50 protein-coding genes (2 of these 50 only partly in view) are annotated in these 57,671 nt (G+C 46.0%); 14 read left to right on the top strand and 36 right to left on the bottom strand.

Annotation, left to right across the window (positions count from 1 at the left end):
* The 11 genes from nuoH to ABQ275_RS01265 form a co-directional block, all read right to left on the bottom strand.
* Positions 1 to 428 carry the 5' end (the start) of an NADH-quinone oxidoreductase subunit NuoH gene (nuoH, locus tag ABQ275_RS01315; protein WP_349316458.1) on the bottom strand. The gene continues 616 nt to the left of window position 1, outside the view, so the window shows 428 of its 1,044 coding nt (coding positions 1–428); the start codon lies at positions 426 to 428; the stop codon falls past the left edge of the window.
* 20 nt (positions 429 to 448) lie between these two features.
* Positions 449 to 1,546, bottom strand: a complete 1,098-nt coding sequence (locus ABQ275_RS01310; protein ID WP_349316457.1) for a 2Fe-2S iron-sulfur cluster-binding protein — start codon at positions 1,544 to 1,546, stop codon at positions 449 to 451.
* Positions 1,547 to 1,623: 77 nt separating this feature from the next.
* Positions 1,624 to 2,988, bottom strand: coding sequence for an NADH-quinone oxidoreductase subunit NuoF (nuoF, locus tag ABQ275_RS01305; protein WP_349316456.1), 1,365 nt, complete (start codon positions 2,986 to 2,988; stop codon positions 1,624 to 1,626).
* Between the two features lie 90 nt (positions 2,989 to 3,078).
* On the bottom strand, positions 3,079 to 3,576 hold the full coding sequence (locus ABQ275_RS01300; RefSeq protein ID WP_349316455.1) for an NAD(P)H-dependent oxidoreductase subunit E: 498 nt from the start codon (positions 3,574 to 3,576) through the stop codon (positions 3,079 to 3,081).
* Between the two features lie 41 nt (positions 3,577 to 3,617).
* Positions 3,618 to 4,838, bottom strand: coding sequence for an NADH-quinone oxidoreductase subunit D (locus ABQ275_RS01295; RefSeq protein WP_349316454.1), 1,221 nt, complete (start codon positions 4,836 to 4,838; stop codon positions 3,618 to 3,620).
* A gap of 13 nt (positions 4,839 to 4,851) precedes the next feature.
* A complete protein-coding gene (locus ABQ275_RS01290) occupies positions 4,852 to 5,367 on the bottom strand; it encodes an NADH-quinone oxidoreductase subunit C (protein WP_349316453.1) in 516 nt (171 codons plus the stop codon).
* A 48-nt stretch (positions 5,368 to 5,415) separates the two neighbouring features.
* Positions 5,416 to 5,979: an NADH-quinone oxidoreductase subunit B gene (locus tag ABQ275_RS01285; RefSeq protein ID WP_349316452.1), complete on the bottom strand. Its 564-nt coding sequence runs from the start codon at positions 5,977 to 5,979 to the stop codon at positions 5,416 to 5,418.
* A gap of 24 nt (positions 5,980 to 6,003) precedes the next feature.
* Positions 6,004 to 6,498, bottom strand: a complete 495-nt coding sequence (locus ABQ275_RS01280; RefSeq protein ID WP_349316451.1) for an NADH-quinone oxidoreductase subunit A — start codon at positions 6,496 to 6,498, stop codon at positions 6,004 to 6,006.
* A gap of 63 nt (positions 6,499 to 6,561) precedes the next feature.
* On the bottom strand, positions 6,562 to 8,289 hold the full coding sequence (locus ABQ275_RS01275; RefSeq protein WP_349316450.1) for a hypothetical protein: 1,728 nt from the start codon (positions 8,287 to 8,289) through the stop codon (positions 6,562 to 6,564).
* 36 nt (positions 8,290 to 8,325) lie between these two features.
* A complete protein-coding gene (locus tag ABQ275_RS01270; RefSeq protein ID WP_349316449.1) occupies positions 8,326 to 9,195 on the bottom strand; it encodes a substrate-binding domain-containing protein in 870 nt (289 codons plus the stop codon).
* A gap of 57 nt (positions 9,196 to 9,252) precedes the next feature.
* Entirely contained in the window at positions 9,253 to 9,495 is a 243-nt protein-coding gene (locus ABQ275_RS01265) for a hypothetical protein (RefSeq protein ID WP_349316448.1), read from the bottom strand.
* A gap of 321 nt (positions 9,496 to 9,816) precedes the next feature.
* Between ABQ275_RS01265 and ABQ275_RS01260 the strand changes: the two genes are divergently transcribed.
* A complete protein-coding gene (locus ABQ275_RS01260; protein ID WP_349316447.1) occupies positions 9,817 to 10,254 on the top strand; it encodes a low molecular weight protein-tyrosine-phosphatase in 438 nt (145 codons plus the stop codon).
* A 21-nt stretch (positions 10,255 to 10,275) separates the two neighbouring features.
* Complete coding sequence (hisS, locus tag ABQ275_RS01255) at positions 10,276 to 11,625, top strand: histidine--tRNA ligase (RefSeq protein ID WP_349316446.1); 1,350 nt, start codon at positions 10,276 to 10,278, stop codon at positions 11,623 to 11,625.
* A 72-nt stretch (positions 11,626 to 11,697) separates the two neighbouring features.
* On the opposite strand, the gene ABQ275_RS01250 is transcribed toward hisS, so the two are convergent.
* The 5 genes from ABQ275_RS01250 to ABQ275_RS01230 form a co-directional block, all read right to left on the bottom strand.
* Complete coding sequence (locus tag ABQ275_RS01250) at positions 11,698 to 13,695, bottom strand: cytochrome c biogenesis protein CcdA (protein ID WP_349316445.1); 1,998 nt, start codon at positions 13,693 to 13,695, stop codon at positions 11,698 to 11,700.
* Between the two features lie 104 nt (positions 13,696 to 13,799).
* Entirely contained in the window at positions 13,800 to 14,255 is a 456-nt protein-coding gene (locus tag ABQ275_RS01245) for a protein-disulfide reductase DsbD domain-containing protein (RefSeq protein ID WP_349316444.1), read from the bottom strand.
* Between the two features lie 32 nt (positions 14,256 to 14,287).
* On the bottom strand, positions 14,288 to 14,980 hold the full coding sequence (purQ, locus tag ABQ275_RS01240) for a phosphoribosylformylglycinamidine synthase subunit PurQ (RefSeq protein WP_349316443.1): 693 nt from the start codon (positions 14,978 to 14,980) through the stop codon (positions 14,288 to 14,290).
* A 189-nt stretch (positions 14,981 to 15,169) separates the two neighbouring features.
* Positions 15,170 to 16,147: a hypothetical protein gene (locus ABQ275_RS01235; RefSeq protein WP_349316442.1), complete on the bottom strand. Its 978-nt coding sequence runs from the start codon at positions 16,145 to 16,147 to the stop codon at positions 15,170 to 15,172.
* A gap of 15 nt (positions 16,148 to 16,162) precedes the next feature.
* Positions 16,163 to 17,686: a hypothetical protein gene (locus tag ABQ275_RS01230; protein WP_349316441.1), complete on the bottom strand. Its 1,524-nt coding sequence runs from the start codon at positions 17,684 to 17,686 to the stop codon at positions 16,163 to 16,165.
* Between the two features lie 201 nt (positions 17,687 to 17,887).
* On the opposite strand from ABQ275_RS01230, the gene ABQ275_RS01225 reads away from it, so the two are divergent.
* Positions 17,888 to 18,799, top strand: coding sequence for a TIGR01777 family oxidoreductase (locus ABQ275_RS01225; protein ID WP_349316440.1), 912 nt, complete (start codon positions 17,888 to 17,890; stop codon positions 18,797 to 18,799).
* Here the strand turns inward: ABQ275_RS01225 and ABQ275_RS01220 are convergent.
* The 7 genes from ABQ275_RS01220 to ABQ275_RS01190 form a co-directional block, all read right to left on the bottom strand.
* Positions 18,792 to 20,033 carry an anthranilate synthase component I family protein gene (locus ABQ275_RS01220; RefSeq protein WP_349316439.1) on the bottom strand — a complete coding sequence of 414 codons (1,242 nt, stop codon included), beginning with the start codon at positions 20,031 to 20,033 and terminating at the stop codon, positions 18,792 to 18,794. The genes ABQ275_RS01225 and ABQ275_RS01220 overlap by 8 nt on opposite strands.
* Positions 20,034 to 20,104: 71 nt before the next feature.
* Entirely contained in the window at positions 20,105 to 20,554 is a 450-nt protein-coding gene (locus ABQ275_RS01215) for a hypothetical protein (protein WP_349316438.1), read from the bottom strand.
* A 94-nt stretch (positions 20,555 to 20,648) separates the two neighbouring features.
* Positions 20,649 to 21,920, bottom strand: a complete 1,272-nt coding sequence (locus ABQ275_RS01210; protein WP_349316437.1) for an adenylosuccinate synthase — start codon at positions 21,918 to 21,920, stop codon at positions 20,649 to 20,651.
* Between the two features lie 165 nt (positions 21,921 to 22,085).
* Entirely contained in the window at positions 22,086 to 24,329 is a 2,244-nt protein-coding gene (locus tag ABQ275_RS01205) for a bifunctional (p)ppGpp synthetase/guanosine-3',5'-bis(diphosphate) 3'-pyrophosphohydrolase (protein WP_349316436.1), read from the bottom strand.
* Between the two features lie 126 nt (positions 24,330 to 24,455).
* Entirely contained in the window at positions 24,456 to 25,250 is a 795-nt protein-coding gene (locus tag ABQ275_RS01200; protein WP_349316435.1) for a response regulator transcription factor, read from the bottom strand.
* A gap of 105 nt (positions 25,251 to 25,355) precedes the next feature.
* Positions 25,356 to 26,798 (bottom strand): alpha-L-fucosidase, encoded by a 1,443-nt coding sequence (locus ABQ275_RS01195; protein WP_349316434.1) that lies wholly within the window; start codon positions 26,796 to 26,798, stop codon positions 25,356 to 25,358.
* Between the two features lie 2 nt (positions 26,799 to 26,800).
* Positions 26,801 to 29,395, bottom strand: a complete 2,595-nt coding sequence (locus tag ABQ275_RS01190) for a glycosyl hydrolase 2 galactose-binding domain-containing protein (protein ID WP_349316433.1) — start codon at positions 29,393 to 29,395, stop codon at positions 26,801 to 26,803.
* Positions 29,396 to 29,448: 53 nt separating this feature from the next.
* Here ABQ275_RS01190 and ABQ275_RS01185 point away from each other — a divergent pair, with 53 nt between their 5' ends.
* On the top strand, positions 29,449 to 29,619 hold the full coding sequence (locus tag ABQ275_RS01185; RefSeq protein WP_349316432.1) for a DUF6728 family protein: 171 nt from the start codon (positions 29,449 to 29,451) through the stop codon (positions 29,617 to 29,619).
* 8 nt (positions 29,620 to 29,627) lie between these two features.
* Here ABQ275_RS01185 and lpxB read toward each other — a convergent pair whose 3' ends face one another.
* From lpxB to metG, 7 genes are all read right to left on the bottom strand, one after another.
* Positions 29,628 to 30,731 carry a lipid-A-disaccharide synthase gene (gene lpxB / locus ABQ275_RS01180; protein WP_349316431.1) on the bottom strand — a complete coding sequence of 368 codons (1,104 nt, stop codon included), beginning with the start codon at positions 30,729 to 30,731 and terminating at the stop codon, positions 29,628 to 29,630.
* A 19-nt stretch (positions 30,732 to 30,750) separates the two neighbouring features.
* Positions 30,751 to 31,053, bottom strand: a complete 303-nt coding sequence (locus tag ABQ275_RS01175) for a hypothetical protein (protein WP_349316430.1) — start codon at positions 31,051 to 31,053, stop codon at positions 30,751 to 30,753.
* Positions 31,054 to 31,096: 43 nt separating this feature from the next.
* Positions 31,097 to 31,873: a 5'/3'-nucleotidase SurE gene (surE, locus tag ABQ275_RS01170; protein WP_349316429.1), complete on the bottom strand. Its 777-nt coding sequence runs from the start codon at positions 31,871 to 31,873 to the stop codon at positions 31,097 to 31,099.
* Between the two features lie 84 nt (positions 31,874 to 31,957).
* Positions 31,958 to 32,737 (bottom strand): ABC transporter permease, encoded by a 780-nt coding sequence (locus ABQ275_RS01165; protein ID WP_349316428.1) that lies wholly within the window; start codon positions 32,735 to 32,737, stop codon positions 31,958 to 31,960.
* Positions 32,734 to 33,585, bottom strand: coding sequence for an ATP-binding cassette domain-containing protein (locus ABQ275_RS01160; RefSeq protein ID WP_349316427.1), 852 nt, complete (start codon positions 33,583 to 33,585; stop codon positions 32,734 to 32,736). The genes ABQ275_RS01165 and ABQ275_RS01160 overlap by 4 nt, the downstream gene beginning before the upstream one ends.
* A 148-nt stretch (positions 33,586 to 33,733) precedes the next feature.
* Positions 33,734 to 36,136: a 3-hydroxyacyl-CoA dehydrogenase/enoyl-CoA hydratase family protein gene (locus ABQ275_RS01155; RefSeq protein ID WP_349316426.1), complete on the bottom strand. Its 2,403-nt coding sequence runs from the start codon at positions 36,134 to 36,136 to the stop codon at positions 33,734 to 33,736.
* 128 nt (positions 36,137 to 36,264) lie between these two features.
* Positions 36,265 to 38,400 (bottom strand): methionine--tRNA ligase, encoded by a 2,136-nt coding sequence (metG, locus tag ABQ275_RS01150; RefSeq protein ID WP_349316425.1) that lies wholly within the window; start codon positions 38,398 to 38,400, stop codon positions 36,265 to 36,267.
* Positions 38,401 to 38,528: 128 nt separating this feature from the next.
* Here metG and ABQ275_RS01145 point away from each other — a divergent pair, with 128 nt between their 5' ends.
* On the top strand, positions 38,529 to 39,437 hold the full coding sequence (locus tag ABQ275_RS01145; protein WP_349316424.1) for an LD-carboxypeptidase: 909 nt from the start codon (positions 38,529 to 38,531) through the stop codon (positions 39,435 to 39,437).
* Between the two features lie 3 nt (positions 39,438 to 39,440).
* Here the strand turns inward: ABQ275_RS01145 and ABQ275_RS01140 are convergent, their stop codons facing one another.
* Complete coding sequence (locus ABQ275_RS01140) at positions 39,441 to 40,253, bottom strand: HesA/MoeB/ThiF family protein (protein ID WP_349316423.1); 813 nt, start codon at positions 40,251 to 40,253, stop codon at positions 39,441 to 39,443.
* A 20-nt stretch (positions 40,254 to 40,273) separates the two neighbouring features.
* A complete protein-coding gene (locus tag ABQ275_RS01135; protein ID WP_349316422.1) occupies positions 40,274 to 41,635 on the bottom strand; it encodes a HAMP domain-containing sensor histidine kinase in 1,362 nt (453 codons plus the stop codon).
* 450 nt (positions 41,636 to 42,085) lie between these two features.
* Here ABQ275_RS01135 and ABQ275_RS01130 point away from each other — a divergent pair, with 450 nt between their 5' ends.
* Positions 42,086 to 42,637, top strand: coding sequence for a YqgE/AlgH family protein (locus tag ABQ275_RS01130; protein ID WP_349316421.1), 552 nt, complete (start codon positions 42,086 to 42,088; stop codon positions 42,635 to 42,637).
* A gap of 507 nt (positions 42,638 to 43,144) precedes the next feature.
* Here ABQ275_RS01130 and atpC read toward each other — a convergent pair.
* Both atpC and atpD read right to left on the bottom strand, forming a co-directional pair.
* Complete coding sequence (atpC, locus tag ABQ275_RS01125) at positions 43,145 to 43,402, bottom strand: ATP synthase F1 subunit epsilon (RefSeq protein WP_349316420.1); 258 nt, start codon at positions 43,400 to 43,402, stop codon at positions 43,145 to 43,147.
* 60 nt (positions 43,403 to 43,462) lie between these two features.
* Entirely contained in the window at positions 43,463 to 44,965 is a 1,503-nt protein-coding gene (gene atpD, locus ABQ275_RS01120; protein WP_349316419.1) for a F0F1 ATP synthase subunit beta, read from the bottom strand.
* 348 nt (positions 44,966 to 45,313) lie between these two features.
* Between atpD and ABQ275_RS01115 the strand changes: the two genes are divergently transcribed.
* Positions 45,314 to 46,537 (top strand): metallophosphoesterase family protein, encoded by a 1,224-nt coding sequence (locus ABQ275_RS01115; RefSeq protein WP_349316418.1) that lies wholly within the window; start codon positions 45,314 to 45,316, stop codon positions 46,535 to 46,537.
* A gap of 362 nt (positions 46,538 to 46,899) precedes the next feature.
* Positions 46,900 to 48,288, top strand: a complete 1,389-nt coding sequence (locus tag ABQ275_RS01110) for a DUF6600 domain-containing protein (RefSeq protein ID WP_349316417.1) — start codon at positions 46,900 to 46,902, stop codon at positions 48,286 to 48,288.
* Between the two features lie 54 nt (positions 48,289 to 48,342).
* Here the strand turns inward: ABQ275_RS01110 and ABQ275_RS01105 are convergent, their stop codons facing one another.
* Complete coding sequence (locus ABQ275_RS01105; protein ID WP_349316416.1) at positions 48,343 to 48,855, bottom strand: GNAT family N-acetyltransferase; 513 nt, start codon at positions 48,853 to 48,855, stop codon at positions 48,343 to 48,345.
* Between the two features lie 9 nt (positions 48,856 to 48,864).
* Complete coding sequence (locus ABQ275_RS01100) at positions 48,865 to 49,482, bottom strand: hypothetical protein (protein WP_349316415.1); 618 nt, start codon at positions 49,480 to 49,482, stop codon at positions 48,865 to 48,867.
* A 63-nt stretch (positions 49,483 to 49,545) separates the two neighbouring features.
* On the opposite strand from ABQ275_RS01100, the gene ABQ275_RS01095 reads away from it, so the two are divergent.
* The 6 genes from ABQ275_RS01095 to ABQ275_RS01070 form a co-directional block, all read left to right on the top strand.
* Entirely contained in the window at positions 49,546 to 50,712 is a 1,167-nt protein-coding gene (locus tag ABQ275_RS01095; RefSeq protein ID WP_349316414.1) for a hypothetical protein, read from the top strand.
* Between the two features lie 165 nt (positions 50,713 to 50,877).
* Positions 50,878 to 52,992, top strand: a complete 2,115-nt coding sequence (locus tag ABQ275_RS01090) for a M48 family metallopeptidase (protein WP_349316413.1) — start codon at positions 50,878 to 50,880, stop codon at positions 52,990 to 52,992.
* Positions 52,993 to 53,083: 91 nt separating this feature from the next.
* A complete protein-coding gene (locus ABQ275_RS01085; RefSeq protein ID WP_349316412.1) occupies positions 53,084 to 55,009 on the top strand; it encodes a DNA polymerase III subunit gamma/tau in 1,926 nt (641 codons plus the stop codon).
* A 118-nt stretch (positions 55,010 to 55,127) separates the two neighbouring features.
* Positions 55,128 to 56,771, top strand: a complete 1,644-nt coding sequence (locus ABQ275_RS01080; RefSeq protein ID WP_349316411.1) for a pyruvate dehydrogenase complex dihydrolipoamide acetyltransferase — start codon at positions 55,128 to 55,130, stop codon at positions 56,769 to 56,771.
* Positions 56,772 to 57,063: 292 nt separating this feature from the next.
* Positions 57,064 to 57,570 (top strand): MarR family transcriptional regulator, encoded by a 507-nt coding sequence (locus ABQ275_RS01075; RefSeq protein WP_349316410.1) that lies wholly within the window; start codon positions 57,064 to 57,066, stop codon positions 57,568 to 57,570.
* 73 nt (positions 57,571 to 57,643) lie between these two features.
* Positions 57,644 to 57,671, top strand: the start of a protein-coding gene (locus ABQ275_RS01070; RefSeq protein WP_349316409.1) for a CoA-binding protein. The gene runs 350 nt beyond the window's last position; only the first 28 of its 378 coding nucleotides appear in the window; the start codon lies at positions 57,644 to 57,646; its stop codon lies off the right edge, out of view.

Below are 57,671 nucleotides of genomic sequence, written 5' to 3'. Positions count from 1 at the left end.
CCGCCTATCATAATACCATACACGCCCATACTCACTACCGCAAAGATGAACAGGATGCCGATGTTTACATCTGCGACCTGCAGGGAAACGGTGCGGCCACCAATGGTGAGGGTATCACCCCAGGGAATAACGGCACTGGTCATACAAGCCACCAGCATGGCAATAGAAGGCCCGAGGATAAAGAGGAAACCGTTAGAGTTGGTCGGAATAATTTCTTCTTTGAAGAAGAGCTTACCACCATCTGCCAGCGGCTGCAACAAACCTATGGGGCCTGCACGGTTGGGACCCAAACGATCCTGGATCCAGGCCGCCACCTTTCTTTCTCCCCAGGTAGAATACATGGCCACTACCAGCGACAGCACCAATACTACTGATATCAACAGTACTTTTTCAATAATGAACAACCAGTCTATGCTTAATAACGTCATTTCCAATTACGAATTACGAATTACGAATTACTGTGATTAAAGTCATCCGAGTGAGCCGGACCATCGATCTTTGACAAATCTATATCGGGTCTGTTTACTTCACTTGTGGAGTGAATGTCGAACAGCAGTTTAGGCTGTCTTCCACTCATTACTTCCACCAGCGCATCTTTCGGCGTTACGGTATTCACATAATGTCCCTGAGAAATAACACTGTGACGGCTAATTTTGCGTGGGCCTTCAATGATCCAGTCTTTCGCTTCTTTTTTATCAAAGCGGCAGGTATCACAGATAAAATCTTCCACTTCACCATATTGATCCTTGCGGGCAGTTACGCGGAATACTTCATTACCCCGCATCCACACCACTGTTTTACCGCAGCATTTTTCGTTCTCACAGTCGCGGTGTGCATCCATTGGTTTGAGGAACCATACCCTGTTTTTGAAACGGAAGGTCTGGTCTGTCAGGGCGCCTACGGGACAAACATCAATAACATTACCGATAAAGTCGTTGTCGAGTGATTGCTGAATGTAGGTACTGATTTCGGAAGCGTCTCCGCGGCCCAGTATACCGTGTTCACGTTTATTGGTGAGCTGATCAGCGGTGTACACACAACGGTAGCAAAGGATGCAGCGCGTCATGTGCAATTTGATCTTATCTCCTATATCGATTTTTTCAAAAGTTCGGCGTTTAAATTCATAGCGGGTGCTGTCTGCACCGTGTTCGTAGCTCAGATCCTGGAGGTGGCATTCGCCGGCCTGGTCGCATACGGGGCAGTCCAGCGGATGATTCAGCAGCAGGAATTCCACTACACCCTTACGGGCCTCCTGTACTTCCGGAGAAGTGATGTTGGCTACTTCCATACCATCCATCACGGTAGTACGGCAGCTGGCCACCAGTTTAGGCATGGGACGTGGATCAGCTTCGGAGCCTTTGGATACTTTTACCAGGCAGGTACGGCATTTACCACCGCTACCCTGCAACTTGGAATAGTAGCACATAGCCGGCGGCACAATGTCCCCACCAATCTTCCGGGCCGCATTCAGTATAGTAGTACCAGGTTCGACCTCTACGGAGATGTTATCGATCTTAACCTTAAATAATTTCTTTTCCTCCGCCATCTTAATATCTTTTTTGCTCTTTTCAGGGAGCAACGTTTATTTATATATTGATTCCTTGTTCAGTATATGTATGACCGTTATATAGCTGCGGCTTCCGGTACCGGCAGCGGGTCAGCATAATGTGCCAGGCCAAAGTTGCGGGTGATCGCTTCATCCGGGTTTTTCACATGCCATTCAAATTCATCCCGGAAATGACGGATAGCAGCAGCTACCGGCCATGCGGCGGCGTCGCCGAGCGGGCAGATGGTGTTGCCTTCTATCTTCCGTTGAATATCCCACAACAGGTCTATATCACTCATTTTCCCTTTACCATACTCAATATTGTTCAGTACTTTCTTCATCCAGCCGGTACCTTCCCGGCAAGGGCTGCACTGTCCGCAGCTTTCGTGGTGGTAGAAGCGGGCAAAAGTAAGCGTATTACGAACAATACACTGGTCTTCATCCATCACAATAAATCCGCCGGAACCCAACATGGAACCGGTGGCAAAACCACCATCGTTGAGGCTTTCGTAGGTCATCATGCGGGTTTCTCCTTTGGCAGTTTTCAACAGCAGGTTAGCCGGTAGCACTGGTACAGAAGATCCGCCAGGGATACAGGCTTTCAGCCGTTTACCATTTTTGATACCGCCGCAATATTCGTCTGAATAAATAAATTCTTCTACAGAGATGTTCATTTCGATCTCATAAACACCGGGTTTATTGATATTCCCGCAGGCCGAGATCAGTTTGGTACCGGTAGATTTGCCGGTGCCGTATTTAATATATTCGTCGCCGCCGATGTTGATGATAGGCACCACAGCAGCGAGGGTTTCTACGTTGTTTACTACGGTAGGGCATTGCCATAATCCTTTCACAGCCGGGAATGGCGGCTTGATACGGGGATTGCCGCGTTTGCCTTCCAGCGATTCTATCAGGGCAGTTTCTTCTCCGCAGATATAAGCGCCGGCGCCGCGCTGTACATATATTTCGAGGTCAAAGCCGGTACCCATAATATTTTTACCAAGCCAGCCTTTGTTCTTTGCTTCTGCGATGGCCTGTTCCAGGATATCAGGAATCCAGGCATATTCACCACGGATATAGATATACGCACTGTTAGCACCCAATGCAAAGCTGGAGATGATCAGGCCTTCTATCAGCAGGTGCGGAATAAATTCCATCAGGTAGCGGTCTTTAAACGTACCGGGTTCTGATTCATCCGCATTGCAAACGAGATAACGGGGCACACCTTCCGGTTTTGCGATGAAGCTCCATTTCAGGCCGGTAGGAAAACCTGCACCACCACGACCTCTCAGGCCGCTCTTCTTCACTTCTTCCAGTACGCCTTCGGGGCCTATGCTTTTCAGCGCCTTCTCCGCTGCCGCATAACCGCCATTACTCCGGTAAGTATCATAATACCGGATACCTTCTATATGTGCTTTGTCTAACAGTAATTTGCGTCCCATTTTCTTCCTTATGGTTTAATGGTGATTGGTTAACCACGCACCATCAACAGATTTGTGTGATATATCTTTTATGCCTTGCGTATACCCGTATCAATTTGCTTTAGCCTTGCATTCCGCGATGATCTCATCCACCTTTGCAGGTGTCAGGTGTTCACGGAAATGCTTGCCTAACTGCATCATGGGTGCGTATCCGCAGGCGCCGAGACATTCTACCGTTTTAAGGGTGAATAAGCCATCGGGGGTAGTTTCACCTACGCCGATACCCAGCTTGCTCTTTATATAGTCAATGATCTGGTCGGAACCATTCACCATGCATGGGCCGGTCTGACATACCTCAAACAGGTATTTGCCAACAGGCTTCAGGTTGAACATGCTGTAGAAAGTTGCCACTTCATACACTTCAATCGGCTGCAGTTGCAGCAAAGAAGCAACATAGTCCATCGTTTCCGCACTCAACCATCCATCAAATGCTTCCTGCGCCAGATGCAACACCGGTATCAAAGCACTTTTCTGCCTTCCTTCCGGATAGCGTGCAATGATCTCTTTTACTTTATTCAGTTTCTCTTCAGAAAATTGAACCACAGCCATTATTTTAATCAGCTTTAATCTTCAAAAATTCGTGTATGCTTTTACGCATCCAGCTCACCTGCAATCAGGTTCAGACTACTCATGCACACAATAGCATCACTCAACATAGATCCCTGTGACAGCTCGGCATAGGCCTGATAGTAGATAAAACAGGGACGACGGAAGTGCAGCCTGTAAGGGCTCCTACCACCATCGCTGATCAGGTAAAAACCCAATTCACCGTTGGCGCCTTCCACCGCATTGTATATTTCTCCCGGTAATATTTCTATCTCACCCATCACAATTTTAAAGTGATAGATCAGTGCTTCCATTTTCGTATATACATCCTCTTTATCCGGAAGATAATAGGCAGGTACATCTGCATGATACACATCATCGGGCAGGTCTTTCAACTTATCCATCGCCTGACGGATAATGCTGAGACTTTCCCACATTTCTGCGTTGCGCACCTGGTAACGGTCGTAGCTATCGCCGGTAGTACCTACCGGAACAGCGAAATCAAAGTCCTCGTAAGAGCAGTACGGACTCGCTATACGTACATCGTAATCAACGCCGGCAGCACGCAGGTTAGGACCTGTAAAGCCGTAACTGAGCGCCCTTTCCGCACTGATACCACCTACACCCTGCGTACGTTCCATAAAGATACGGTTGCGGGTAAGGAGGGTTTCAAATTCTCTCAGTACAGCAGGATATTCTGCCAGGAAACGTTCTATTTTCTGGAAGGCAGCCGGTGTGAAATTCCTTTCAAAACCGCCGATACGGCATATGTTCGTCGTAAGACGGGAGCCGCATACTTCCTCGTAAATTTCGTAGATGAGTTCACGGTAGGTCATCAGGTATACGAAACCTGTTAACGCACCGGTATCCACCCCCATTACCGAACTACAGATCAGGTGATCTGCAATACGCGCCAGTTCCATGATGATCACGCGCAGATAATCCACCCGCTTAGGCATTTCAATGCCCAGCAGCTTCTCTACGGTGAGTATCCAGCCGATATTATTGATAGGGGCCGAACAGTAATTAAGGCGGTCTGTAAGTGGTGTAACCTGGTAATAAGGACGGCGTTCCGCGATCTTTTCAAATGCACGGTGAATATACCCTACGGTAGATACAGCACTGACAATCCTTTCACCATCTATTTCCAGTATATTCTGAAATACGCCGTGTGTAGCCGGGTGGGTAGGACCCAGGTTCAGTGTGGTCGTAGTCTTTTCTATGGAGCCTTCCGGCAGCTTTATATGTTGTTTCTGCTCTAACATATCCTAAGTTGAATTAAATGTTTCCGCCCCGACCAAACATCTCGTCGTCTTTGTCTATACGCATAGCGTCTTCCAGCGGGAATTCCTTTCTCATGGGGAAATAATCCATTTCGTCCACGTTCAGGATACGAATCAGGTTAGGATGACCTACAAAGTCAATCCCGTAAAAGTCATATGTTTCACGTTCCATCCAGTTGGCAGATGCATACAGCATAGTGGCTGTAAATACCTGTGGTGCTGCAACGGGTGCGTATACTTTCAGGCGCAGCCTAACATTATCCTGCAGGTTGTGCAGGTGATAAACTACCGCCAGTTCTTCGTCTTTTCTTTCCGGATAATGCACAGCAGTGATATCTGTCAGAAAACGAAAACGCAACTCCTCGTCGTCAAACAGGAATTGCATTACTTTCAGGTTATAATCTTTCTGTGCAGTCAGGGTAAGCATCCCAAACGGCTCTTCAAAACCGGTCAGCACATCTCCAAACTTCTCTGTCAGGCGTTGCTGTATGCGTTCGTTTGTTAAAGACATTAACAATTTGAAATTTACTTGTTACGATTTACCATTCACACTCACTATCTATTTGATACCGTAGGACTCCATCAGCTCTCTGTACCTGTCTGAATTACGGCGGCGGAGGCTTTCCTGTCCTACCAGGTCCTGCACCTTCATGAAGCCGTCTATGATGCCTTCAGGTCTGGGAGGGCATCCCGGCACATATACATCTACCGGTATTACCTGGTCGATACCCTGTAATACGGAATAAGTATCAAAGATACCACCACTGCTGGCGCAGGCGCCTACTGCCATTACCCAGCGGGGTTCAGCCATCTGCAGGTATACCTGGCGTACAATAGGGCCCATTTTCTTGGAAATAGTACCCATCACCATGAGCAAGTCACACTGGCGGGGCGTAAAAGCCATACGTTCCGCGCCAAAACGTGCCATATCATAGGTAGCCGCCATAGTAGCCATAAACTCAATACCGCAGCAGGATGTCGCAAACGGCAAAGGCCAGATGGAATTTTTACGTGCCAAACCTATCACTTTATCAAAAGAGGTGGCATAAAATCCTTCACCGGAATATCCCTCAGGGATTTCCACCATCTTCACCTTATTATTATATTGAACCGGACGAGCCATTTGATTAAGATTTAAAGTTTAAGATTAGTCTTCCCACTTCAGTGCTCCTTTCTTCGTTATGTAGATAAATCCACACAAAAAGAAGCCCACAAACATCAGCATAGCCATAAAACCTTCCCAACCCAAATCTTTAAAGTTAACAGCGTATGGGTAAAAAAAGATCACTTCCACGTCAAACAACACAAAAAGGATGGCAGTCAGGAAATATTTGATTGCCACGGGCTGTCTGGCATTACCTTTCTGCTCAATCCCACTTTCAAAATTAATCAGCTTATCGCTTGTTTTACGCTTGGGACCCATAAAGTGAGTGGCTAGCATGGTGATCCCCACGAAACCTAAAGCAGCAATTAATTGCAATACTATAGGGAAATAGCTAAAAGGAGTAGTCGTTGCTGACAAAAATACAGTATCTGTATACATAAGCTTCCCGATAAAAACATTGTCCGAATGCGCAAAAATACTGCAAGTAAACCAAATATCAAATCTATTAGGATTTAAAATATTATCTTTTTTTGCCAAACGGGAACTAAAAAACCCCCTGAAGTACAGGGGGTTTTACTTTATTGAACAAAAGTCAATTGATTATTTCTTGTTTTGTCCGGGTTTCGGCTTAGGAGCACTCACGGGCGCCGCCTTGGTAGAATCCTGGTTTTCCTTGATCTGCTTAACAGTAGCATTATTCGGATCTATAGACAGTACTTTATCAATATAAGTCTGCAGATTCGCTTTATCTTCCTTGTTATAGAAATAGATCATCATGTACTGGTAAGGGTACATTAACTGGGTAGGTTTCATTTTTTCAGCACCGCCTGCTTCAAAGAACTTTTCGAAATAAGGAACAGCGAGACCTAATTTGGCGTCAGAATCTTTCGCCATGTTAGCACGACCTCTCCAATATAATCCAAAAGCTTCCTGTTCAGGGTATTTGGCTACGAAAGAACCAAAAGTGGAATCAGCAGCATCGTAATCACGTGCATAGAGTTCCATGGTACCTTTCCAGAAATAATCCTGGATCTTGCCGGTATTGGCTTTATCATCAAAATCGTTCACCAGTTTGGTATACCATTCAGCAGAACGTTTGTAGTCACGCAGTTTCTTGAAAGATTCTGCTACGAGACGGTAAGTGTCTGCATCTTTGGTCGTATCTGAAGTAGCATAATTCTCCAGGTACATAGAAGCCAGGGAATCGTTAATAGCTGCCTGTGCGGAATCTGCCACTACAACGCGGCCATAGATTTCACTCAGCAATTTATAATCCAGTGGTTCCAGTTTGCTTTCACCAACACTTTTTACATATTCATCCATCACCTGTTTAGCACCCAGTGAATCGCCTTTCTGCAGGTATGCATCTCCTATCAGGCGGCTGAATTTGCCTTTATAAACTTCATCAGCACCTGCTAAAGCAGCTTTACCTTTGGTGATCGCATTTTCATAATCTTTCTTGAAGAAAGAGATAGAAGCAGAATAGTAGTCATTCTTCAGTTTATCAGCCGGATCAGCTACCTGCATGTATTTTTCCAGGTAATCAGCCGCTCTGTCCCATGACAACTGGTCTTTCTTAGGTGTGGTGTAAAACAGGAACAGTTCGTGGAAGGCAGGTGCATATTTGGGGTCCAGGTTTGTAGCCTTGGTCCAGTCAGCCACCGCTTCAGCTTTCAGCCTGGCGTTGTAGTTTACCAGCCCTTCTTTCATCACAGCTTCCGCGTTATTTGGTTCCAGTTCGAGTGCTTTTTCGTAAGTGGAAATAGCTTTACCACCATTTTCGCCACCGAGGTAGCGGTAAGCATCGCCTAACTCAATATAATCAGCTGCAGTAGCAGTGTATTGTTGTTTTTTCTTACGGCCTTCATTGTTCAGGAGTTTCTCCATCACGGTGAGTGCATAAGCGCGATCGCCACCTTTTACTTCTGTATTGGCATCAGCAATAGCACGTGCCACGTCACCATCACGGCCTTCAGTAGCGGTGCTGGCAGCTTCAAATTTTGTTTTGGCAGCAGCAGCATCACCTTTGATCAGGTCAATCCTTCCCATAGCTGCCTGTAATAAAGCAGAGGTAGGAACGGTCTGTAAACCCTTCTGGAAAGTAGCGGCAGCGCCGGCATTATCTTCCAGTGCGAGTTGTGCTATCCCCATGTAGTAATAAGCTTTGTCATCCGTAGGTTTCGCAGCAATCACTTTCTCAAAAGTCTGTTTTGCGGACAGATTCTTACCATAATACAGGTCTTTCAATCCATCCTCCACAGATTGAGCCATCACGCTACCTGAGGCGGCGCACAGCAAAGCTACGAGTAAACTTTTCCGTCTGTTCATTTGCAATCTGGTTTTAGTTTTAGTTGTGTTTTTTTATTATTTAAGATTGGCTTCCCTGAATACCACATTCAACCTCGCCGGAAATAACCGGGCCTGCTTAATAACCAGCTGCCCCTCATAACTTCCGAGGAAAGTTGCAAATCCTGTGCCCAAGCCATGATGGGTTTCTTTCAGGCAATAATAGAAACCTCGTTTTAATGGATATGAGCCAATACCAATGTAAGCCTGGTAAGGTCTTACAAATTCTGATCCGCCGTCTGCTCTTAACTTTACTACTCTTACCTTATTCGTAAAAGCCATGGCCAATGAGTCATCAGGATCAGAGATCCAGCTAACACCAATTACACCAATAGCGTTTTTGTTTTTGGATACATAATCAATCACTTCAGGATTAGTTTTTGCCGCCATTGTAGTGGTGGGCAAAGGTTTACCTTTATTGATGGAATCCCGAATATAGCGCACCGTGCTTGAGTTGGCATTATCAAACACCAGCTGCCATTTTCTTTCCGTGTCAGTGCCGTCCATGATCGCCCGTACCTGGTCCATCGTAAGGATGGAGTCCGGATTACTGTTGTTCACGACCAGCGCAAGCGCATCCCAGGCCAGCAGAAGGCTGTTCGGAGTGATTTTTGTCTTCTTGATATAATCACGTTCCTCCTGGTTAAAATCGCGCGTCACTATTACCAGACGTGCGCTATCATTTAAAAGATCTTTAAAACAATCAGCCTCCGGTTTATAGGTAGGGATGATATGTGCCTTAGGATACAATGATTCGAAAACTTTTATCTCTGAATCAATCAGCGGTTTATAGGTTTCGTCCACACTGATGTGAATGGTGCCTTCCGATGAAGTATCTAATTTCTTCGCATTGGGATTCGGACCACAAGCCGCCATTAGCAAAGTCACAGCTGATAAATATACAGCATTCGTTTTAGTAAAACTGAAAAACATATCAACCTCCCTTTAGTTCCTGTTAAAAAAAATCTTCCTGATACCATTATATACCCTGAAAACACCGTAGAGCACAAGTACTGCACCCAAAGCTGTCATCATCTGAGGGGATATACGGAACTCTCCCATACCCAGTTTTTCCGCAAAGATTGCGAAGAGACCAAAGAGAATAAAGAAGATTCCTCTTATCAGTTCACCCATTGGCCTGTACTTGTTTTCCAGTCGTCTGTTTGTTTGTTCTTCCTGCATTTCCATGTTGCGAGTTACAATTATACAAAAAAATATTTTTTAATCTGGTATTGAGAATTTTAGAAAAATGTTAAAAAACAGGGCCAAAACCAATGCCATTTGCTCTGCCAGCTTCAATTTGGGTCATTTTTTCAACATGTTTTAATTTTTTGATCTAAAAATTGATCATTGCCTGCGAATTACAATTAACATAAGATCGTGTATTGTAAGGTAAGATATTGGTATTATCAGCACTTTTGATGATAAACTACCCGATAAAGATGCAAATGGGCAAAGATTTCCATAATATCTTGTAGGTTTGCGGGCTGATAATCAATTTTTATACGCATGAAGATACTGATGGTATGCCTGGGTAATATTTGTCGCTCCCCGCTGGCGGAAGGCATTATGCGGCAGCTGGCAGCAGCAAAAGGACTGGACTGGGAAATTGATTCTGCCGGCACCGGTAACTGGCACGTGGGCGACCCACCGGATCACCGCTCGGTAAAAGAAGCCCGCAAACAGGGCGTGGACATCTCCAGCCTGCGCGGCCGGCAGTTCCGGCCCGCCGACTTTGACGCATTTGACCAGATCTATGTAATGGATCGCAGCAACTATAACGATGTAGTACGACAGGCCCGTAATGAAGCAGATAAAGCCAAAGTACATTTTCTTTTGGAAGATGAAAAAGAGGTGCCCGACCCCTGGTATGATGACGCTCTCTTTGCCCCGGTTTACAAATTGATTTACCAGGCATGCGAATGCATTGCAGATAAAAAGCAGTAAAACTTTTAATATTTTTTTGAGATGATAAAACCCGGCATTCCTAAAGGTACCCGTGATTTTGGTCCGGTGGTAGTAAGAAAACGGAACTATATATTCCAGACCATCCGTGAAACCTTTGAGGTATTTGGCTTCCAGCCGCTGGAAACGCCTGCAATGGAAAATTTATCTACCCTCACCGGTAAATACGGCGAAGAAGGCGATAAACTGATGTTCAAAGTGCTGAACAATGGCGACATATTCAACGATGCACAAGCAGCAACAGACAACAAAACACTCGTATCCGCCATCACGGAAAAGGCCCTCCGCTATGACCTCACCATCCCGTTTGCACGCTATGTAGTGATGAATCAGCACGAACTGGCACTACCCTTCAAACGCTATCAGATGCAGCCTGTATGGCGTGCAGATAAGCCGCAGAGAGGCCGTTACCGCGAATTCTATCAGTGTGATGCCGACGTGGTAGGCAGTAACTCCCTCCTCAATGAAGTGGAACTGCTGCTGATCTATGATACCGTATTAACAAAACTGGGCTTACAAGGCTACGAACTACGCATCAACAACCGCAAAATATTAAGTGGCCTGGCTGAAGTGATCGGAAAATCCGAACTGCTCACCGATATCACCATCGCCATCGATAAACTGGATAAAATCGGCGCTGAAGGCGTACGCAAGGAACTAACGGAACGCGGACTCTCAGCAGCAGACATCGTTACTATTGAACAGTTCCTGGCTATCAGCGGCAACAGCGATGAAAAATTAGTGCAACTGAAAGAACTGCTGCAATCCTCTCCCACTGCGCTGAAAGGTATAGAAGAACTGGATTTCGTTATCAATTCCGGCTACGGTAATTTCAACACAACGCCTGTTATAGACGTTACACTGGCACGTGGCCTCAACTACTACACCGGTATGATCGTGGAAGTGAAAGCCCCTGCTACCGTGAAAATGGGCAGCATCGGAGGCGGCGGAAGATACGATGACCTCACTGGTCTTTTTGGTCTGAAAGGTATCTCCGGCGTAGGGATCTCCTTTGGTGTAGACCGCATCTATGATGTGCTGGAAGAACTGCAACTCTTTCCGCAGGCGGCACAGCAATCCACTAAAGTGCTTTTCCTGAATCTTGGGGAAGCCAGCGCCCGCACCGCTTTCAGCTACATGATGCAGCTTCGCGAAAAAGGGATCGCCGCTGAACTGTTCCACGAAAGCGCCAAAATGGATAAACAAATGAAGTATGCCGACAAAAGAGGCATCCCCTATGTGATCATCCTGGGAGAATCAGAACTACAGGAGAATCTTGTGAGCATAAAAAACCTGGCCGATGGCAAACAGGAGAAGATCTCCGCAGCCGCATTGCTGCAATTTGAATTTTAATTACGAACGTATACGATAAAAAAAGCCCCGGAAGTTGAACTTCCGGGGCTTTTTACTTTTTATGCAAATCAGTTATTGCTTGTTCTTAAACGCTTCCAGACCACATTTCAGCCAGTCAGCATATACTTTTGCATCCGGTGTATACCCTACAGGACGTGTGAGCAGTTGCTCATCAGGACTGATCAACGCATAAAAGGGTTGGGAATTATTGGCAAATGTTTCTGTTTGCATGGTCGCAAACTTATCACCAATCGTTATTATTTTCTTCTTATGACCATTGCTGGTTGTAAACAGGAACTGTTCATCTTCCGGTAATACCTTGCGGTCATCCACATACAATGATACCAGGATATAGTTCTCTTCTATCAGCACTTTCACTTCATCTTTAGTCCATACATTTTCCTCCATTTTACGGCAATTAACACATGCCCAACCGGTAAAATCGAGCAGGATCGGTTTGTTCTGTTCCTTCGCCAGTTTCAGTGCTTTCTCATAATCATTCACTACATCAGCTTCCACACCTTTTGCAGCGGCGTCACCATAAATGCTGTAGCTCAATGGTGGCGGGAAACCGCTGATCAATGAACGATTGGCATATTTTGTATTGGTAACACCCGGCACCAGGTAAAGTGTAAATGCCAGGAAAATCAATGCCAGCACAATTCTCGCCGTACTCAGTTTCTTGATTGGGGAATCATGCGGGAAGCGGATCTTACCAAACAGGTACAATACAATACAGATACCGATAATGATCCAGATAGCAAAGAATACTTCACGTGGCAGAATGCCCCAATGTTTTACCAGATCCGCGTTTGACAGGAATTTGATCGCCATGGCCAGTTCCAGGAAACCCAGTACCACCTTTACGGAAGTGAGCCAGCCACCGGATTTTGGCAATGAATTAAGCCATCCCGGGAATAAGGCAAATAAGGCGAAAGGCAATGCCAGCGCAAATCCGAAGCCCGCCATTCCTACAGATAACTGCATCGCACCACCATCCGTAGATAAGGAACCTGCCAGCAAAGAACCCAGGATAGGACCTGTACAGGAGAAGGATACCAGCGCCAAAGTTAAAGCCATGAAGAAAATACCAACCAAACCGCCTACACCCGTTTTAGCGTCTACCTTGTTAGCAAGACTACTGGGCATCGATATTTCAAAATAGCCAAAGAAAGAAATGGCAAATACAATGAAAACAACGAAGAAGATGAGGTTCAGCCAGATATTGGTAGATATATTATTTAGTATTTCCGGATTCAGTGAATCCAGGAAGTGAAACGGCAAGCTGAGTAACACATAGATCAGGAAGATGAAAAAACCATAGATCATGGCATTCATTACACCCTTTTTCTTATCCTGCGATTTTTTGGTAAAGAAAGAAACCGTGAGTGGGATCATCGGGAAAACGCAGGGTGTGAATAATGCGATAAAACCGCCTATCACCCCTAAAATGAATAGTCCCCAGAGGCTTTTTTTGCTACTGCCTTCATGACCGATACCGCCACAATCCTTCACAGGATGTTGCAGATCGATGGCTGTACGCTTCAGCGTTTGCGCGTTGTCGGCAGACTCCTGCAAACCGGCATCTACGCTTACGAGGTTGCCGCCTGCATCTTTATTGAATTTAAAAGCTTCTTCTTCCGGTCCTGCTACCTCATCACCTTTCAGCGCCATATAGCTCACCATACCTTTTACGGATGCAGGTACATCACCACTGAATTTTACAGTGGCCTGCAGTTCTACTTCCTGCTCAAAGTATTTGATTTCAAGGTTGTCAAACAGCGGTTCTTTCCGGCTGTTTAATTTTCCGGCTTCCTGTATCCCTGTAATATTTCCGGCAACGGAACTATCCAGTACGATCCGCGTGTTGGGATCATCATCTCCCATGGTGGTAGAAAAAAGCAGCCAGTCTTTTTCTATGGTACCCTTTGCGTGCAACACATATTCCTGGCTATTCTTTTTCTCTGCGGAAAACTGCCACTTCACGGGCTTCGGGCTTTGTTCCTGCGCGTTTGCACTAAAGGCAAACAAGGCAAAAACCGGTATCAGCAACGCAAGCAAATGCTTCATATAATCAATAGGCTTTAAATAATATAGCGTATAATAAATGACAACGAGTTCCTTTTAGAGGAACTCGTTTATCAAATAACGTATCTTTCATTACCGGGTGCAAATTATTTTCCTCCCACACTAACGGCAAATTCCAGTTCTTTCGGTGGTAAACACTGATGATCATCACATACCATAAACTCCACGGAACCTTTCACTTTTGTGGCAGCTTTACCTTTTACGGTAACTTTCTGCACAAAATCAACGGTGTTTTCGTAATATTTCAGTTCTGAATTAAAGTTTTTGTCGAAAGATTTGTGCACTTTACCTACTTCCACCACTTTACCCACTGTGGCTACCAACGGATTTTTGGAGAATTTAAAAGAGGTGGACACCGGGCCTTCGCCCGCTTCCAGTGCATATAAATGCCAACCCGCATCTATTGTTGCAGTAGCGTGCACTTCGTATGTTGTTGCATTCACCTTTTTCGCAGTAAAGTTCCATTTTACCGGATTCTCAATCTGCGCACTCGCCAATATAGGCAAGGCAAATAAAGCCAATACTGTTAATACCTTTTTCATGCTTTTCTTTTTATATGGTTGGTCGGTTCTACCTAGTTATTATTGATCAGGCTCTGGAAAATGAGCTGTCCGTCGGTATTACCAAGACTACGGCTGGTAGCCCTTTCAGGATGCGGCATCATTCCAAAAACATTCCTTTCCTTGTTACAGATACCAGCGATGTTACGGATGGCACCGTTATGGTTAGCTGAGTCAATAATGTTGCCAAATTCATCACAGTAACGAAACAGGATCTGCTTATTCTTTTCCAGTTGATCCAGTGTGGTATCATCGGCATAGTAACGTCCTTCGCCATGGGCAATAGGAATCATCAGTGGTCTGCCGGTAACATCCTTTGTGAGAGAAGCGGCGCTATTTTCACTTTTCAGGAAAATATTTTTGCAGATGAACTGCTGGTTCTGATTCTGTAACAATACACCCGGCAACAGCCCGGCTTCGCACAGTACCTGGAAACCATTACATACGCCTATTACACGACCTCCTTTGTTGGCAAACTCGATCACACTCTGCATCATAGGGCTGAACCTGGCGATAGCGCCGCAACGCAGGTAATCACCGTAGGAAAATCCACCCGGTAATACAATACAATCTGTTGTGCTAAATGCGCTCAGGTCCTTATCCTTATGCCACAGCTCTATTACTTCCTGTCCCAGATCGTTACGCAGGGAATCAATCATGTCATGATCACAGTTAGAACCCGGAAAGGTGACAACACCAAATTTCATCTGAAAATGTTTTGTGTTTATGTGTAAATAATATTTTTAAATGTATCGTTTCCCTGTGCGTCATATTACATTATTCACTAATAACAACCCCGCCAGGAAAGCACAAAATTACTTCTACATTCGCAATTTTCCATTGCCACTTACCCTGATTTAACAAATTACTGGGAATCAACCGCTTAAAATGAAGGTTTAGCTAAAATATTGCATTACGATTACATATGCCAGCGTAATGAAGTGGATAATATTCGCAAATGTGTCATTAGTGACTGACCAGAATACATGTCCCGCAAAAATGGAGACAGGCAATACGACCAGCACCCAATAACCTGGAGAAAAATGCACATTGAAGAAAGGAACCAATACTGCTACCAATACATAAATGATCAATACCGCCCATATCTTACGACCCTGGATCAACATTTTTTTCAATGGGCGCTGCAACACTAACCAGCCAATGACAAAGAAAAGCACGCAAGCTACCATGGCGCCCCACACCTTATAATCCGTAATCCGGGGCAATGACAGCCCGATATTCGGAATCTTACGCAACAAGGTTATCTGTCCCGTTAAAAACAAATAAGTTCCCATCAGGTACAGCGGGCAAATTAATCCCAGGATGGCAATGATCCACTCCGCCAGCCTGAAAGCACGCATAATCAGCATACTTACCAGCAACAACAGGCAAAGGATAATAGCCGGGAAATAGAATAACCCACAGACTCCCAGCGCAAAACCAATATTAAATACCACATCCCGGGCTGAAGTACGTGTGTACAACTCCGTTATACTGGAAAAAACCCATACCATGATCAGGTTTACCAGCAACGCCGGTGAAAATACATTCCAGCTCTGCAACATCGAGGTAAAAAGCAGGAAGCACATCGCCGGCAAATATGTTGACCTGGGAAATAACCGGTGATGGTTAATGACCTTTGTAAACAACAACGCTTGCAGGAATATGATGATAATGGCCACGCTGGTAAAAAAAAGAGGACTCCCCCCCACCAGCCCGTGCAGCCATTTTACAAGCAGCTCATACAACAACCCTTCCGATCCATCTGCGATATAGGCAACCGGATGCAACAGGTAGTAAAACTTAACCAGCAGGGTATACATTAACAACAGCAAAACCGTAAGCGGATTGCCTGAACGGAAAAATCTTATCACTGTGCAAAGGTGTGATTAAAAGTCAATTTTAGCAAAGCAAATATAATTCCTGTAGATACATGGTACCACTACTGTACGGCCACTGATCTGTTTACCATAACGCGGCATCCAGGTAAAACCTTTGTCCAGGTTACGCAGTGTAGGCATGCGGTTTACTTTACCGCCAGGCGCCAGGCTCACATCTGTCAACAGATAATTTCTTCTGTCCAGTTCATTATAAAGGAAACGCAGTTCACTGCCCACATTCACCATCAGATAAGACAGATACAGATCTGCATTATCATCAAACTGGGCTTTGCGGACAAAATTATTCCACTGCATATTACCTTCTTCATCAAATGACAGCACAGCTATATTATCATAATGATAACGCACCCCTTGTGAATTGTTCCAGTAGTAAGGGTTATAGTACATCGGAGAATAAGGAGAATAGTAATAAGGCGCATACATACCGCCGTAAGGGCTGCCATACATATAGTTCCAGCGGTTCCAGGGCTGATAGCGGGAGGAAGTATAGAAAGATTCCGCCGTCAGCAGAAACCCACCGTTACTGGTATTAATGATGCGACGTATAAAATAATCATTGAATGCGCTGCTGGTATTGGACTCTCCCCGGGCATTCATTTTCAGCTCCGGAGAAAACACCACCGACTTTTCATACACGGGCTTGTTGGCCGTATAATCATGCTTGTAAAGATACATGCCTTCCACATTCCCTCTTTTCTGTTTATAGTAAAAAGCGGTAACCAGTGCAGTATGCCGGCTGTTATCCAGTTTCATCTTTACCTCATCGAGCAACTGTGATTTGAACTGCAGACCGGACGTTTCGAAACTATCTACCAGGGGGCGTTTCAGTACCATTGTTCCGCTGATCACATAGTCGCGGTTAGCAGTACGTTCCAGTTTATTAAACAGCAGATCACCTTCGTTGGTGAGATTGAAATTGCTGAGGAATTGTTTTTTACCCTGCATCGGGAGCGATAAACGACTGTTGTTTACCAGGGCCATGGCGCTATCATACAGGAATGTATAAAATACGTTGTTATCTTCCTTATCCTGGTTAATCTTATATACCATGATCCGGTTCTTATCTTCCGATACTTCTACGGAATACACCTTGTTCTCTTTTGAATAGAGGCCGATACGGGTAGAATCGATCATCAGCGGCGCATCATTAAACTTTGCATCCGGCGACATGGTGGCGCAAAAACTATATACGGCATCCTTGCGCTGGAACTGGTAGATCATCAGCACTTTGTTCTGATAGGCTACAAAGTCCATGCTGATCACCTTCCTTGGCAGGAAGTCCAGTTTCACCCGGTCTTTCAGCTGCATTTCCCCATCATATACAGACACGGCATAATCGCCACGGTCTGTTTTATACACGAGGATATTACCAGCTACTTTGCCAATGATTTCAAATTCGGTGCTTTTGTAGTCATCCTTTTCGGGTTCTGAATAGGATATCTTCTGGGCCATTGCTGCGGTGCCGGCAAATAGCAGCAACAATAACAGTTGGATGCGGTATAGCGTATGCATGCTGTATCTGAGTTTCAAATATTGTCGTTGTTGAGACGGTGAAGATGCAACTGAATGCACCATTTTCAAACTTACATTAAAAATAAGAATTTAATGCGCCAATTTCCGCGATGTGATTCCCGCTCTTACTTAAATACCAAAAGGCCCGATTTATTGTGTAATTTTAATAAATTATTTTTTTTTAAAAGCAGACTATACTTAATGGAGACCGTTATTATAACCGGCGGAACTGGACTGGTGGGTACGGCGTTAACCAACCAGCTGCTGGAGCGCGGCTACAAGGTGATTATTCTTACCAGGCAACCTGAAAAGGGCACTAACAAGGCTGTCAGTTATGCACGCTGGGATATTGAGCAACAAACACTGGACATCTCTGCCTTACAGCAGGCTGATTATATTGTACATCTGGCGGGCGCCAATGTAGGAGATAAACGCTGGACAACTGCACGTAAACAGGAAATTATTGATAGCCGTACAAAGAGCAGTGAACTGATCTTTAAGGCATTACAAACAAATCCGAATAAAGTAAAAAAAGTGATCAGTGCCTCCGCTACCGGCTATTATGGCATTACAAAAGATCATCCCTTTACAGAAACTGATCCCCCGGCTGATGACTACCTCGGCACTACCTCCGTTGCCTGGGAAAAAAGTATTGCACAGGTTATCTCACTGGATAAGAAACTGGTCATATTCCGCACCGGCATGGTGCTGAGTAAGGACGGCGGCGCACTCAAAGAATTTTATAAACCACTTCGTTTTGGATTTGCCACCATTCTCGGTTCCGGCGACCAATATATCAGCTGGATACACATCCAGGATCTCGTCAGGTTATATTTCAATGCCATCGTAAACGACCGCCTGGAGGGCATTTACAATGCAGTAGCCCCCAACCCCGTGACGCATAAGGAACTGGTACTGGCGATGGCCCATGCTGCCAAAGGGCGCAGTTACGTCACCAGCTATGTTCCTGCTTTTGCTCTGAAACTCGCCCTGGGAGAGATGAGCATCGAAGTACTGAAAAGCGTAAATGCCTCTTCCCGTAAAATCCAGGATACCGGATTCCAGTTCTCCTACCCTACGGTACAGGAAGCAATGGAACAATTATTTAAATAAGTGTTTTATTCATCGCAGCAGCTTTCAGCAAACATTCTTCCCACTCTTTTTCGGGATCACTGGAAAAAGTGATGGCGGAACCGGTCTGGAAAGACAAATATTGATTGGCTGCATTATAGAGCATACTGCGAATAACTACATTGAAATCGAAATCACCTGCAGGGGTGATGTAGCCAACAGCACCGGAATAAAGTCCACGGCGGCTTTGCTCGTATTGTTCAATCAGTTCCATCACCCGGATTTTAGGGGCGCCTGTCATGGAGCCCATCGGGAAAGCATGGCTGATCACTTCAGTAAGCGGTATATCGGGAGATAATTGTGCGGAGATAGTAGAAATCATGTGATGTACCTGTGCAAAAGAATAGATGCCACACAACTCGACAACTTTAACACTGCCGCGCAGGGCTGTATGTGACAAATCATTTCTTACCAGGTCTACCACCATAATATTTTCAGCGCGCTCTTTTGCACTGCGCAACAGTTGTTGCCGCAATTGCAGATCCACAGCGGGATCGGGGTCTTTGCGGCTGGTTCCTTTTATTGGCTGGGAGATAACGGTGTTTCCTTTCTTCTGCAAAAAACGTTCGGGACTGGAACAGATCAGATATTTATCATGTACCCGGTAATATGCTGCAAAAGGTGCCGGTGACAGGGTATTCAGCTGCGTAAATAACGCAGGCGGATATACGCTCACTCCTTCCATATAATTTTCCCGGCAGAAATTTACTTCATAACAATCACCGCGCTGAATGTGTCCTTGCAGGTCTTTCACAGCACGGATGTAGCGGTCGTGATCTAGGTGCGCCCGGAGCTGCTGCACGCGGGCCACAGCGGGCTGTATCACGTTAACGGGCATACGCAGGCATTCCTGGTATACCGCCAGTGCTTCCTGCTCCGTGAAGGCTTCACCGCCAATATGCACCTGCTCCTGTTGGAGCCGGATAACCACGCGGGGCCTGAAAAAGCACATATCTGCAAAGCCAATACCATCGGGGTTACGGGATTTCAGCCCAGGTACTACTTCATTCTTAAGATCGTAGGAGAGATGACCGAAAAGCCAGTCTTTGTGGATATCATAAAAATCCTGTAAAGCGGTGAAAGCGTTGCCGGCATTTACTTCCAGCAGTTGCAATGCATCCGCAGCCAACAGGACTTCGTATTGATGATAGGCAGATGGATAATTATTATTGTCCAATAAACAACAAATGTTGAACTGGTTTCCCCAATCCAACATTTGTTGCTTAAATATTTTGTGATCATCAATCGGAAAAGTGTGAAATATCCTGATAATAATCGCTTTAGTGCTTAAAAATCATCGTCCTCATCGTCAAAACGATCATTGAACAGATCCATGTCCTTGAATTCATCATCGATGCCCAGATCATCATCGTCATCGGCTTTTTTACCGCCAGTGCTTGGCCGGCCGCGTTTACCTTTTGACTTAGGCATGTCAAACTCTTCAAAGTCAGGATCATAATCATCATCTTCTCCTTTCTCCCAGGCATCATCTGCATCATCGCTATCATCATCTCCGTCTTCCTCATCCTCATCGTCGTTTTTACGCTTGGATTTTGAAGCTGGCTTATCTGATTTTTTTGAGGCCGTTTTGGAAGTGGTTTCATCCTCCTCTTCATCCTCATCATCATCATCATCCACCTCTTTCTTAGGCTTGGCCGCAGCTTTAGGAGCGTCTTTTGCAGTCTTAGGAGAAGTAGTTTTTTTCGTCTCTTTCTCTTTATCAGATTTTGATTTCATAATAGGTCACTTAATTTCTTTGCCGTAAAGTTTTAACAGTTTTTTTTATTAGCCAAATTTTTTTTGCCGTTTTTTTTCCTTACTTTTTTTGGATCTATTTTTCGAGGATCTGATCGCGTCCCGGCCCGTTGGAAACATATTTCACCGGTACCTCCAGATATTTATCTACTGCTGATACAAATGCTGTCATTTCAGCTGGTAACTCATTGAATTGCTTGCAGGTAGCAGTTTTTTCACTCCAGCCTTTAAATGTTTCCCACACCGGTTTAATGTCCAGACCATTTAACTGGAAAGGTAATTGTTTGGTTTGTTTACCATCAATTTCATAAGCGGTGCAAGCTAAAACTTCATCAAATTCATCCAGTACATCACTTTTTGTCATCACCAGTTGCGTAACGCCGCTCAGCATGCAGGTATAGTTCAGGGCAACCAGGTCAATCCAGCCACAGCGGCGGGGACGGCCTGTTACAGCACCAAACTCATGACCGGCAGCACGCAACCTTTCGCCGGTAGCGTCATGCAGCTCAGTAGGGAATGGTCCGCTACCTACGCGGGTACAATATGCTTTGGTAACGCCAATTACTTCTTTAATCCACTGTGGCGCAATTCCCAGACCGGTACATACACCGGCAGAAATAGTATTGGAAGAAGTTACAAATGGATAAGTACCGAAATCTACGTCCAGCATACTTCCCTGCGCACCTTCCGCCAGCACTTTCTTACCGGCTTTCAGTTTTTCGTTCAGGAAATATTCTCCACTTACCACATTCATTTGCTGCAGGAAAGGGATGGCTTCAAAAAACTCAGCTTCCCAGGCAGCAATATCTTCGTTGAGTCCTTCAATATCGTATTGAGACAGCAGTTGCAGATGCTTCTGCTTCAGTTTTTCGTATAACGCTTTAAAATTGGGAGAGAGTACATCTCCGACGCGTAAACCGTTCCGGCCTGTTTTATCCATATAGGCAGGGCCTATACCTTTCAAGGTAGAACCTATTTTGTCATTTCCTTTTGATATTTCGGAAGCCTTGTCCAGCGCACGGTGCGTAGGAACAATAATATGCGTTTTTTCCGCAATAAAAAGATTTTTTGTCAGGTCTATACCCAGGGCTGAAATATCTTCACTTTCCTTTTTAAATGCCACCGGATCCAGTACCACGCCGTTACCGATAAGGTTAATGGTCTTCTCATGGAATACACCGGAAGGAATGGTGCGCAAAACTACTTTCTGTCCATTTACATACAAGGTATGACCTGCGTTCGGTCCACCCTGGAAACGGGCAATCACGTCGTACCTGCCGGCAAAATAGTCCACAATTTTACCTTTACCTTCGTCGCCCCATTGCAGGCCTAACAAAACGTCTACCATAATGATTTAATTAATTATCGGAGGTTGTTGCTTTTTAAAAGAAGCTGCGAAATTACAAATCATTTAGGAATTTTTTGATTTTCGTATTCAGACATTTAATCCCTGTAGCAGATCCGCCACCAAAGCAAAATAACTAAATAACAAAATAGTAAAATGACTAAATAATCAGGACTCTTCCAAACGCTGCACAGATTGTATCCCATCCAGCTTTTTAAGCCTTTCCACGAGCTCGTCCAGTTCCTCCTTATCATGTACATACACTTTGATCAGCCCCTCGAATAAGCCCTCTTTCGACTCAATACTGAGCGCGGAAATATTTACTTTCAGTTCGCCGGAAATAATATTGGTGATCTTATGAATGACACCCACATCATCCATACCTATGATACGCAGCCCTGTCAGGAAGGATATCTCCCTGTTTTTCACCCACTTGGTCTTTACCACCCGATGGCCATAATTAGCCAGTAACTGCGCGGCATTGGGGCAGTTGGTGCGGTGGATCTTCAACCCTTCGCTGGCGGTAATAAACCCAAACACGTCGTCGCCCGGAATAGGACGGCAACAATTGGCCAGCTTATAGGCAATCCTGTCTGAGCTTTCACCGAAAATGATCAGTTCCGCATCTTTTTTGGAAGGAATCTGGTGCTTCACGTGTTCTTCCGGCACATGTTCCGGTACTTTTACCGGTTTTGGGGGTTCCAGCTTGTCGCCCAAAACAGAAAACTGTTTGAGCTCTTTCAGGTCAATATTCTTAACCGCTACCTGGTAATACAGGTCCAGCGGGGAAGGTTGTTTATAGAATTGTACCAGCTCATTAATATTATGTTGACTGGTGGTAATTTTCATGTGATCCAGCTTGCGTTCCAGCGCAGCCTTCCCGTCCATGGCCACTTTTCGTTTTTCTTCCTTGAGCGCATCCTTGATTTTGGATTTTGCTTTGGCCGTCAGTACAAAGTTGAGCCAGTCTTCCGACGGCTTCTGTTTGTTGGACGTAATAATCTCTACCTGGTCCCCACTGCGGAGCTTGTGGCTGAGCGGTACCAGTTTATAATTCACTTTGGCGCCGATACACTTGTTCCCTACCGCACTATGGATAGAATAAGCAAAATCCAGCGCAGTAGAGTTGACCGGCAATATTTTCAGATCACCTTTTGGTGTATAAACGTAAATTTCTTCGGTAAAAAGATTGCTTTTGAAATCGGCGAGGAAGTCCAGCGTATTGGAATCGGGGTTGTTCAGGATTTCCCGGATCTGGGTAAACCACTGATCAAATTTGGATTCCTGCTGCGGATTGGGACTGCCTTCCTTATAGCGCCAGTGCGCTGCCACGCCTTTTTCAGCGTATTCATTCATGCGTTTGGAGCGAATCTGCACCTCTACCCATTTTCCGTTGGGCCCCATCACGGTTACGTGCAATGCCTCATAACCATTGGATTTTGGGTTGCTCAGCCAGTCGCGCGTACGTTCCGGGCTGGGGTGGTAGAAGTCTGTGATGATGGAATACACTTTCCAGCAATCTGCTTTTTCCTTTTCCAATGAAGAGTCCAGGATAATGCGGATGGCAAAAAGATCGTATACCTCTTCAAAGGCAACTCCTTTGGTTTTGATCTTATTATGAATGGAATGGATCGACTTGGGACGACCATAGATGTCGAAAACAAATCCTTCTTCCTGCAATACTTCCTTGATAGGCTTGATAAATTCGTTGATATAGCGGGTACGCTCGCGTTTTGTTTCTTTAAGACGCCGGGCTATTTCACGGTAGGTTTGTTGCTCCGTGTACTTCATAGCCAGGTCTTCCATTTCGGATTTGATGTTATACAATCCGAGACGGTGGGCCAGCGGGGCGTAGATAAATACGGTTTCCGAGGCTATTTTCAGCTGTTTTTCCCGGCTCATGCTGTCCAGCGTGCGCATATTATGCAGCCTGTCTGCCAGCTTGATCAGGATTACCCTGGGATCATCTGCCAGGGTCAGCAATATTTTCTTGAAATTCTCCGCCTGTGCCGTGCTGGTACTGGAATCAATGACGGTAGATATTTTGGTGAGGCCATCCACGATGTGGGCGATCTCATTACCAAATTCACGGGATACGTCTTCCAGGGTCACCTCTGTGTCTTCCACGGTATCATGCAGTAAGGCACAAATGGCTGAACGTACGCCCAGTCCGGCTTCTTCCACACAAATCTGTGCTACGGCCAGGGGATGCAGAATATAAGGTTCACCGGATTTGCGCCGCATTTCCTTATGGGCATCTGCTGCCATTTCAAAAGCAGTGCGTACCAGCTCCCGGTCGCCTTTTTTCAAACGGGGTTTCAATGCCCTTAATAAAGCGCGGTAATGCCGGACTATCTCTTTCTTTTCCTGCTCTTCGTCTAAATTATATTTTTGAACTACCACTGTTTCCATCGGGCTTAAAGTTACGATTTAATATAATCTGAAAGAAAAGCAGGAAATGAAATACTTATAAGCATACAAAAAAGCATGGCGGACCCTGGAAGGTCCTGCCATGCTTATAAATAGGAAACACCAAAACTACAACATAGAATTATTAAGCGGGATCGTAATCTTTTCGACCTTCAGGTCTTCGGGCACATTCAGGCGGATACCAACGTTATGAATTGTTTCCAGTTCAATACGTGGTTCAATTTTCAGCTGTTTGCGCACCTTGCCGAGGAATACATCCATCGTACGGCTGGAATAAAAATCATCTTTACCCCACACCTTCAGCAGCAGTTCATCACGTTTGATGATGATATTGGGACGGGAAAAGAAGTAGCGGAGCACTTTGGCTTCTGTCGGGGAAATTTTACCAATGGCGCCGGTAATATCCTTATCATACACCTTCAGCTTCCGGTAATGGAAGATGAACTGGCCAAAGGAATGGCCGATAAGGAGTTCTGTCTTAATGGGCCTGGTCCATTTCAGAAAGGAAAGGATGCGGTATTGCAGCTCCGGCAAGCTGAATGGCTTCACCAGGTAGCCGTCGGCGCCAAGATCAAAACCACCCATACGGTCCCCGTCCATCGTTCGCTCGGAAGAAAAGAAGAAAATGGGGGTTAGCGTTGTTTTCTTGCGGATTTCGTGTGCCAGCTCAAAACCATTCATTTTTGGCAGTACAATGTCTACCAGACAAAGATCATAACGTGTTTGCTGAAATTTTTCCCAGCCTTGCTGGCCGTCAAAACAATGTTCTACCCGATATCCAACTTCTTCCAGGTTCTTCTTTACAATGTTACCATACACCATGTCGTCCTCTACAAGTAAGATTCTGGGATTCTTGTTGATATTGGTGCTCAGTTGCGGATTTTTATGCAGGTTGTTGTTCATATGACTCCCTTTGGTAAAAGTGTTCTACTATAAAACAAAAAAAAGGCTACCGCGGGTAAGCGGCAGCCTGACTTTTTGTTTATTCACCTGCTATTCACATAAATATCACATCTTATCCACAGCCGGAATCCTGATGGCCACAGCATGCTTCCAGTCTTTCTGACGAACACTTTCAGGCATTTTTACCACTACCCCTTCCGTTGTAGTTTTCCACATTAATTTATTTTTAGTTCCTAACACCTCCAAACGGGTCCCTTTTGCCGGAATCATCCCCTTAAAAGTGATGGAAGCAGGTAATTTTTCGTTTTCATCCAGCAGATAGATCGCGTAAACGCTGCCATCTTTCTTGTTGCGGGTAAAACACACCTTGCCATCTTTATAAGGCGCCACCGCACGGGTGCCATAAATAGCCTCCCCGTTTATCTTCATCCAGGCGCCGATTCCCTTCATGGTAGTGTAAGCCTGCGCATGTAGCTCTCCATCCGGGCCGGGACCTACATTCAGCAAATAGTTGCCGCCTTTGGCCACAATATCCACCAGGTTGTGAACGATGGTGTTCACAGATTTATATTTATCATCCGGTACGTAAGACCAGGAACTTCCCATGGTCATACAGGTTTCCCAGGGATAGCTCAACGGCTTTTCCGGGATCTCCTGCTCCGGCGTACGGTAATTTTCATACGGCCCGTGCACACTACGGTCTACCACAATCAATCCAGGCTGGTGGCTCCGCGCCATAGCAGTGATCCGTCCCATATCAATATCCTGGTCCTGTGGCAACGTTTTACTCCAGGACAAAGATTCTTTGGTCTGCTGCCCCAGCGGCCGCACCCAGCCACCATCCAGCCAAAGGATTTCGAGCTTGCCGTAGCCGGTCATCAGCTCTTCAATCTGGTTGTAGGTAAACTGTTTGAACTGGTTCCATCTCTCCGGATATTTCTTCACATCGTAGTTCACGTTCCGGTCCTTTGGCGGGAAATAATCCCACCAGTAAGCATCTGAGTGCCAGTCTGGTTTGGAAAAGTAAGCGCCGGCATGAATGCCTTCCTTACGAAAAGCCTCAAATACTTCTTTTGCGATATTGGCGCGCGGATTCTTGCTGAATGCGCCATCCGGCGCTGTTACCTTGTAATCTGTTTGTTTGGTATCAAACATACAGAAGCCGTCATGGTGTTTGGTAGTAAATACCAGGTACTTCATACCGGCATCTTTCGCCGCTTTAGCCCAATGTTCCGGTGCAAAATGGGTAGGATTGAAGGACTTTGCCAGTGCTTCATACTTTTGCAGGTATTCGAAATAGGGCATTTTCGGAAACTTCCGGCTTGTCCATGGCTCGTCTTCCGGACAGATACTCCAGGATTCCACTACACCCCACTGGGAATAAGCCCCCCAGTGTACAATCATCCCGAACTTCCAGTCCTGCCACTCATCCAGCTTTTGGATCACTGCCTGATCCGTTTCGGGCACATAGGGCGACTCCCCGCTTTGTGCATTGGCTGCATTTACACACATCCACACGCAACCTAATGCCATCCATAATTTTCGCATAGTCAATGTTTATAAGAATCTACCAAAGATGTTATTTTCAAAGCAGCCTTTATGGCTACCGGGTTTCTTCCTGTATACAATCTGATGGTTTTATTTTCTCCTGGCAACAAATCAAAATAATTTTCTTCAAAACGCTCTTCCGGCGCGGCATCTTCCAGGTTCAGGTAAACATTTCTCGCCAGTTTATCCGACCTGATGGTTACATACACATATTCCCCCTGCTGCTGTTGCTTACCAAAAGTGACCTGGATCTGCGGCGTTTCCAGCCTCATGTCTTTTGCCGCGGTAAAGTAAAAGATATTTCTTTCCATATCCTTACTGTCAATTCGCAGTTGCGCATGGAATATTACCGTCGCGGGGTTCTTTCCCTGTAAAATCTCCGCGGTATCCACCGTAAAAAACTTTTTGCTGGTATTGGCCCTGATGGTGATGTCTTTCAATGTTTGCTGCCACAGCTGCTTGCCGCCGGTATCAACAGCTGTAAGCACCAGGTCTGCTTTCCGGTCCGTCTGTTCGTCTGAAACGATGTAGGTAACCAGCTTTCCCGCTTCTATCACAGTAGATACCAGCCGGGGTTTAAAGGCTTCTTTTACATAGTATTGCAGGGCTTTCCAACGGCCGTAGTAATCCCTTCCCGACCAGGAAGCGCCCGGCCAGCAATCATTGAGCTGCCAGTACAAAGTACCCATACAATAAGGCATCGCCCTGCGGTGCGCTTCTATGGCCACTTTCATACCTTCCGCCTGCAATACCTGGCTGAGGTATACAAAGGAAGGAAAATCCTTTGGTGCCTGATAATAGTGCAGCATATAGGTTTTGATAGCCGTATTTCCTTTGGCAGGGCTCTTCTGATGTCCCTGCATTACATTTGAGAAAATGTCGTAATCATCTTTTGTCGCAAAGGTGTTGATGGTTTCCATACCGGGAAACGACTGAAAACCATACTCGCTCATAAAACGGGGAACATGCGTATTAAAGGCTTCAAACCATTCCATCCCATGCCATACGCCCCAGTAATGGTTATCTCCTTTTGCAAAATCTTCTTGCTTTCCCCAGTTACTGATGGGAGAAGAATGGAAATAGAATTTCCCGGGATCATTTTCCTGTACCTGTTGCGGCAATACTTCTTTAAAAAGCGCATCGTATCCTTTCAGTAAACTGTTCCATTGTGTTTCCGTATAGGCGTAACCGTTTTCCCAGCCCCAGTTCTTTATCGCGACCGCTACTTCGTTATTACCACACCAGAGCGCCAGCGAAGGATGGTTACGCAGCCGCCGGATATTATAGGCTGCCTCCTCTTTTACATTTTGCAGGAAAGCCGTATCGGAAGGATAGAGTGTGCAGGCAAACATGAAATCCTGCCATACTAGGATTCCCATCTTATCTGCCAGTGTATAAAATTTATCTTCTTCATAAATACCGCCTCCCCATACACGTACCATATTAAAGCCGGAGCTATGCATATCTTCAAACAATCGCTGGTACTGCTTTTCGGTTACGCGGGGCAGGAAATTATCCTGCGGGATATAGTTGGCGCCTTTCATAAAAACAGGCTTACCATTCACTTTCACATAAAAGCTCTCGCCCAGGCTATCGGGTTTGTTGACCACTTCAATGGTGCGTAGACCAATAAATTCCTGTTGCTGTGCCAGTGTTTCCCGGTTGCTGCGCAATTCCGCCTTAAAGGTATAACCTGTCTGCTCTCCCATTCCGGCGGGCCACCATAGCTGCGGTTGCCTGATTGTAAAAGGTACATTTACAGTGTTGATACCCTTTTTCAGGGTCACGGGCAGCGTGGTCACTACCGTTGTTTTACCGGACAACTGCCGGGAGATATGCATGCTGTAAGTGCCCGCAGTAGCTGCTTCCAGGGTAACCCGGGCATTCATACCTGCGTGTGTGGCATCCAGCTTTGTTTGTTGCCACCAAACATCGCGGATGGTGGCTTTATTCCAGGACCGTAAATAAACAGGCCGCCAGATCCCTGAAGTAACCAGGCGCGGGCCCCAGTCCCAACCGTAGTGATACGGCGCTTTGCGGGCATAAATACTTAGAGGAATATCGCTGGCATCGTTGCCGGCAGGATAGATCACACTGTCTGCCAGGAATTTCGGCATGTCGTGCTTAACGGGGCTTTTAAACAGGATGCGCAACTCATTTTCACCGGCTACCAGCCGGTTTTTTACGTTTAGCACCCTTTCTACAAACATATTGGCAGATTGCAGGACCAGGTGGTTGTTCAGATACACTTCCGCATACGTATCCAGTCCTTTAAAATCCAGTTCTATCACGTCATATTGCAGCTCCGCTGCAGTAACATTCCATTTTTTACGATACAGCCAGTCTTTTTTGTCTACCCATTGCACTGCTTTTTCATTGGTGCCCACAAATGGATCAGGGATGAGTTTCAGCGCCAGCAGATCGGTGTGTACCGTGCCCGGCACGGTGGCAGGACGCCAGATGCCTTCATCTGCACGGGAAAATTCCCAACCGGATAACAGCGGATTTCCGCTTGTATCCTGTGCATAAATCGATTTAGTAAAACAGGTTAAAAAAAAGAGCGCGATACAGATGCGGCTCCAGCCAATATATTTCATATCCTCATTTTTCTACAGGGTCAAAAATAACACTGATTTACGATCTTTGAGGTATGAAAAGCATCTGGCATCAAATCCTTCGATACTTCTATATTGGCAAAAAAGACCCGAATGCACCCACTACACGCTATGTAGCTATGATGCACGGTATGAACCGTATATCGATCCTTTTATTCCTGGTAGCCTTGATTATATTGATAGTCCGGTTGATCAGAAAACACTGATCCGCTGATTACGCTTTAGCAAATTGTGCAATCACTTCCGCGGCTCTTTTGCTGGCATCCTTCTCGCCCAGCTTATGCCACAAGTCGGCGTAGTCGGTCATTACGCGCTGACGGGCCGCATCATCCTTCAGCAGGCTGGTGAGTTCCTTTAACAGATTTTCTTCTGTGAGGTCGTGCTGGATCAGCTCTTTCACCACCAGCTTATCCATGACCAGGTTTACCAGGGAGATGTATTTTACTTTGATCAGTTTTTTGGCGAAGAAGTAAGAAATAGGATTCCCTTTGTAGCATACTACCTCAGGAACACCGAACAGCGCAGTTTCCAGCGTAGCGGTGCCAGAAGTAACCAGGGCCGCTTTTGCCTGCCGCAACAACTTGTAGGTTTGACCTTTGACCATGGAAACGTTCGGATGCTGCCCGGTGAGCCCCTCCAGGAAGTGATCGTCCAGGCTGGGCGCCTGTGCTACTACAAACTGGTATTCCGGGAAGTGCTTTGCCATCGTGAGCATGATGGGTAACTTTACGCTTACTTCCTGTTTACGGCTACCCGGCAATACCGCAATTACGGGCTTATCAGATAGCGGCGCATCTGCCGGTTGCTCTTTAGCCGCTTTGATCACTTCTACCAATGGATGTCCTACATACTCCACTTCGTAGCCCCATTTGTGATAAAACTCTTTTTCAAAAGGCAGGATACACAACATCTTATCTACACATTCCCTGATCTTTTTTACCCTGCTTTCTTTCCAGGCCCATACCTGGGGAGAAATATAGAATACGGTTTTAAACCCTTGCTGCTTTGCCCATTCGGCAATACGCAGGTTGAAGCCGGGGTAATCTACCAATACCACCACATCCGGTTGAAAAGCGGTAATATCTTTCTTACAAAAATCAATATTACGCAATATCGTACGCAGGTTCATGACTACTTCCACGAAACCCATAAATGCCAGCTCCTTGTAATGCTTTATTACATGGGCACCGGCCTGTTCCATCATATCACCGCCCCAACTACGTATATCCGCAGACGTGTCCTGCTGTTTTAATTGTCTGACAAGGTTGCTGCCATGCAAGTCACCAGAGGCTTCTCCCGCAATAATGTAATATTTCAATATGGTGTTGTATTAAAAATTATCTGATCAGTTTGAGTAACAATATACCTATGGCATACAACATGGTAACAAGGAAAACTCCCTTTGCAGTAATATCTCTCCGCTTCCTGGTATACAGATAAAAGACCAGCCCGTTTACCAGCAAACAAATGCTGGTGATTTTCGGAATCATTTGCCTGTTATCTTTCAGGATCGCAAAAAACTGTCCCAGGCCGATATTATTATGCGGCTTGATTACAAAAAAATAATAAAGGAAAAATGCCAGCAAAGGTGTGATAAACCCCAGCACAATTCCCAAGGAGAGATTGTCTTTTTTTAACATACTGCTATTATAATGCGATATCAGGATCTACAGCTATCTCTATTCACAAATCCTTCCACTCCTCTTCCAACTTCTTTTTCAACTTATAATTGGTGAGATCGAACTGCACCGGCACCAGGGAGGCATAATTATTCTCCAGCGCCCATACATCTGTATCTTCACCCGTATCACGGTTTTTAAATTCACCGGTGAGCCAATAGTATTTTTTACCATGCGGATCACGGCGTTCATCAAATTCTTCCACCCACTTGGCATCTGCCTGCCGGCTGATCTTCAGACCTTTGTAATCTTTCTCACTGACAATAGGGATGTTTACATTAAACAAAGTACCTACCGGCAGTTCCGATGCCAACATCCGCTGTGTTACTTCCCGCGCCACTTTTGCCGGCAGGGAGAAATCAGCATCATAGCTATACTCCAGGAAAGAAAACCCAACGGAAGGAATACCTTCAATAGCCGCTTCCATGGCAGCCGACATCGTGCCTGAATAAATTACGTTGATAGAATGATTAGCGCCGTGGTTAATGCCACTTACACAGATATCCGGCTTTGCATGCAGGATCTTATCGCGGGCCAGTTTTACGCAATCCACCGGTGTTCCGGAGCATTGCCATGCTTCAATACCTTCAAAAATATCCACCTTTTCCAACCGCAGCGGTACACCAATTGTAATGGCATGGCCTTTCCCTGATTGGGGGCTGTCCGGCGCCACTACCACCACTCTTCCGAGTGGCCGCACCGCTTCGATCAAAGCACGTATACCCGGCGCCGTTATCCCATCATCATTTGTGACCAGTATCACTTTCTCCTGTTTACCCATAATTCACGTTTTAACTTTGCACAACAAATTTAAGCTCTCTTCCAATCATTTCGCTTTAAAAGAATGTGAAATATATAGATAATTTTAAAGATCCGATTTTAATACCTTCCTGAAAACCAGGTAGATGGCAATAGCGATATATACAAACAAGCAAACCAGGTAGGTGCTGTCTTCATACCTGTCTACTGTTTTCATCATATTACCGACTAAAGGGAAAGGCAACAACTCATCACCGGTTTGCAACGGCAACAGCCCTCCTATCGGTCCAACATTTTTTTTCAGGATGAATACAAATGTCTGCTCCAGCATCATGGTATAACCCAGGAATATCACGATGGCAAAGCCTGCCCGCTTTACCAATACACTCAGCAACAGGGCAAAACAAAGGGTGAGCAATACCTGGAAAAAGTAGTAGAACATATACACAAAACCTTCTGTACTGAAACCGGAGGTACCATAGGCTGCACCGAAAACCGCGGCGGTAAGCGTGGCTACTACAAACGCCAGTACCGACAACAGCAGCACCCAAAAGAGTTTGGCATATACAAACTGTTTCCGTTCCCAGCCGTCAATAATATTCTGGCGGTTGGTGCGGTAAGTATATTCGTTGGTCACCAGGATCATCAGCAACAGTCCGAACAGGGAAGAGATATAGCTGCTCACATTGGCCACTGTCTGCCATACGGTTGGATAATTAAAGGGCGATGATCCCAGCATTTTCGTTGCATCGCCCAGCTGGCGTGTAAATACTTCTGCCGGCACATAGTTTCCGGCTGGAATTACGGCTACGGCGACGATAAGCATTACCCAGAAAGTACGGTAATTTTTTACTTTGAGCCATTCTGTATAAATGAGCTGTTTCATGATGCGGAGACGTTGGTAATTTCAAGGAATGCTTTTTCAAGGCTCTTTTTGCGCAGTTGCAGTTGTTGCAACCATATGCCCTGTTGGGCGCAATAGCTGTTTACCGCTGCGGCATCGGGTTGTGTGCTGAACACCGCTATCACGCTGGCGCCGTTGACGCGGGCGCTGGTACAGCCGGGGTATTGCAGCATGGCCGTGCATAGCGCGTTGTTGTCTGCCGCAGCCAGCTCCAGGTAATCATGACGGCTGATCACTTCATTAACAGCGCCGGAGAGCAATAGCTTACCCGCGCGCAGAATGGCTACATGTGTGCATACTTTTTCCACTTCATCCAGCAGGTGGCTGGCCAGGATAATGGTTTTGCCTGTATCCGCGAGGCGACGCAACAGATCCCGCACTTCAGCAATACCTGCGGGGTCCAGCCCATTGGTAGGTTCATCCAGGATGAGTACTTCCGGATCACCGAGCAACACGGCGGCAATAGCCAGCCGCTGCTTCATACCAAGTGAATAGGTTTTGAAGGGGGAATGTTGTCTTGCTGTGAGGCCACAGATATCCAGTACGCGGGCAATATCATCATGGCCACGTTGCTTGATAGCAGCGGAGATCTCCAGATTTTTATAGGCACTCAGGTAATGATAAAAGTTCGGTGTTTCCAGCAAAGTACCTATCTGCCGGCGTTCGCTGGCGGTGGCCGTTTTGTCAAAAAGCGTAAAGCTGCCGCTATCGGCTTTCAACACGTCGGTAACGATGCCCAGCAACGTGGTTTTGCCGCTGCCGTTAGGGCCCAGTACACCGAAGATGGCACCCGGCGGCACATCAAAAGATACCCCCGATAAGGCCTGCACAGGCCCGTACTTTTTTGAGATGTTTTGTAAGGATAGAACTGGCACTGGTAAAAGATCTGTTATGAATGATATAAAAAAAGAGGAAAATGCAGCGAATGATCTTATGGCAAATCTTCACTACATTTCCCCTGAACTTACATTTACATTGTTAATTACGTACCGGCTTGCCCGTTTTGATCACGCTCTGCAAACGTTCCAACGTTTTGCGCTCACCACACAAACTCAGAAACGCTTCGCGTTCCAGGTCCAGCAGGTATTGTTCGCTCACGAAAGAAGGTTCTGTTAAATCGCCGCCACACATCACATAAGCCAGTTTGTTGGCCACTTTCTGATCGTGTTCAGAAATGTAGTTGCCAAACTTCATCGCATACACACCTGCCAGCAGGGCGCCCAGCGCGCTGCGGCCCATCACTTTCACATCGGTTCTTTCCACCGGTCGGGTATATCCTTCATCTGCCAGCGCAATCACACTACGTTTGGCGTCTGCAATAAGACGGGCCGGATTCAGGGTAATTTCATCATGCCCTTTGCGCAGTACGCCCATATCAAATCCTTCAAAACCGGAAGTCGCTACTTTGGCAGTGGCTACGGTCATGAAGTAATCTTTCAATGGTTCTTCTTCTATACGGCCTTCTTTATATTCCAGGCTTGCGCGCAACGCCATTTCTTTGGTACCGCCACCGCCGGGGATCAGCCCTACGCCCAGTTCTACAAGACCAATATAAGTTTCGGCAGCTGCCTGTATTTTATCTGCATGTAAACACATCTCACAACCACCACCCAATGTCAGTGCATGTGGTGCCACTACTACCGGAATATTGGAATAACGCAACCGCATCGTAGAACGCTGGAACAGGCGCACCGCCATATCCAGCTCATCAAATTCCTGTTCGGCTGCCAGCATAAATATCATACCGACGTTTGCGCCGGCAGAAAAATTTGTGCCTTCATTACCCACTACCAGTCCGCGGAAATCTTTCTCCGCACGGTCTACCGCCTTATTCAACCCTTCCAGTACTTCTCCGCCAATAGTGTTCATCTTGGTTTTCCAGTCGAAACACACCACACCATCGCCGATGTCGATCAGGTTGCAGACGCTGTTTTTCCAGACAACATTATTGGAGAAGTTTTCGAGTATAATAAATTCTCCTTCGCCCGGCATGGCTTTGTAAGCCTGTGAGGCGAGGTCATAATAAAATTTCTTGCCGTTATCAATTTTATAAAAACTCTTGATACCCTTTGCCAGCATATCTTTCACCCATTGGGCTACTGTCAGTCCTTTTTCTTCTATGAGCTTGATGGATGCTTCCACACCCAGCAGGTCCCAGTTTTCGAAAGGGCCGATTTCCCAGCCGAAACCAGCTTTCATGGCGTCATCTACTTTGTAGATATCATCGGCTATTTCAGGCACACGGTGCGATACATAGGCGAACAGGTAAGCATGAAGCTGCTGATAGAACTCCCCGGCTTTATCGGTAGCCGCTGCCAGCATGCGAATGCGCTGCTTCAGGTCTTCCACCGGTTTGGCCGCATCTATACTGGCAAACCTGGCCTTTTGTTTAGGCCCGTATTCCATGGTGTTCAGGTCGAGCGTCAGAATTTCCTTGCTGCCACCCTCTCCTTTTGTTTTTTTATAGAAGCCTTGCCCGGTCTTATCTCCCAGCCAGTTGTTTTCCACCACTTTCTGCAGAAACAGTGGAATCTTGAAAATGCTGATGGCTTCATCATCCGGACAGTTTTCCATCACGCCTTTGGCTACCCGCACCAGGGTATCAATGCCCACCACATCCGCTGTACGGAAGGTGGCTGATTTAGGATGACCAATCACCGGACCGGTTAAGGCGTCGATTTCATCAACACCTAATCCCATTTCCTGCATGATGTGAAAAATAGCCATGATAGAATACACGCCTACCCTGTTGGCAATAAACGCGGGCGTGTCTTTACACAACACGGTTGTTTTGCCCAGGTAAAGATCACCGTAGTGCATCAGGAAATCGATGACGGCCGGATCAGTATGTGGTGTAGGTATAATTTCGAGTAAGCGCAGGTAACGGGGAGGATTAAAGAAGTGCGTTCCGCAGAAATGCTTTTGGAAATCTTCGCTGCGGCCTTCGGTCATCAGGTGAATGGGAATACCGGAGGTATTGGAAGTGATGAGTGTACCGGGTTTGCGGAATTTCTCCACCTGTTCAAACACGGTTTTCTTCACATCCAGGTTTTCTACCACTACTTCTATGATCCAGTCTACATCAGCGATGCGCTTCATATCATCGGTGAAGTTGCCCGTTTTAATACGTTTCACCACATCTTTGTTGTATACGGGGGAAGGATTTGACTTCACAGCAGCCAGCAGGGCATCGTTCACAATCCGGTTTTTTACAGCGGGGCTGTCCAGCGCCAGATTTTTCTTTTTCTCTGCATCGTTTAATTCCCTGGGCGTAATATCCAGCAATAAAACCTGTACGCCAATACCTGCAAAATGACAGGCAATTCTTGATCCCATTACTCCAGAGCCTAATACGGCTACTTTGTTGATGTGTCTTTGCATAGCTTTTAGCATTTAGCTGTCAGCGGTTAGTCTTAGCGGAGCTTCCAGCAATTGTGACTTAACTTTACCGATCATTGAATTTAGCATTTTTTGTACTTCCATCATCAGGCTACGGAGTAATTCTGTAATTAACTCACACCACTACCGGGTTGTACGGCTTCGGCGGGATTTACAAAGATCAGTTTGCCGTTATCTTCTGCCATCAGGATCATGCCCTGACTTTCGATGCCGCGCATTTTGCGGGGCGCCAGGTTGGCTACCAGGGTTACCTGTTTGCCAATGATGTCTTCCGGTTTGAAGTGCATAGCAATGCCGGATACAACGGTACGTTGCTCTGTACCTATGTCTATCAGCAGTTTCAGTAATTTATCAGCCTTCTCTACTTTTTCTGCAGACAGGATGGTTCCTACACGCAGGTCCAGTTTTGCGAAGTCGTCGAACTGGATTTCCGGTTTGGCCGGTGCAGCAGCTTTTTCTTCTGCAACGGGTGCAGGAGCCGCGGCGGCAGCTTCAGCAGCAGACTTTTTCAGGCCGGCATGCAGTTTTTCTACCTGTGCTTTTACCTGGTCGTCTTCCACTTTTTTGAAGAGCAATTCCGGCGCACGCAGGGTGTAGCCTACTTTCAGCAAGGTGTCACTGCCGGCATTTTCCCATTCCAGCATACGGTCCACCACTTTCACCATGTGACAGATTTTTCTGGCGGTAAAGGGCAGGAACGGATTTATAAAGATGGCCAGGTTGGCAGTAAGTTGCAGGCATACATACAAACAGTTGTCTATTTTGCCCTGCAACATCAGCAGATCCTTTTCTGTATACAGCGGATCAGCTGTACCCGCTTTGATCCTTTCCATGGCAGACGCCAGTTTCCAGGGCTCATTTTTCTGTAAATACTGGTTTCCTTTTCTGGCCAGGTCAATAACTTCCGCCAGGGCTTCCCGGAAACGGTAGTTTTCCAGGCTGCTCTCAATCTTTTCTTTGGAAAGGGTAAATTCTTTCACCAGGTCTTTGTCGGCAGCTTCCACAAACTCTTCGTGTAGCCGTGGCACTTTACCACCGCACAGCTTGTGCATCAGCACCATGGTACGGTTGATGAAGTTACCGAAGATGGCTACCAGCTCATTATTATTGCGGTCCTGGAAATCTTTCCAGGTGAAGTCGTTGTCTTTTGTTTCCGGCGCAGTACTGCACAGTACATAGCGCAGGATATCCTGCTGATCGGGGAAGTCCTGGATATAATCATTTATCCATACCGCCCAGTTGCGGGAGGTAGATACTTTTTCTCCTTCAATATTCAGGAACTCGTTGGCAGGCACGTTTTCCGGGAAAACGAAATTGCCGTGCGCCTTGAGCATAGCGGGGAAAATGATACAGTGAAATACGATATTATCTTTCCCGATAAAATGTACCAGTTTGGTATCATCCTTACACCAGTAGTCAGCCCAGTCCGGGGTGAGTTCTTTGGTAGCGGAAATATAACCGATAGGCGCATCAAACCATACGTAGAGTACTTTTCCGTCTGCATCCGGCAAAGGAACTTTGATCCCCCAGTTGCTGTCGCGGGTCATGGCGCGGCTTTGCAGGCCGTTGTCCAGCCAGCTTTTACACTGTCCGTATACGTTATTTTTCCACTCTTTATGACCTTCCAGCAGCCATTCTTTCAGCCAGGGTTCATAGTTCTGGAGCGGCATGTACCAGTGCTTCGTTGTTTTCTTTATGGGCACGGCGTCGCTGAGGGCGGAGTGCGGGTTGATCAGTTCATCGGGGCTTAGTGAGCTGCCACAGCGTTCGCACTGATCGCCGTAAGCCTTATCATTGCCGCATTTGGGGCAGGTACCGATGATGTATCTGTCTGCCAGGAAAACTTTCTTTTCCGGGTCAAAATATTGTTCTGTTTCTTTTTCTTCAAACAGGCCGTCGTTATACATCTTCAGAAAAAAATCCGAAGCTGTCTGGTGATGTATGGGATCACTGGTACGGGCAAAGATGTCGAAAGAGATACCCATTGCGGCGAAGCTGTCGCTGATGATCTTGTGGTATTTATCCACAATATCCTGCGGGGTTACATTTTCTTTCATGGCTTTGATGGTGATAGGAACACCATGTTCATCCGAACCGCAAACGAATTTTACATCTGCTTTTTTAGCGCGCAGATATCTTACATAAATATCTGCAGGCAGATAGCAGCCGGCCAGATGGCCTATATGTACCGGGCCATTGGCATACGGTAGTGCCGCAGTTATTAAATATCTATTAAATTTTCCCATACTATCTTAAAGAATGCTTAAATAAATTTTAAATCGGATTTTTGTTTTTGGAATCACCAAACAATTTACCACCTTAGTTCGCGAATAGTAAATGTATTCACTAATCTGCAAAGGTAAACAAAAGTACAATGGTAAAAATTCCGCCATATCTGAAAAAAGGCGATCTGATAGGAGTTACCTGCTCCAGCAGTAAAATGGAGCTGCAGGCGGCAGAATATGCAGCCGGCATATTAGACGCATGGGGATACCGGGTACACCTGGGTATTACGGTAGGCACCAGCTTCCACAATTTTTCCGCACCCGATGAACTGCGGCTGGAAGAATTACAGGATATGCTGGACGATCCTGAAATAAAAGCCATTGTATTTGGCCGTGGTGGCTATGGTATGGTGTGTATCCTCGATAAACTCGATTTCACCCGCTTCCGGAAACATCCAAAATGGCTTTGCGGCTATAGCGATGTTACCGCCCTGCACGCACATATCCATCAGCGTTATAATATTGCTTCCCTGCATACCCTCATGTGCAGCGGCATTACACCGGCTACTGCTGAAAATGAATACGTGCATAGCCTCGCTGCTGCTTTAAAAGGCAAGCCTTACCGCTATACAACGCCCTCGCATACACTAAACCGGGCCGGCAAAGCCACCGGGGCACTCGTAGGCGGCAACTTGTCCATGCTGGCCAATGTTTCCGGCAGCCGATCCCAGGTGGATACCAAAGGCAAAATCCTGCTGCTGGAAGATATCGGGGAATACCGCTACAACATAGACCGCATGATGTATAACCTCAAACGCGCCGGCTGGCTGGATAAACTGGCAGGCCTTGTAGTGGGCGCCTTCGTTGACGGAAAAGATACTAATACTCCTTTTGGTCAGACGGAGTATGAAATTATCCACAACATCGTAAAGGATTATGGCTACCCGGTATGTTATGGTTTCCCTTGCGGACACCAGACAGAAAATTATGCGCTGAAACTGGGACTGAAGCACGAACTGAAAGTAGGAGAACTGAAGAGCATCCTGACCTGCGATTAGCAGCTAGTCTTCCACATCCGGTACTATTTCCAGCCCATATTCCTCCGCCGATAAAACACCCTGTTCACGGGTATTTTGCAACACTGCCGGATCGGGCGTCAGGTCGTGCAACTGGGTTTGATTGTGCAGATAATCCATGCCATGGAGCTTGCCGGCGAGTCCGCCCGGTACACCAATCAGGTATTTCAGTACTTCACAAACGATATGCATACCGGTAGCGCCGTGTGTGGCGCCGATAGCGCCTGCATCGAAGTTGCGGTATCCTTCTGTGAGCTCCAGCGCACAGCGGTAAGTGGCCGAAGTGGAACCATCGGGCATGGGCATATTAAAGCCGGCACACCAGGCCATCCAGTTGTGTACTTCCCCTATTACAAAAGGTTTATCGTGCTTTACACAGGCATCATTGATCACCAGGTGCGTAGGCTGATGCTGGGAGCAATCGATCACCAGGTCAAAGCCTACCAGGAGCAGGGCTATATTTTCCGGCTTCACCTGTACCAGCATCGGGTAATGTTTTGTGTAGGGATTCACCGCCCAAAGCCTACTGGCAGCCATTTTAGCTTTATGTTTACGGATATCCTGCATCTGGTATATAGGTTGCCGGTGCATATCTTCATCATTGATAACACCATAGTCCGCAATGCCCAATACACCCACGCCGCTGGCACTGAGGTATTGCAACACCGGGCTGCCAAGACCACCGGCGCCAACCACCAATACACGGGCATCCTGTAACTTTTCCTGCATTTCCAGGCCTATACCGGGAACGGCTATAGGATTTTTAAAATGCTGTATTTCTTTTTCAGTTAATGTCATGCTCATAACCTTTAGCTAGTCTAGTCCTGCGGAAATTCCAGGGTAAATTTACTTCCTTTACCCACTGTGCTTTCCACCTTAATTTTTCCTTTATGTGCATCTACGATCGCTTTCACGTAGGTAAGACCAAGACCGAAGCCTTTTACGTTGTGTACATTACCCGTATGTGCGCGGTAGAATTTTTCAAAGATACGCGAAATAGTATCCCGGCTCATGCCGATACCGTTGTCTGTAATGATCAGGAACAGGCTTTTACGGGTGTTATAGGTATGTATCTTTATTTCCAGGTTTTCGTTGGAATACTTGATGGCATTATCCATCAGGTTAAAGATCACGTTGGAGAAATGTACATCATCTGCCATGATCACCGGGTTAATGGCATCGAGTTGCAGATCTACCACCCCGCTTTTGGCGGATAGTTGCAGTTGCAGGTTATCCGTCGTATTCTGGATAACAGCATGCACGTCTGTAGCCTGTAGTTTAAGTCCGATTTCATCTTTTTCCAGCAGGGCAGACTGGAGGATACTTTCCACCTGTTTGTTCATGCGTTTATTCTCCTCTTTGATAATGCCGGAGAAGTAACGGATCTTATCCGGCTTATTCAACACTTTTTCGTTCCCGATAGCGTCAATGGCCAGGGAGATAGTGGCCAGCGGCGTTTTCAGTTCATGGGTCATATTGTTGATGAAATCAGACTTTATCTCTGAGAGCTTTTTCTGATTCAGCAGGGTACGGATGGTGAGGGCAAAGGCGGTGACGATGATCATGGTAAACAGGACCCCGCCGGAGATCATAAAGCCCAGCTGTTTGGCGATGGAATCATCTGCCCGCATGATGATCATGAGGCTCTCCGTTTGTGGCCCGAGGTTACTGACATCTTCCAGTGGGATGACCGGTATCTGGTACTTTTTATGTTCACTAACACTATCCCGCTGGTTCTCCTGGTACATTTTTTCAAAGCCGGCCGAATGCATTTTCAACTGGGAACCAATCCCCACCACCGGGGCAAGGATGGCAAATTCGAAATGAGCGGAATCGAGGTGATTTTTCCTCATATTGGTCTGTATACATTTCCTCAGTTCCTGTACGGTAAAAAAATCGCTTACAGGGGGTTGGTTGTAAGGCAGCCTGTTCATATCCATCCCGAACCCCTTAATTGCGTTAGGGTCCTTGCCGTTCAGCTTAAACATAAGGGCAGTCTGGCGGGTATACAGCATGTCGTTCTGTACGTCTCTTATCATGCCTACAGAACGCTCAAAAAGCTGCTCCTTTTTAATGGCAATGGCGCTTTTGATCCAGTTTACCTGGATGTAAATAATGCCAAACAGCGACAGCGTAATAAGCACAACGATTACGGGAAATATTCTCTTCAGTGGTATCATGAAAGTCAAGTCAGGCTTAAATATACTTAACCTGGGAAATTATTAATTGTTAAAAAAGATATTTGCTATAGCAACTATGATACAAAATTAAATAGTTAGGTTGGCAGCTATACTTCTCTACTGCAATACAATATTACTTTAACGTAATTTTAACTGGCATCTGCTCATTTTATTAGTTCTACTTTCCTTACCTTTGCTATACAATATTGGTACTAAATTTGATTAGTATCATATATAACAAAGTAATTAAACTTTCTACATACATCGACGTGGATTCGTTCCATAAGCGATTTAGATTTTGGTTGATAAAATGGTAAGGAGGTTTTCTAGCCTCCTTTTTTTTATTTTCTTTTTTCCGGTTTTACCCACTTCTTCTTTTATTGTTTCCTTTCTTTCGTGCTTTGTATCAATCATTTAATTAAATTTGGTTAGCGATCAAATTGTATACATATGGTAACCTTGTCGCCCGGCGTTTTGCTGATAGCTGATCCATTTCTGAAAGATCCGAACTTTGCCCGTACAGTGATCCTGCTCTGTGAATACCAGGAGCAAGGCAGTTTTGGTTTCGTGATTAATAAACTCTTTGATCAGCACCTGGATTCATTGATCCCTGATGTGCTGATGAATAATATCCCCGTATTTTATGGTGGCCCTGTGCAGGTGGATACCATCCACTTTGTACACCAACAGCCTGAGCTGATAACAGGTGGTGTGGAGATAGTGCCCGGTGTATTCTGGGGCGGCAGGTTCGACAATGTAGTGGAGCTGCTGAACAAGGGGCTGCTGGACCTGAAAAAGATCAAGTTCTTTATTGGTTATTCGGGGTGGACAGGCGGACAGCTGGAGGAAGAGTTAAAAGGCAAATCCTGGATCACTTCCGGGAGTACCGCCGCCTTGATATTTGAACAGAAAGAACAACAAATATGGCAGCAATCCCTCAAAAACCTGGGCAGTAACTTTGCTCTGATGGCAAATTTTCCCATTGATCCTTCTCTCAACTAAATCCTAATATTCTGACAGCTAACCACATGCGGGCACAACCGTTTATGGGGGTAAAAATTGAATAAAATGAATGGCGTTTTTTAAAACAAATTAAATATCTTGCTAAAGTGTTTAGAGCGGGTAAACGATTTATACAGCCCATTTTTCAGGTAAACACAAAAACCGATAGCATACACCTATGAAGGCAAAACCTATGAAAATCATTTGCTCCTTCTATAGACAAACGCCAGATTTTACCTGATCAACAATTGATTATTATCGAGGCATCATTCATTAGGTAATATACAATAGCCATTGAAACGGCTATTCATGGATGTATATACATAACTACGGCCATCTTATCATGATGGCCGGACAGGGAATGTATTGTACAGAAATGAATAATAGCGGAAATCCCGGCAGGTAATCTTACGTGTTCCGGGTCTTCTAAGATTGGAATAGTTAGGACAAAACGAAGGCCGGGTAGTCTTACCCGGCCTGTCTTATTATTTTATACTGGTAGTATGTTTATTTTGCTACAGCCACAGCGCCTTCTACGAGCACGGTAGCCTTGTTGCGCAGTACCTCTACAAATCCGCCGCTGATAGTAAAAAACTCACTGTGGTTTTTATCTTTCAGCACTTTCATTTTACCATTTCCGAGGGCAGCAATTAATGGCGCATGTTTATCCAGTATTTCAAAAGAACCGTCAATGCCGGGCAATTGTACGCCGTACACTTCGCCTGCATATAATTTTCTTTCTGGTGTTAATACTTCTAATAGCATGTTATGATCGTAAATGGTGAATGGTGAATGATCCCGGCGTAACCGGGATCATTTACAAAATTAGTTATTCGCTGCTTCCAGTAATTTCTTACCTTTTTCAATAGCTGCTTCGATGTTACCTACGAGGTTGAAAGCTGCTTCAGGATACTCATCTACTTCACCGTCCATGATCATATTGAAACCACGGATAGTTTCTTCGATCGGAACCAGTACACCTTTCAGACCGGTAAACTGTTCTGCCACGTGGAATGGTTGTGACAGGAAACGTTGTACACGACGGGCACGGGATACAGTGAGTTTATCTTCGTCGCTCAATTCATCCAGACCGAGGATAGCGATGATATCCTGTAATTCCTTGTAGCGTTGCAGGATCATTTTCACACGCTGTGCACAGTTGTAGTGTGCTTCACCAACGATAGAAGGAGAAAGGATACGGGAAGTTGATTCCAGTGGGCTCACCGCAGGATAGATACCAAGATCGGAGATCTTACGATCCAGTACCGTAGTAGCATCCAGGTGGGAGAACGTAGTAGCCGGAGCCGGATCCGTCAAATCATCCGCAGGTACGTAAACCGCCTGTACGGAAGTGATGGAACCATTTTTAGTGGAAGTGATACGTTCCTGCATCAGTCCCATTTCAGTAGCCAGTGTAGGCTGATAACCCACCGCAGAAGGCATACGGCCTAACAGCGCGGATACTTCAGAACCTGCCTGGGTGAAACGGAAGATGTTATCTACGAAGAACAGGATATCACGACCACCACCTGCAGTACCATCTCCATCACGGAAATATTCTGCCAGTGTTAAACCAGACAAGGCTACACGCGCACGTGCTCCCGGTGGTTCGTTCATCTGACCAAACACAAACGTAGCCTGTGATTGTTTCAGTAATTCTTTATCCACAGCAGCAACATCCCAGCCACCGTGTTCCATTGATTCCATAAATTTATCACCGTATTTTACGATACCGGCTTCAATCATTTCACGCATCAGATCATTCCCTTCACGGGTACGCTCACCTACACCGGCGAATACGGACAAACCTTCGTAACCTTTTGCAATGTTGTTGATCAGCTCCTGGATCAATACGGTTTTACCTACACCCGCACCACCGAACAAACCGATCTTACCACCTTTTGCATAAGGCTCAATCAGGTCAATTACTTTGATACCGGTAAACAGTACTTCTGTATCAGTAGCCAGATCTTCGAATCTTGGCGGCTGACGGTGAATGGAATTACCATCGCTGGCGTCAACATCGCCCAAACCGTCAATAGCTTCACCTACCACATTAAACAAACGTCCCTTAACCTGGTCGCCTACCGGCATTTTAATCGGAGTGCCTTTATCTACTACAACCATTCCACGAACCATACCATCAGTGGAGTCCATTGCCACACAACGCACACTGTCTTCTCCCAGGTGTTGTTGTACTTCCAATATTACCTTCTGACCATTTTCGCGGGTAATTTCCAATGCGTTGTAGATTTCCGGCAATTTGCTATCAAAGTGCACGTCCACCACGGGACCGATAATCTGTTTGATCTTACCTGTGTTAGGCATATTTTTAAAGAGGTTTATAAAATACTAAAAAGTTACTTCCTCAAAAACCCATTTACATGTGTAAATAAGTTTCCAAAATTTGCCGCAAAGGTAATAGTTAATGGGTGAATATCAAAAAGCTATTCACGAAAAAAAACCTTTTTCTACCCCATTTTCCACTTGTTTTATCAATAACTCCTTTTTGTTTCCTTGCAATGCAAAGCGCAGCCTATCAAATTATTAATTTTTATTACTTATAACTATTTGCTAACGTATCCGCCAAAAAATTAGCCATTCATATAAAAATAATACGCTTTTCTTATTCTGTTGATTATTTTTAATAAATTATCATATATACAATAAAATAATATGAAAGAACGCAGTGAACTATCCCGCCGGTCATTCCTCGGCAACCTCTCAAAAGCCGGTTTACTCGGCGTAGCCGGCCTCTCCCCCTTTGCCGCCAAAGCAGCAAACTTATCCAGCACTCAACATACTGCCGACAATGAACACATTTTTTTATGCAAACCATATCTCCAATACCCGGGACCAGACACCATTTCCATCAGGTGGCTCACCGCCCGCCCCTGCTACAGCTGGGTGGAATATGGCACCGACGGCAAAACAGACCAGAAAGCCCAACGCGTCAGCTACGGCCTCGTGGAAGCCAATAACTGTCTTCATAGGATTGAACTGGACAACCTGCAACCCGGCAAAAAATACAGCTATAAAGTATACTCTAAAGACATTGTAGACTTTCAACCTTACAAGCTCACCTATGGCGCCACCATTGAAAGCGATATCTACACATTCACCGCACCGGACCCACAGGCAAAAGAAGTGTCCTGGCTCATGATCAATGATATTCATGACCGCCCGGAATCTATTCCCCACCTGATGGGACTGAACGGACAAGACCCGTACGATTTTGTTTTTTTTAACGGAGATGTATTTGACTACCAGTCAGACGAGAAACAAATAATCGACCACATGCTCACTCCCTGCGGCGAAACATTCTCTACTCATAAACCTTTCATGTATGTGCGTGGCAACCACGAAACCCGTGGTAAATATGCCCGCGAATGGCACCAGTATTTCGATAATCCCGGTCATTCAAATTACTTCTCTTTTACCTGGGGTCCCGTTCACGCAATAGTACTGGATACCGGAGAAGACAAGGAAGATACGCATCCCGTTTATGGCGGCATCGTAGATTTCGACGCCTACCGTGTACAACAGGCCAGGTGGCTGGAAAAAGAGCTGCAAAGTCAGGCTTATAAAAAAGCAAAACATAAAGTAGTCATGATGCACATCCCGCATTATCACGGCGGCGAATGGCATGGTACCGTTCATTGCCGCGACATGTTCGGCGGTCTTTTCAATAAACATAAAATTGATATCCTCATTTGCGGGCACACCCACAAATACGGTGTATATGCGCCCGTTCCTGGTCAACACGACTATCCGTTGATCATCGGCGGTGGCCCTAAAGATGATAAACGCACCCTGATCAAAATAAAAGCAGACCAGCACCAACTCGTACTCACCATGCTGAAAGATGACGGCACCAAAGTAGGAGAGTATAAAGTGTAAATTGACCTTTATGATGATATGATCTGAATAAAAGACAAAAAGCGAAAAACCCGTTTGGTATTTTACTAAACGGGTTTTTATTTTTCCACCGCTATTTCCGCCGGCCGTTTCTTAAAACGCCCTACCACAGGCAGTTACAGCGCACTAAATTAATTGGACCCATTTTTGCCATACATAGATTATAACGCTGATATACAGACAAAGCGTTATAAAAAATTTAACAATTTTCTTTAACATAATTTAAAAAAAACATTGCATTTAGACCGCGTTCCAATACCTCAGCAGGAAATACGAAAAAAGTAAGACATTACTCCACGAAGTCTAATAACAGCAAAACCAATCAAGACTAAAAAACAGGAGCTATGAACAGATTAATAAAACATACCGGATTATCTCTCGTCCTTGTATCCTTCTTTTTGGGCAGCTGCGCTTCTACCTATTCCACATACGGGCCAGCCCAACAGGTACAGATAGGCGCCTCCATTTCCTTTTATGATGAATTAAGTCCGTATGGCCGTTGGGTAAACTACCCCGGATATGACCAGGTATGGATACCAAATGCCGGCCGGGATTTCAGACCATATAATACAGATGGCCACTGGGTATATACAGACTATGGCTGGACCTGGATGTCCGACTATCCCTGGGGATGGGCAGCATTCCACTATGGCCGCTGGATGTTTGATGACTTCAATGGCTGGATGTGGATTCCCGGCAACGAATGGGGCCCTGCATGGGTGAACTGGAGAAGTGGTGGAGATTATTATGGATGGGCGCCAATGGGACCTAATATGTATGCAGGTGGCGGCTACTACAACGTACCATCAGCTTACTGGTCATTTGTACCAAGACAATATATCAACAGCCCGCGTATTCACAACTATTATGTGAATAACAGCCGGAATGTTACCATCATCAATAACACCACTATTATCAACAATACAAATGTATATAACAGGAACAGGGTTGTTACCGGTCCGAGTGCTACCGAAGTACAACGCTATGTGGGTTCTACGGTAAGACCAGTAAGGGTCAGCAACAGCGACAGACCAGGTACAGGACAGATCAATAATAATCAATTGCGGATCTACCGCCCTGATGCAGCCGCTATACAAAGAGGTCGTGTGGCAGACAGAAACCGGGTCACTACCCCGGCCAATAACACCAGACCGGTGAATACAGATAACAATAACAGGCCTTCCCGCGTGCAGCCTGCAGATAATAACAATAATAACAACGGCAGGGTTCAGCCATCAAGGAATGCAACCCAGCCCACAAATAATACCAATCCCGGCAACAGGACCACTCCACCGGTAAATAATAATAACACCCGGCCGTCAAGGGTTACCCCCCAACCGGCTAACAACCTGCAACAGCAGCAACAACAACAGCAACAGGTTCAAAGACAACAGCAGGTACAACAGCAACAACAACAAAGGGTACAAAGGGAGCAACAGCAACAACAGCAGCAGGTACAGAGACAACAACAACAGCAGCAACAGCAACAAAGGGTACAGCGGGAACAACAGCAACAACAACAGGTACAAAGACAACAGCAACAGCAGCAGCAACAACAACAAAGAGTACAACGGGAACAACAGCAACAGCAGCAACAGCAGAGAGCACAGCAACAACAACAGCAAAGGGCACAACAACAGCAGCAACAACAATCGCGTCCGCAGCGTGTAGCGCCCAGCAGAAGCGAAGGAAGTAGTAGTGAAGGATCATCCGGACGTGTAAAAAGAGACTAGACCACAGCTGAATATATACGCCTGATGACTGGCATAGGCCGGTCATCAGGCTTTTTATTTATTATAAACGTGTTTATATAATTGATCTTTAATCCGCAAAAAAGAAGCTTCATCTGAAGTGAAACCTTTCTGCATCAGGCGCAACTCCAGCGGCGGATAATTATCATGATACGGAGGTTGCTGGTATGCCTGTGAAAATACCTGGTACCCCAATCTTTCATAAAATGCAATACGACGTATAGCCTGCTCCGTTAGTGGAGGCTCCACTTCCAACACTATATTTCCAAACTTTGTACCCAGCTGCTGCATGATCTGACTACCTATACCTCCTCCCCGGGCATCGGGGTGGATGGCAAAATATTCAATGAACGTAAAATCCGGTAAAGTCCAGTAACATAAAAATCCTGCAAAAGCATGATCCCGGGAAATATGCAACAGGCTTAGTTTCCCCGATGCTATCAGCGCCAACAGGTTTTCCCAGTCTCTTCTCTCTTCATAAGGAAAAGCATCTTCATACAATTTTTTTACTGCCTCATCTGCAATAGTAATTGGTAGTAAGCTGATCATAGGGCAAAGCTACTGATTATTCCGGGGGGTGGGTACACACTCAAAAGGGTCGGGGTTATCCGCAGGAGCAGGCTTATTCACCGACCAGCAAAAATTCATAGGCTGGCTCGTAATACTGATCAGTTTCAGGTTTACTTTACTTCCTTTCCGGCTGTTGGACGCTGCAATGGTACGCGTGCCTTTCTCCGGAATATTGCTGAGTGTATATTGTTCTGTTTTAAACACCTCGTTATTGTTGCGCATGTACTGTACCATTACAACTACATTGTCCAGGGGATATTCCGTCTGGTTACGTACAGTAATACTGAGATCCTTGATCCCGCCCAGAAAACCGGTACGGTAATCACTGGTGCTCACAGCAATGAATTGTCGCCAGTTGCGGCGGTAATAGGCGCGTCTTTCGATAAACTGCCCCGCTACCCGCTGCTGTACATCCTGGCGGTCATTGATCTGTTGCGTCACAGCCCCGGATTGCTCCAGGCTTTTGCGGAGATCCCGGTTTTCATTCCATAGCCGTTGATTTTCCGACAATACACTACGTACCTGCTTTTGCTGCCGGCAGTAGCCCAATCCGAAAATAATAGTAAGGAGCAGTAATATAACGGGATAAATATAATTGCGCTTCATACCGTGTTCACAGAAAAAATAGTGCCAACGAGGGTTTTTATTACATTTGTACAAATGGTCCCAATGGAATTGATTTTAGTAAACAATGCGCAAACTGCGGTTCAGTTTGTGGATGTACATGTAATATTGAACAAAGATGTACCGGGATGGATAAGGCCGCTGGATAAGGATATCAACAATGTATTTGACCGGGAGAAGAATAAGGCTTTCCGTTTTGGGGAATGTGTAAGATGGATTCTGAAAGATGATCAGGGAAAACTGGCCGGCAGAATAGCCGCATTTGTAAATAAAAAATATAAAACCAAAGGAGATGAATGCCTGGTAGGCGGTGTAGGCTTCTTTGATTGTATCGATAACCAGGCAGCCGCGGATCTTTTATTCAATACCGCCAAACAATGGCTACAGGAAAAAGGAATGGGCGCCATGGATGGCCCTATCAATTTTGGTGAACGCAATAACTGGTGGGGACTATTGACAAAAGGTTTCCATGAACCGTTATATGGCATGAATTTCAATCCCCCTTATTATATCCGGTTGTTTGAAACCTATGGTTTCCAGTTATTCTTTAACCAGGTTTGTTACGGCATGAAGGTGAGTGATCAGCTGCTGCCTAAATTTTTTGAACGACATGATGCCATCAGCAGTGACCCTGCATTTTCCGCCAGGCATATCCGGAAAAATGAACTGGAAAAATTTGCGGAAGATTTCAGCATTGTATACAATAAAGCATGGGCGCAACATGCGGGGGGTAAGGAAATGAGTAAAGGTCAGGTGCTGGCGCTTTTCAAACAGATGAAGCCCCTCATGGATGAAAAGATTGCGTGGTTTGTGTATCACGATGGCAATCCGATAGCCATCTGGTTAAATCTGCCCGATCTGAATCAATACCTGAAACATATGAATGGCAAACTGGGACCGTTACAAAAACTGCTTTTTGCCTGGCTGAAATTAAGAGGCCACTGTAAAAAAATGGTAGGCATTATTTTCGGTATTGTACCCGAATTCCAGGGCAAAGGCATAGATGCTTATATGATTGTGGAAGGGGCAAAATTAATACAATCCAATGCCGCTCATTATACCGACTATGAAATGCAGTGGATCGGTGACTTTAATCCACGGATGCTGAATGTTGCGGAAGCACTGGGCGCTACGCCTACCCGGCAACTGACTACCTATCGTTATTTATTTGATCGTACCGTTCCCTACAAACGACATCCGATGCTGGCCTAAAAGAGGCTTGCAGGAGAACTGACGCAGCGCCGGTTTGCACGCCGGCAGCTGGGTGATGCTCATATAAATATCCGATGGGCTTTCTCCGGGGGAATTAATTTCTGAATATTCTATATATTTAAATCCCTTTTGCAATGGCCATCGTATTTAACCAGATATTATGTTATGACCAGCTTATATCCGGAGAGTCCGGGGAATCTATACCCTGTACTCCTGCAGCCCACGATGTTGTTTAAGCAACAGATAGTGAAAGTGATCAGTTATATAGTGCTCTTTTTTCTATTGTACGTGGTGTTGTTAATGACGACCGTAGCCCTGTCAATTGCTTGCCTGACAGGTGGCATTGTGCTGATCGGAATGCATCCGAAAGTGTACACCATCATCACCGGGCTTGGACTCGTGTTGCTGGGTGGGATGCTCTTGTTTTTCCTGGTCATCTTTCTTTTTAACAAACGCGCGCCTTCCCATCCTTATCGTACCCGCATCAATGCAGATAGCCATCCCCGGTTATTTAACTTTATTACCCAGCTGGTAAAAGAAACGCAGATCAGCTTTCCCAAAAAAATATTTGTGGTACCGGAGGTGAATACATCGGTATTTTACAACAGCAGTTTGCTGAGTTTATTCTGGCCCGGACGAAAGAACCTCGAAATAGGTCTGGGGCTTGTGAACAGTGTAAACATCAGTGAATTCAAAATGGTACTGGCACATGAGTTTGCGCACTTTTCCCGGCGCAGTATGAAGCTGGGCAGCTATGTGTATGCTTTGAATAAGGCATTATATAATATGCTGTATGAAAATGACCGGTGGAGTGATATCATCATCCGTTGGGGCAGTGGCGGCAGTTTGCTGGGATTTTTCGCACACATTACCACCTGGATCGTAAACGGTATCCGGTACCTGCTGAGAAAGCTCTACCAGCTTATCAACCGCCAATACCTGGAGTTAAGCAGGGAAATGGAATTACATGCCGATACCCTGGCTGTTTCGCTGGCGGGTACAAAAGCTGCCATCAGCAGCATGCGCAGAATGGAAATGGGTAGTTACTGCATGGATCATTGTATGCATAAATTACCGGAACTGGAAGACCATGCATTCCGTTTCCGTAATATTTTTAATGTACAGCGCGCATTGCTTCAATATTATGCCGGGCAGAATAATATGGTACTGGACCCACAGGGGCTGCCTGTTATCACAGACACCTACTTCCATACCTTTCTCAAAAGCCGGGTGCAACTCCGCGACCAGTGGACTTCCCACCCTACACGGGAAGACCGGGAGGAACACTACCAGCAGGCGAATGTATGCTGCAAACAGCTTACCGTGAGCGCATGGCTGTTGTTTAACGAGCCTGAAAACCTCCAGGAGCGTGTTACCTGCCAGGTGTATGATATGATATCCCCCGGCAGCCGGCCGTTTGAATGGCTGGCGCCCGACTCTTTTATCAAAGACCTGACCCAACAGCACCGGCTATACGAATACCCGCGGACATTTAATGATTACTATGATAATCGTTCCTTCCCGGTCATGAACGGGGCAATCAGCGGACTATTACAACCGGAAGAAGCTGGGGCGTGCAACCTGCAAAGCATTTATCACCCCGATATCGTGCGGCGTATGCGGCGTTTTTACCGCGACCGGCAGGATGTGGAAACGCTGCAGGCCATTGCGGTCGGACAGTTCCAGACCCGTTACTTTGAATTTGACGGACAGAAATATGTGCCCGGCCATGCGCTTCAACTGGCCCGCCAACTGGCAGCACAGGTGGAAGCAGAACAACAATGGCTTTTCGGACATGATCAGCTGGCCTTCTGCTATCATTACAGGAAAGCCCTGGAGATCAGCCCTGAAACGGCCGCCACCATGCAGGAAAAATATTGCCGCATCGTGCGGCACCAGGAATATTCCAACCGGCTCAATGACCAGGTGATCAGGGTCATTCATGGAATCAGCCAGCTGTTTGGTACCAGCCATACCACCATAGACCAGCTGCAACCCTGTTTTGATGAGCTCTCCGCCGAATGCTGGAATTTCCGCAAACTGTTGCACGAAATCACTTCCGATAAAATCTTTACCAGTGCTATTGCCAAAGAGATGAAAGAAAAGATCCGCAGGTTCCGGCAACAGGAGTGCATATTTATCCGGGACCACGTACCCGATTACGTGGCTATCCAGGAACTGCACGAAATCACGTCTTCCGTCATGGAACAGTACAATAACAACATTATATTATTAAAAAAATCATTTCTTGAGTTCATATTAACCTTTGAACCAAGGTGATAAACACCTGTCAAAGCAGCGCCGGTAGCACCTATTTTTCTCTTAGTGAATTTGTGCGTATTTTCGGCGCTCGCGAAAGCGTAGCAGTCATATGGAGAATTTTATCGTTTCAGCCCGTAAGTATCGTCCGCAGAACTTTTCAACTGTAGTAGGACAAGCACATATCACCACCACCCTTAAAAACGCCATCCGCAATAACCAGCTGGCACATGCCTTCCTGTTTTGTGGTCCGAGGGGAGTTGGAAAGACCACCTGTGCGCGTATCCTGGCGAAGACAATCAACTGCGAGAACCTGCAACCAGACGGGGAGGCATGTAATGAGTGTCATTCCTGCAAATCCTTTAATGAAGGCAGTTCCTTTAACATTCACGAGCTTGATGCCGCATCCAATAACTCCGTAGACGATATCCGTACCCTGGTGGAGCAGGTCCGCTTTTCTCCACAGGCCGGAAAATATAAGATCTATATTATAGATGAGGTACACATGCTGAGTTCCGCGGCATTCAATGCTTTTTTGAAAACCCTTGAAGAGCCGCCATCCTACGCGATCTTCATCCTGGCCACTACAGAAAAGCATAAAATCCTGCCTACGATCCTGAGCCGTTGCCAGATCTTTGATTTTAAACGGATCACCATCCAGGATACCGTAGACCATTTACAGGAGATCTGTGTCAAAGAAAAGATCCAGGCGGAGCCGGATGCCCTGCACCTGGTAGCGCAGAAAACGGATGGCTGTATGCGCGACTCCCTGAGTACACTGGATAAGATCGTCAGCTTTACCAGCGGGCATCTTACCTATCAGAATACGCTGGAACACCTGAACATCCTGGATTACGATTATTTTTTCCGGGTGATGGACAGCGTATTACAACAGGATGTAGCGACCACCCTGCTGATATTTGATGAAATTTTACAGAAAGGTTTTGAGGGAGATAATTTCCTGAACGGCCTGGCGGAGTTTTTACGAAACCTCCTGCTAAGCAAGGAAGATAAAGCACTGCACCTCGTAGAGGTATCAGGCAACCTGAAAGAACGTTACAAACAGTTGTCCGGAAAGATCAGTCCGGCCTACCTGATCACGGCCCTGCATCTCCTCAATGAAACGGAGATCAACTACCGCCTGGCACGCAACAAGCGGTTGCATGTGGAAATGTCACTGATCAAGCTCTGCTATCTTCAGCAGGCCATTTCACTGGTGACGGATGACAGCAATGGAGAAATATCCAAGAAAAAACTGGTAGCGGACGGTACACCGCCGCAAAAGCTGCGCGCACCAACAGCACAGCCTTTACCGGCTAAAGCACTGGCCGACAAACCAGCCACCAGCGCCAGTATTACAGCTGCCTCGCCGGAAACCGCCATACTAACGGTGGAAACCGCGCGTCCGGTGACCCCACCCGTTGAAAAACCCGCTGCAGTAGCGCCTGTACCGGCAACACCGCCAGTAGCTACTCCTGTAAGTCAGCCAGCCATGACAGCTACCGCTCCTGCTCCGGCGCCCGTGCAGCCAGCCGTACCTCCTGCTCCAACCGCCAAAACAACCGGCTCCAGCACAGCTACGAGTAAGCTAACCGGCCTCGCAGCCATGAAAGAGGCGATGGCAGCCAAACACCAGGATATTACGGTAGTACAGAGCATTCCCCTTACGATGGGCGCGGTGCATGTATATTGGGAGGAATTTATTGACCGGTTCAGACAAGCCAATAAAATGACGGTGGTGAGTAACCTCCAACTGGCCTTGCTGAAATTGCTGGGACCCGGGGAGATAGGCATCGTAAGCCGTAACATTGTGCAGTACCGCTTTATGGAAGAGGAAAAGCTGGAAATATCTGATTTCTTCAAGCAGAAATTCAACAGTCCGATGCTCATCCTCACCCTACAGCTGGATGAAAGTCAGCAGACACAGGATATAGGCCCGGCACCACTTTCCAGCAGGGAGCAGTTCCAGCAGATGTCGGAAAAATATCCACTGGTAAAAGAGCTGAAAGACAGGCTTAATATGGAACTGGATTTTTGATCCAAATTCCGCTTATTGAATATTAACTATCATTAGACATTTTTAAACAGTTTGCCATTCCTTCTTTGCGTTTTTGCGCAAAAACATGTAGGTTTGAGCAAAATTTCGAATAAACACTATGGCAGAAGTTATCAGAATGCCCCTCTTGAGTGATACGATGACGGAAGGGGTGATTGCGGCATGGCATAAAAAGGTGGGCGATAAAGTAAAAGCAGACGATGTGATTGCTGAAGTGGAGACCGATAAAGCAACAATGGAAGTGATGGGGTATGTGGAAGGAACCTTGTTGTACATTGGCGTGGAAAAAGGAAAAGCAGCTAAGATTAATGAAATAATTGCCATTGTAGGCAAACCGGGAGAGGACTATAAACCTTTACTGGAAAGCTCCGCCAGCGCACCTGCTGCTGCGGCGGCTACTCCTGCCCAACCAGCAGCTGCAGCACCGGCGCCAGCGCCACAAGCTGCTCCCGCTGCTGATGATGCTGCATTGAAAGAAGCACTGAAAAATGCAACTGTTATCCGGATGCCGCTCCTGAGCGATACCATGACAGAAGGAAAAATAGTTGCCTGGAATAAAAAAGTAGGCGATGTAGTGAAGAATGATGATGTACTGGCTGAAGTGGAAACGGATAAAGCAACCATGGAAGTAATGGGCTATGCCGACGGTACTTTATTATATGTAGGCGTGAAAGAAGGCGAAGCTGCCAAAATAAATGGTATCATCGCTATAGTAGGCAAACCAGGCACCAGTATAGATGCTATCCTGGCTGCTGAAAACGCGGCCCCTGCTGCGAAAGCAACAGAAGGCGCTGCTGCTCCTGCCGCCACTCCCGCTGCTGATGCGGCACCCGCTGCCACAACAGCAACCGCCAATACTACTGATGGTCGTGTGAAAGCTTCTCCCCTGGCTAAAAAGCTGGCGGCAGAAAAAGGCATCGACATTCAGCAGGTAGCTGGTTCCGGTGATAATGGCCGCATCGTGAAAAAAGATGTGGATAATTTCGTTCCTGCTGCCGCTGCGGCACCTGCTGCTGCTCAAACCGGCGCTGCAACTGCACCCGCTTTTGTACCAGCCGGACAGGAAGGTTATACCGATACACCGCTTACCAAAATGCGCCAGGTTATTGCCAAACGCCTGAGCGAAAGCAAGTTTACAGCTCCTCACTTCTACCTGAAAATAGAAGTGAATATGGATAAAGCCATGGATGCCCGCAAGGCCATCAACGAAATCTCTCCCGTGAAGATTTCCTTCAATGACATGGTGATCAAAGCTTCTGCACTGGCATTGCGCCAGCATCCTGATGTCAACAGCAGCTGGATGGGAGACTTTATCCGTCATAACCAACATATTCATATCGGTTCCGCAGTAGCTATCGAAGATGGCCTGATTGTTCCGGTAATCCGTTTTGCTGATCAGAAAACACTGAGCCAGATAGCTGGTGAAGCAAAAGGACTATACGACAAAGCCAAAAACAAAAAACTGCAACCACCCGATTTCTCCGGAAATACCTTTACCATCTCCAACCTGGGGATGCTGGGTATCGAAGAGTTCACTGCTATCATCAACCCGCCGGATTCTGCTATCCTGGCTGTAGGTGGTATCAAGGAAACAGCCATCGTGGAAAAAGGCCAGGTGAAAATAGCCAACATCATGAAGCTCACCCTGAGCTGCGACCACAGAAGTGTGGACGGAGCCGTAGGCGCACGTTTCCTCGCAACCCTGAAAGGGTACCTGGAAAATCCGGTGACAATGCTGGTATAGACCAGGATTAAAGGATTATAAGATTTATCGGATGGGTGTTTTGTTGTTTAATTAGAATTGTATAAAAATTTGTATAGAAAGAAGTCCTGCCTTAACAAGCAGGACTTCTTTTTTTATTATGCTGTCTAGTCCTGAAATAGCGATACAGGATTTAGGTTTAAAAATTCTTTTAAAAAAAATCAAACAACAAAACACCCATCCGATAAATCTTATAATCCTTTAATCCTGGTCCTTTCATTATCTTTTGAAAGTTCAAAAACTTGGTATACATTTGAACTGAAAATAGCATCATATGAATTTAGTAGAAGCAAAAGCGCAGTTTATCCAAACCTGGGGATCACTGGGGGCTCAATGGGGTATTAACCGTACCATGGCTCAGATCCACGCGTTATTGCTGGTGATGCCTGATCCGTTGAGTGCTGATAATATCATGGCCGAACTGAATATCTCCCGGGGAAATACCAACATGAATGTGCGGGAGCTGATCAACTGGGGACTCGTAGAACGGGTACTTATTCCCGGTGAAAGAAAAGAGTTTTTTATTGCAGAAAAAGATATCTGGAAAGTAGCTACCTACATTGCCCGGGAAAGAAAGAAAAGGGAACTGGACCCTATCATGAAAGTACTGCTGCAACTACAACAGGCAGAAGGCGACCCGAAAGACAGGGAACTGAAATCCTTCAAAGATTCCATCTCCAACATCAACAAGTTTGCACAACAAACCGATAAAACCATTAGTGCTTTTATTAAATCAGAAGAGAACTGGTTTTACAGCAGCTTGCTGAAACTCATCAAATAAATCTTTTATCATTCTATTTCAAACATGACTGCACCGTGCTTATCACTTGTGCCGGATTTCGTAATTTTGGAAGATGGAAACCACCAATGACAAAAAGCTCA

It is taken from the genome of Chitinophaga sp. MM2321 (assembly GCF_964033635.1).
Taxonomy (GTDB): domain Bacteria; phylum Bacteroidota; class Bacteroidia; order Chitinophagales; family Chitinophagaceae; genus Chitinophaga.
The sequence above is the reverse complement of the archived record's forward strand: the minus strand, read 5'-3'. Positions and strand labels throughout refer to the sequence as shown.

Bases quoted from the DNA above. Each gene is read 5' to 3' on its own strand.
- ABQ275_RS01310 (WP_349316457.1), bottom strand. From the start codon at position 1,546: ATGGCGGAGGAAAAGAAATTATTTAAGGTTAAGATCGATAACATCTCC.
- nuoF (WP_349316456.1), bottom strand. From the start codon at position 2,988: ATGGGACGCAAATTACTGTTAGACAAAGCACATATAGAAGGTATCCGG.
- ABQ275_RS01300 (WP_349316455.1), bottom strand. From the start codon at position 3,576: ATGGCTGTGGTTCAATTTTCTGAAGAGAAACTGAATAAAGTAAAAGAG.
- ABQ275_RS01295 (WP_349316454.1), bottom strand. From the start codon at position 4,838: ATGTTAGAGCAGAAACAACATATAAAGCTGCCGGAAGGCTCCATAGAA.
- ABQ275_RS01290 (WP_349316453.1), bottom strand. From the start codon at position 5,367: ATGTCTTTAACAAACGAACGCATACAGCAACGCCTGACAGAGAAGTTT.
- ABQ275_RS01285 (WP_349316452.1), bottom strand. From the start codon at position 5,979: ATGGCTCGTCCGGTTCAATATAATAATAAGGTGAAGATGGTGGAAATC.
- ABQ275_RS01275 (WP_349316450.1), bottom strand. From the start codon at position 8,289: ATGAACAGACGGAAAAGTTTACTCGTAGCTTTGCTGTGCGCCGCCTCA.
- ABQ275_RS01265 (WP_349316448.1), bottom strand. From the start codon at position 9,495: ATGGAAATGCAGGAAGAACAAACAAACAGACGACTGGAAAACAAGTAC.
- ABQ275_RS01260 (WP_349316447.1), top strand. From the start codon at position 9,817: ATGAAGATACTGATGGTATGCCTGGGTAATATTTGTCGCTCCCCGCTG.
- hisS (WP_349316446.1), top strand. From the start codon at position 10,276: ATGATAAAACCCGGCATTCCTAAAGGTACCCGTGATTTTGGTCCGGTG.
- ABQ275_RS01250 (WP_349316445.1), bottom strand. From the start codon at position 13,695: ATGAAGCATTTGCTTGCGTTGCTGATACCGGTTTTTGCCTTGTTTGCC.
- ABQ275_RS01245 (WP_349316444.1), bottom strand. From the start codon at position 14,255: ATGAAAAAGGTATTAACAGTATTGGCTTTATTTGCCTTGCCTATATTG.
- purQ (WP_349316443.1), bottom strand. From the start codon at position 14,980: ATGAAATTTGGTGTTGTCACCTTTCCGGGTTCTAACTGTGATCATGAC.
- ABQ275_RS01230 (WP_349316441.1), bottom strand. From the start codon at position 17,686: ATGCATACGCTATACCGCATCCAACTGTTATTGTTGCTGCTATTTGCC.
- ABQ275_RS01225 (WP_349316440.1), top strand. From the start codon at position 17,888: ATGGAGACCGTTATTATAACCGGCGGAACTGGACTGGTGGGTACGGCG.
- ABQ275_RS01220 (WP_349316439.1), bottom strand. From the start codon at position 20,033: ATGTTGGATTGGGGAAACCAGTTCAACATTTGTTGTTTATTGGACAAT.
- ABQ275_RS01215 (WP_349316438.1), bottom strand. From the start codon at position 20,554: ATGAAATCAAAATCTGATAAAGAGAAAGAGACGAAAAAAACTACTTCT.
- ABQ275_RS01210 (WP_349316437.1), bottom strand. From the start codon at position 21,920: ATGGTAGACGTTTTGTTAGGCCTGCAATGGGGCGACGAAGGTAAAGGT.
- ABQ275_RS01205 (WP_349316436.1), bottom strand. From the start codon at position 24,329: ATGGAAACAGTGGTAGTTCAAAAATATAATTTAGACGAAGAGCAGGAA.
- ABQ275_RS01200 (WP_349316435.1), bottom strand. From the start codon at position 25,250: ATGAACAACAACCTGCATAAAAATCCGCAACTGAGCACCAATATCAAC.
- ABQ275_RS01195 (WP_349316434.1), bottom strand. From the start codon at position 26,798: ATGCGAAAATTATGGATGGCATTAGGTTGCGTGTGGATGTGTGTAAAT.
- ABQ275_RS01190 (WP_349316433.1), bottom strand. From the start codon at position 29,395: ATGAAATATATTGGCTGGAGCCGCATCTGTATCGCGCTCTTTTTTTTA.
- ABQ275_RS01185 (WP_349316432.1), top strand. From the start codon at position 29,449: ATGAAAAGCATCTGGCATCAAATCCTTCGATACTTCTATATTGGCAAA.
- ABQ275_RS01175 (WP_349316430.1), bottom strand. From the start codon at position 31,053: ATGTTAAAAAAAGACAATCTCTCCTTGGGAATTGTGCTGGGGTTTATC.
- surE (WP_349316429.1), bottom strand. From the start codon at position 31,873: ATGGGTAAACAGGAGAAAGTGATACTGGTCACAAATGATGATGGGATA.
- ABQ275_RS01165 (WP_349316428.1), bottom strand. From the start codon at position 32,737: ATGAAACAGCTCATTTATACAGAATGGCTCAAAGTAAAAAATTACCGT.
- ABQ275_RS01155 (WP_349316426.1), bottom strand. From the start codon at position 36,136: ATGCAAAGACACATCAACAAAGTAGCCGTATTAGGCTCTGGAGTAATG.
- metG (WP_349316425.1), bottom strand. From the start codon at position 38,400: ATGGGAAAATTTAATAGATATTTAATAACTGCGGCACTACCGTATGCC.
- ABQ275_RS01145 (WP_349316424.1), top strand. From the start codon at position 38,529: ATGGTAAAAATTCCGCCATATCTGAAAAAAGGCGATCTGATAGGAGTT.
- ABQ275_RS01140 (WP_349316423.1), bottom strand. From the start codon at position 40,253: ATGACATTAACTGAAAAAGAAATACAGCATTTTAAAAATCCTATAGCC.
- ABQ275_RS01135 (WP_349316422.1), bottom strand. From the start codon at position 41,635: ATGATACCACTGAAGAGAATATTTCCCGTAATCGTTGTGCTTATTACG.
- ABQ275_RS01130 (WP_349316421.1), top strand. From the start codon at position 42,086: ATGGTAACCTTGTCGCCCGGCGTTTTGCTGATAGCTGATCCATTTCTG.
- atpC (WP_349316420.1), bottom strand. From the start codon at position 43,402: ATGCTATTAGAAGTATTAACACCAGAAAGAAAATTATATGCAGGCGAA.
- atpD (WP_349316419.1), bottom strand. From the start codon at position 44,965: ATGCCTAACACAGGTAAGATCAAACAGATTATCGGTCCCGTGGTGGAC.
- ABQ275_RS01115 (WP_349316418.1), top strand. From the start codon at position 45,314: ATGAAAGAACGCAGTGAACTATCCCGCCGGTCATTCCTCGGCAACCTC.
- ABQ275_RS01110 (WP_349316417.1), top strand. From the start codon at position 46,900: ATGAACAGATTAATAAAACATACCGGATTATCTCTCGTCCTTGTATCC.
- ABQ275_RS01105 (WP_349316416.1), bottom strand. From the start codon at position 48,855: ATGATCAGCTTACTACCAATTACTATTGCAGATGAGGCAGTAAAAAAA.
- ABQ275_RS01100 (WP_349316415.1), bottom strand. From the start codon at position 49,482: ATGAAGCGCAATTATATTTATCCCGTTATATTACTGCTCCTTACTATT.
- ABQ275_RS01095 (WP_349316414.1), top strand. From the start codon at position 49,546: ATGGAATTGATTTTAGTAAACAATGCGCAAACTGCGGTTCAGTTTGTG.
- ABQ275_RS01090 (WP_349316413.1), top strand. From the start codon at position 50,878: ATGACCAGCTTATATCCGGAGAGTCCGGGGAATCTATACCCTGTACTC.
- ABQ275_RS01085 (WP_349316412.1), top strand. From the start codon at position 53,084: ATGGAGAATTTTATCGTTTCAGCCCGTAAGTATCGTCCGCAGAACTTT.
- ABQ275_RS01080 (WP_349316411.1), top strand. From the start codon at position 55,128: ATGGCAGAAGTTATCAGAATGCCCCTCTTGAGTGATACGATGACGGAA.
- ABQ275_RS01075 (WP_349316410.1), top strand. From the start codon at position 57,064: ATGAATTTAGTAGAAGCAAAAGCGCAGTTTATCCAAACCTGGGGATCA.